Raw genomic sequence first — 57,671 nt, forward strand, 5'->3', positions numbered from 1 at the left:
CACTGCACCACATTCAGGAGATCCCTCATTTAATTCGGGATGACGTTTCACTGTTTCGTCATCCAGAGCGCATTGAGACTAACAAACTTTATTCACAATTATCTGAATTATATCAATAAACTCATAAATGAACCAATTAAATCTGATGAACATAAAGTGTAAACTAAGGTGTAAAAAGAGAAAATTATGTCTTATTTTATATTTTATGATTGTTTTTGTTACTCACTTATAGCAGGATGGAATTTCGACAAAAATTCAGGATGATAATATGAAAAAACGGATTGCTTCATTTTTAGTCATTTCAGCTGTAGCTTCATCAGTTCAAGCTGCTTCACAAAATTTGGTATGGGGGGATGCAAATAAATCGTTGCCTCAATTTGAACAAAAAAATTCCCTTAAACAGGGCTTAATTAAATCAAGTACAGTCCAGCAAAGTGACTATAAATTGCAATTGCAAAATGAATCAAAAACCAGCTCCAATCATGCTCGTTATCAGTTGACTTATAAGGGAATTCCCGTCTGGGGCTATCAAGTAATTTTTCATTCAAAAAAAGGCAGCAAGGATACAGTAACCGGAATGAATGTGACCGGAATTGAAAAAGATATCAGCAGTATCAATGGAGTATATTCTGCGGATGAAATCGAACAAAAAATTCTGGGATCAGTGAGTAAACCAGTAAAATTTAAAAATATAAATAAAATTATCTTTATTGATACGGATAATAAAGCGCATCTTGCCTATCATTTATCGTATTACAGCAACAGTGAAAAAGCACACATCAAAGCACCTAACTACCTGATCGATGCGAACACTGCCAAGGTACTAAAACAGTGGGATGAAGTTCGTCATGAACGTATTGGTCAAGGTTTAGGCGGAAATGCATTTCCTCTTCCCTATCGTGGCGGTATGTTTCAACATGGAAATGCCTTGCCAGGATTACCTTCTTTAGGAAAGTTTGATGTATCGGTCAAAGACGGTATTTGCAGTGTTGAAAATGAAACCTTAAAAGTGATGAATTTGGAAAATCATGATTTGGGATACGATGTATTTCCAATTACAACCTTTGCTGAGTCCATGCTTAATATTCCTGCTTTTTCTTATGCCTGTGATGAGAGCAATTTCTATTTAAATTATGCTGATGGAGCAACGGGCCCTGTCAATTACGCCTTTTCACCAGTAAATGACACCATGTACTTTGCCCAACAGACATTAGACATGTATGAAAAAATCTATGGCGTTAAAAAACCAATCGGTGATGATTTGCCTTTGCGCGCTTACACTCACCTTGGAGATATGGATAATGCCTTCGCGATTCCAACAATCAGTATTGATGGATTAATCGTCGCCCATCAACAGATCGTTATTGGTAATGGAGATGAGTATTTAACTGCCCCCGCTCAATCGGTAATAGGTCACGAATTATCGCATAATTTTACGGCCATAAACTCCGGATTATTATATGAAGGTCAATCGGGGGGGATTAACGAATCCTTTTCAGATATGGCTGCTATAGCACTTCAAGACTACCTCCGCCGTGATTATCCATGGTACTGGGATGGAGAAGATTGGACTATTGGTCGTGAGGCGGTAAAAGGCGGACAACCATTACGATATATGGATGATCCAACTAAGGACGGTTTGTCTATAGGAAATGCGGCGCATTTCACGGATTCGTTGGATGTCCATATGACCAGCGGAGTATTTAATAAAGCATTTTATGTTTTGGCACATAAGCCGGGTTGGTCTATTCAAAAAGCTTTTCAGATCATGGTTGATGCGAATATGAATTATTGGTCGCCAATTGCTTATTATGATTTTGCTGCATGTGGTGTAATTCAGGCTGCTATAGATAGAAAATTCGACAAAACTCCGGTAATTGAGGCATTTGCTGAAGTGGGTGTAGTTTGCCCAATGCATAAGGCCTAAATAAAGAATAACCCTGAATCTCACTCGATTCAGGGATATTATTGAATTAAATAACGAAAAACAGTTACTCCTCCCATATCTTCCATCGATCGAACCAATTAAATTGGTAAAAAAACAGTAATAATCGATATATTTAAAAAAAAAGGCACTATTATGGCGTAAAATTGGTTATAATATTCACAATTTGTAGTATTGAGAGTATTGATCATGGTTTATTCGGTTCAAGGAAATGCACGACAGATCTTTAAGGCATTTGATCAGGAATGGGTGCTTAACACACGAGTTGAATCCATTGCGCCTGAAACCAAATTTCTTGGTACTGAACAACAAGCCAGTGACTTTATAAACAAGTGGCAATCCTTGGGGCAAATGCCTGGCGCGCCGGGAACGATTACTGCTGCGAATTTATTCCTCTTGTTGGGTGCTCCATATCGGCCATTTATATTAGATGGTGAAAGTCTTGCTAAATATGGAGAGCAATGTGTACGTCAAGATTTTGCTTTTCTCAATGATCGCCAAGAACCCTGTGGGTTGATGTTAATTTACAGGAAAGACAATCCATCCCAATGGTTGTTAGGATTTATGAACAATACTCACCTGGTTCCTGAGGAGAGAGCAGTTACTCTGTTATCTGGTGTCGATTTAAAACCCTACATAAAGTCAGAAGAATCAGATATTAGAGTGTCTCAAGTAGACATTGAAGAAAATCCACTATTTGAACAAGTTAAATATCCCTTTATTCAACATCAATTAAAAAATGTAATTAAGCCCGATACGGGAGAAATTGATATCACTTTTCCTGGAATCGATGCCTTGTCCTGTTTCATAAAAATTGATAAACCTAAAGGAACTCATCTTAGACCCAATGGTGTTCGTGAACTGATCCTGAAATATAATTTACTTATATCACCTGAGATGTTAGGCGATCTATTGGATAAAAATGACGGTTTACGAATGGAGCTTGAAACAGCGACGCTGGATGGAGATGACCGGTTCAATAAAAATTTATTACAGATGATTGTGGTGTTTTACGAAGAAAACATACTGAACGAGAACAGGAAGTTGCTTCGTGATCATGAATTTATAAAAAAGATGGGCGCTTTGATGTGGGATCCACTGCAAATCAAATTATTGCCTGTATTGCGAACGAAAAAATATGACCTGGAGTTAATGCAGTTGATTTTATCAGAAGAAGCCTATTATCGCTCTTTTGATTTATTGGAACAGTTAGGTATCGCTCAAGATGTTCCCGAGTTATTTAATATACCGGAAAAGTTAGTTCAATTAGACTATATAAATAGTTTGGCAGATGGAAATTGCAGAAAATTATGTTTGATTTTCTGGGCAAAAGGAAATTTATCTCTTCCACAGCTTGAAGAGATAGTTCAGGCAACGAAGCAATATCCTATGCTGGCTACAACTTTGGTTGCACTGGATCAATCAAAAAGTATCATCAGTATTAAAGATTTAAGAAAACATGCGCTCAAACCATTAATCCATATGCAAAAATCCATCTTGCATCATTTTACACATGAGTTTGAACAATACGGTCTTACAAAATCCGTACTAACGAAAATGAGTTTTGAAGAACTGAAGGAATTAAGCCGTTCTTTTAGTATGTTAAAGCAAACTGGAATTACTACAGCCGATGAATACAGTTGGGTATTAAAGAAGAATAATCAAGGACAAATTCTTCGTATGTTTTTGCCGGAATTGTCTCAAATTGAAGATATTGAACAAAGGAAAACGCTTATAAAATTATTGTACACTGGCGTACGCACAGGTGTTGTGAGCCAAGGCAAAGCACTGCTTGAAATAACTGATAAGAACTTATTTTCTGTTGCGCTGCAATTGCATAAACGGTTTATTTGCGTTAAACAAATGCAGGATCTTCGATTTACTGATGAAGTGATTGCTTTGGCTGGTGAACAAGGTACTTTGAATGGTACTCGGTTTCGGCATGTTATTTTTAAAGTTGAAGAGCAATGTAAAGGAGTCAATGAGCGACTGAGAAAATCGTCCACAGAACCAGATAAAGGAAGTAAGTGGGATCGCGCTGAAGAGGAATACAGAAGAACTTTATACAGTATTGCCTATGAAGGCATCACCCAGCCAGGCATTGATATCGCATCAAAAATAAAACAGGCAGAAGCGAAAGTTCTCGAAATAGTCGATCCAGAAATGAAGTCCTGGTTACAGAAAATTCTGGTCGTTATCGCCAATATTGTGATCACTACGCTTACTTTAGGTGTGGCTAATGATTTTAAAGAACGAGAAACGGGCAATTTCTGGTTTTTTAATCAAACTACATCAGGCGAAAAACTTCGAGCACTTGATAAGGAAGTAAAATCACTTATTGAGTGCCCTGATTCTGAAGTTCCTCAATTAAAATAAGTCATTATTAATGAATACCGCGCAAAAAACGCGGTGTGTAGGAATAATAGACAAAATAATTCATATCTACTTGGTTCTTCACAAAAATCTGTGGGATATATCCATTTTGGATGACTTCATTCCCGGGTTTGGTGAGACATTACAATTTGTATCCTTAATTCATAGTTTTTTTTTATATAAAATGAACAACTTACCTTAAATCTGACTCTTAAAAACCTTAAATTAATATTTTGTATTAAAAATACTCTTGAACTTATTGATTAATTCTGCTTAATATGATGCATAGGATGATGGACTTGCATTAAAGGATTTGATATATGGGGTTACCTAAGAAAGCGCTTAGGGAGAGCAACTTAAAAGAATTAACAGCTGGATCAGCTGTTAAAGACGGCTCACATATAATTACTCGTGTTACCTTCATTGAAGACGGTATAGAAAAGCTTGCTTATTTTAAAAGATTGGAGCCAAAAAATCATTATCCCGAATTCTTAGCTAAAATCAGTACCGCCGCCTCATTTTTTAAACGATTATTTCAAGGAAAAAATTCAGCTGAAGAACGTTTGGTTTTTGATGAAAACGATAAACTGGTTGGCACGTTATCAATAGGCATCAAAGGATTTAAAAGTTTTAATTTTGCTGAAGATCCAGTTCCTGTAGATCCCATTTTAAAAGAAAAAGTTATTCCCAGCACGAAAACATTGCTTGATAAGAATATCATGTCGGTTCTTTTTGGTCGATGGTACCTTGATGATGACGATGGTCACGGGCATCAAATGGGTATCCTAGATGATGAAGAGGAATCAGCAGATCTTGATTTTGACATGTTTTTTTACTGGTTCACTGTTTATATGAAAGAACCCCGGCCAATAATTGGTGTCCCTAAAAAGAGAATAGATCTGTCTGTTCGGGATTGGGAAACGTTCCCGAAAGTAAAGGACTCTAAACCCTATCATTGGCCAACATTTAAGCATCCAGGTCAGGAAACCCTACCCAGCGCAGTTCCTTCACAAATTCTTCAAAGTGTTCTCCCTAAAAAAATTGCGGATCATACTCAATTTGAACAATTGGCTCATGAACCGCGGGCTCATGAACAAAAATTTGTCGCGGCAATGAAAGCTTTGATGACCTATCAACCTGAAATGGTGCGTAAACGGTTATTGGATCTATTTGGTGATATGACGGTTAATTATACTTCTTTAGATGCGACCGACGTGAATCTTCGTATTCTCTATGAAACTGAGTTTCCTGAGTTATGTAACAATCAAACGAACGTCATGTCTTTTGTTGATTTCATGATGAACATCTATCAAAAGCATTATGATAATTTATATCGAGTTGTTGTCTTCTATATGGGGTGTGAAAATAACGGGAATGGCGTTGCCCTCGATTCAACTTATTTAACTTTATATACTAAACCATCTATTTATAAAGGTATTGCAGAATGGATGAAAACTCAAAATGATACCTTGTATAAAAAAGATGATGCAAGTCTTAAGTACGATTTAGATGAGTTGCAACATCGTTATCATCAGATATGGCGCGATACATATGCCCTTACCGTAAAAGATTTATTGCATAATACCTTTAATTTGACCAAGAGACTTCTTGATAAAGTATGCGTTGATCAGCCTGATTTAGTTGTTATCGAAGGTAAAACGATTACTGATGCCAGTTTGACTAATGCATGGGAGTTGTTTGGAGCCATGCCAGAGTTATCCATTGAACAAATTGAACCTTTGATTCGTGTCGATAAAGAAAGTAATTTTCGTGATGGCATATTGATGTTGGTTAATTTTTACCAAAGTTTACATAATATAGTCAAAACGTATTATTGTAAGGAACGACGCGATCTGACAGAGGAAGACAATCTTGCTTTTTGTAATAGTCTAAATGATTTGCATAAGCAATATAACCTTGCTTTAAGACAAAAACTGTTCCACACCAGCTCATATGCGGCAGAATTTAATCCTATAGCGATTCAATTAAAGCAATTAACGGAACATGCGAATTTCCAACTTCATTTAATAACTACTGATGAAATGATGAAAGATGCTATTAGAACAACAGTTGAGAAGGATCTGTTACCTCATACTCATGAGGAAGTGATTAAAAAATACAACAAGGCCTTGTTTGAATGGGCCAATAGTATCAAACCCGAAGAACTTACTTTGTACATCACAGAAATTATTGATAAATATTATACTCCGACTTTAGAAAGCTTATCCTATCGTCATAGATCACAGCCTGTTAAAGATTTTTTAGCAGCAAGTATGAATCAAAGCGGAAATAATCGGCTGGCTTATATCTTAAGCTCTGGTAAAGAAGAAACCGGAGCGTTAAATAAATTTCTTATCCAATATCTTACACCAATCATGCTACAGACTCAGCTATTGCCTAGTATCAGCAATGCAGTTAGAAAAGGCACTTTTGACAATGACATTGCTCTATTTACTAAATCTGCGGTTAATTATGCTAAATTTGATAATCAATTTACCCATCTATATCATCCTGAGGGAATTCGTTTATTTTATAGTACAATTTTTGATTGGGTAGATAAATTACCCGATGATCGGTTCAATGAGATAAAAGAAGAAGCCATAAAAGAATATGAGGCAGGATTAAGTAAAGTAAAATTTTGGGGTCCAGAATCCAGAAGAAAAGAAGTTGAAGGATATTGCAAATCCTTTGGACATGCAAAGGCAGTTGCTTTGACTTTTATTAATGGTTCAGATAGTTCAACAATGAAAACCTGTTTATTTGATCGATTAATTGCTGAAATGAAGAGTGATATCAGTAAAAGCGCTGACATGCGGAATTCGCCTGGATGTAAGTTAATCGCTCAGTATGATCCAGCAGAACATAAGACTCATATTTTTGCTTGTGTAAAAGAACATTCAGTCCCGCCTTCTCATAAACAGGATATAAAAGAGAGTTCCTCCAGTGCATTAACAATATGAATTCCATAGCTTGGACGTTAATAAATTGCAAAGGTTCTTAAGGGGGGAGTTGGGTTCTTTTTGTGACAACCGGCTCTTCTTTAGGTTATGATTCAATCCTTTAAGATCTGTGGGTAAGGTGTATGTCTTTCGATTTATTAAAAACGGCTCCTCAATATATTATTCCTAAACAGGGACTTACGTGCTTTGCTGGTTTTGTGGCGAATATACGAAATATCACAATAAAAAATTATATAATTCAACGTTTTATAAATAAATATCAAGTCAATATGAGCGAAGCTCTAATTGAGGATCCGACCGCATATTCCTGTTTCAATGAATTTTTTATCCGTCATTTAAAGCCAGAATGCCGGCCTTTAGCTGCGGCAGATATAGTCTCACCTGTTGATGGTTGTGTCAGTGAAATTGGTGCAATTAATCAGGGAACATTAATTCAGGCCAAAGGACGCGATTATTCGGTTCAGGAACTCTTGGCGTGCAGTAGCGATAAAGCCAATGAATTTGCTCAGGGACGATTCGCAACACTCTATTTATCACCTAAAGATTATCATCGGGTTCATATGCCGATAGATGCTGAACTCACTTCTATGACCTATATACCTGGTGCATTATTTTCAGTTCAACCAACAACGGCCAGAGTGGTCCCCAAATTATTTGCCAGAAACGAAAGACTGGCCATTTTTTTTAATACCAAGGCAGGGCCTATGGCTATGGTGATGGTGGGCGCCACTATTGTGGGCGCTATTGGAACCACATGGCATGGGGAAGTTCAGCGCGGCAAGAAAACAATACATTTTGACTACTCCCAAACTGATTTGAAAAAATCTTACTCACAAGGTGAGGAAATGGGTTATTTTAAATTAGGCTCAACAGTCGTACTGTTATTCGCCAATGGCGAACAGGTCACATGGGATAAATCATTAAAGGCTGAGAGCGTCATTCGTTTTGGCGAGTCTATGGCAGATGTTCAATAAGTATGGTTTTCTAGCGCAAAAAAGGTTTTATATGTGTGGTTTGATTCGCTATGTTATCAATCTGTTTCTATGCTGATGCTCATGCTGTGATCTAACAGCTATTTTATAATTTGTTTAAACCGGTTTGTTTTAGATAGATGGCTCCAGTTTAAAGGATTGAAATTCACATAATCACACAATTATTCTCAATGTCCTCTTCAGACTTGTCCTCATGAGTATAGTGTGCTGCTGTAAATACAATTGTTCCCGATCGCGCCAACGTCACTAATGCAGTTATTGACTGTCTCAGTGCCAGTTGATTGCCGACTTTCGATTTTCTTGAAGAAACAGGCATTATTGCTAATGATTGTTCTTCTTCGGGCACATCTTCCAAAAATTGAGAGATCTTGAAAAAATGTGGTCTGAATTTCCTGTATTTTATATTGGGTTCATCTGAAGGATAAAGATCTTCACAAGAATCATTGAAGAATTCTGCAGATAAATGGCCATCATCAAGCAATTTTTGTCCTGTCTCTAAATCTGAAAGTACAAAACTAAAACAATTTACTCCATCTTTTTGTCTGGGGTAAGGATAACCTGTCATCGTGTATAGTTTTTGATCGAAATGAAGGAGTATAAATTTTATAAAAGTTAATAAATTAGAGTGCAAGGATCCGCTTCCTGCAGATTTACTTGGAATTATACCTAAGGAGTCAAGGATTTTTACTTCCAGTATACCCGTTTCAGAGAATTCCAGTCGCAGCAGGGTTAAGTGTAGACTGGTATCATATCCAAGCACAAACCAAATACCTTTGTTTGTCTTGAGTGCATTGATAATAGCGTCAAAAACTACATTGTCCATTCCTTTATGCGTATAGGTAGCATAGTGTACTGGAATATCTGGATGACGGGTTGATATAACCATTTCTGCACCCTGTAGAGTCCAGCTGTGATTATTGTTGCCTTTAACTCGTTGCGTAAGACAGTAGGTTTCTCTAAAATCAGAAATACGTTTGGAGAGCAGTATGACTTCCAATGTAGCCAATATCACTTTTTTCTTTTCTATTGCTATGTCTCTTCTGCTTTCTATTTCTTCAAGAGATGAAATTATATGTTCTCTTTTTTGATCTTCAGTTTGAGGTATTTCTTGTTGAATCAACACGCTTGCAATTTCTCTGATTCTTTTAAATGAATCGCGTTCACTAAGATGCTCAATTAAAAAAGTTAATAGTTCATTCATGGTTTTTGTTAATCCTAACCCTACGATTTACAGCATAAATGAACTAATTTTGAAATGATGAACTAGCATTTATGGCGCTTATAACTTAAATAAAAGGACTAATATTTTTAGTCGGGATACTTTTATTTGGATTTAATTTTATCACATTGTGTTTTTTTTACAAATCACCCTATTAAGTCTGCATAAAATTACAAAAAAGGAGGAGCAGCCACCTTGACTGAAAGAGGAAGTGCACCAAGAAAACGTCTTTAAATTAGTTCTTCATGACGTATGACGTGAGGCATTGTTCTATATCGTCTTGCGTAAAGTGCAGATCCTGTTTACTGGCCCAGAATCCAAATTCTGATTTGGATGCGGTGGTGGTTTTTGCATCTTTGTCGGATAACCATAATGAATGGGCTACTGTTTCAGCAGTAAGTTTTCGGGGTTTTACTTTAAGATGTTCTAAGAAGAATGGATAAGGGGGATCTCTTAATAAATTAACCATCTCTCTATGTTCAAAGTACTTTGCGAAGTCCAGAGCTGTTTTACCCCCAGTGGTAGTTCTATTTTTATCAGCCCCGATGCTAAGAAGCCATGTAACGACTTCATCTTGTTTGTTTTCAAAACGATCTTTAAACGCAGCAAGATGATGCAAAACAGTCCAACCAGATCGGTCCTGTACATTGATATCGGCACCATATGCTACAAGAATTTTAAGGGCTTCTAAAGACCCAGCCAATGCCAGGTTTTCTAAGTAATATCTTGATCTATGAGCGGTGTTGTTTAAATCAAGTCCAGCATGTATAAACAGGTTTAAAATTCGTTCAAAAAGTTCTAAAGGGTACTGATCACGATAGGGTGGAACATGCCGTAAAATGTCACAGAATGGTTTTTGTCCAGAATAATTTTCGACATCAATTCGTGCTCCGTTTTTCAATAAATGTTCAATAACTTCAACCTGCCCCATCCTTACTGCCAGATGTAAGGGAGTATCTCCTCCTTCACAACGTGTATGAACTAAAGCGGGGAATGTTGTGATTAAACGGACAGCTTCGTTGAGTTTACCACTCATGATGGCTGTAAAAAGATTATCCGTAAAACATTTATTTCTAAAATTTCTATCTTTTTTATTTTTTATGGTTTGATGCATAATGCATTCATCAAATGATGCTTCCCAAAGATGGGTTTTCGACAAATCAACGCCCTCAAAATTGCATTTGATAAATCGAGTGTGACAGAGGTTTGCTCCAGTCAGATTACAGTGTGTAAAATTACAATCATTGAAGCTGTTTAAAAGCATTTTCGTTTTGGTGAAATCAGCGCCTGTGAAATCAACAGCAAGAAACATTAGCGAGTTTCCATAAAAATCTCCAAAAGCAATATTTTTTAAATTAAAACCAGCGAGCATTGGATTGCTATTATTGTAAGAGATTTTATCTTTACCAAATTTGACACCTTTGTACTGCTCGGCGAAGTCAGTTAATTCAATATCCAGGCAACCGTTTACATCTTCCCATAATTGAATGTACTCCTTCAAAACAACCAATTTATCTGTAGGTGATAAATCATCTTGATGCGCTTCAAAAAAATATTTGGTCTCCAGATAAATATTTTTACAAAATCGAGTTCGTTCATCCTTATAACGAAGCCAGTTTTCGTACGAATTAAGTTGGCATTCAGGATCAGGAGATAGTTTTCTGAATTCCTGGTATCGGGATTTAATCCGCTCTACTAAATCAGTGCTGTATTTTTGTGCTGAAAGCTCATTTTGTAATTTTGGTTCAGAATACATCACTATGCCTTTAAATTCTGTTTTTGGAAAAAATTGCAGCATACAACAAAATCAATACATACAGGAAGGGCTGGTTTTTACTTGTTGAACCTTGGTGACATGATCATATGAGGTGAAATCGCCGCGTTCCAGGCAAAAGAAATGGGTTATCGAACAGACTGTAGTGAGTAAACTATATGAAGTTGATGAAGACGTTGTTTTTCGTGTTTATTCTGATTGAGGTACCTTTAATCCATTAAATGGATTAATAGCAATCAGGATAGGGGTCCTTTAATTGCCGTATCACTAAGCTACTGAAAAATTTGTTTTTTTATTGAATCATATGCTAAATTGGATTCGATTGTTAATGGAATGCCTTAAAGTAAGACAATATATGAAGGATTCTAACCTACATGGAGTGATGTAAATGGATGTATTTCTCGATGGCTGGTATATTGCCGCAACTTCAAAGCAAGTCAAAAAAGCCCCTGTCCGTCGTGTTGTTGAAGGGAAAACCTTAGTCTTATTCCGAGATGAAGCCGGACAAGTGCAGGCCTTGGTTGATCACTGCTTGCACCGGGGAATGAGGTTGTCACTTGGTTGTGTAAAACAAGGAACACTTGAGTGTCCTTATCATGGGTGGCGATATAATGGTAACGGGGAAGTCGTTTCCCAGCCGGCTTTATGTGACCATGATCCCCTTAAATCCAAAACCTTATCTATTGAACGTTTTCCTACTATCGAGCAAGAAGAACATATTTGGGTGTATATCGGTAATTCACCTCCTAAAACAAAACCTTTTTCTTTTCCATTCTACGGTGAAAAAGGATGGGGGCATTTCTTTATGCATACCCAATTTGAAGCTTCTGTTGTTGCCTGTTTAGAAAATTTTTTAGATGTACCGCATACCGTATATGTTCATCCAGGGTTATTCAGGAAGGGAGCCCTTACCACGGTGAAGGCGCGTATTACAAAAGACTCGCATTCCGTGAAAGCCGAGTTTTTAAATGAACCGGTACTAACTGGAATTGGTCCTAGATTGTTTTTTCCTAAGGGCACTCAAATGCGCCATACTGATGCATTTTACTTGCCGTCCATTTCACGGGTGGACTATACCTTTTCCAATAATCGAGCTTTTCTAATTACATCTCAATGTACCCGACAAGAAGATGGCATCGTGAACGTGACAACTCATATTGCCTGGAATTTACCCTTACCAAAAATGTTATGTAAACCCATTCTTCGCGCGTATTGTCGTCACGTTATCCTTCAGGATGTACGTCTCTTGAAAAAAATTGGACAACAAACGGAACGCTTCGGTCCACAATTTTTACACACCAATGCTGATTTGCTAGGTCGACATATTATATCACTAAGAAAGAATGCCGCTGATGGTGCTCTAGATGACAGCGAAGCAATTAGTGTATACGAAAGAGAGTTAAATTTATGATATCTGATATAAAAATAGAAGATGAAAAACTACGAGGTTCAGTTGAGCTGGTCGAGCAGTGCGATCACAGTACGCGACAACGATTATATGAGATTTTCATAAAATACTATTCTAAAACAGATAGAGAAACTTTTGATAAAGATCTCAATGAAAAACAATGGCTCTTGTTAATGAAAGATCACGACAGCACAATTCAAGGATTTACAACCATGATGCTGTATGATTTGGTGTTTCAAGGGAAACCTGTTCGTGCTGTATTTAGTGGCAATACCATCATTGAAAATGAGTTTTGGGGGTCAGGGGTTCTCGCTAAAACCTGGGGTCATTTTATGGCTTATTTAAAATTATCAGATCCCGATGTTCCTTTGTATTGGTATCTCATTTCCAGTGGTTATCGCACCTATTTGTTTTTACCATTATTTTATAAAGAATTTTATCCTCGATACGATAAAGCAACGCCACCTTTTGAGGCTCAACTTATCGATACGCTGGGGCATATTAAATTTCCTGATGAATATTCGAACGGATTAGTTCGCCCTCTTGTACCTCGCGAGTGTTTGCACGAATCCATTGCTCAGCCCCCGGAACGAAAACTAAAAAATCCTCATGTTGCTTTTTTCCTCGAAAAAAATCCCGGATATCTATTGGGTGACGAGTTGGTTTGTCTCACTGAATTTTCATTCGAAAATAATTTGGGAACAGGCCTGGAGGCTTTACACAAGATCAAACAAACCTATTGTTTCAACAAAGAGAGTGATGTTTTTTATGTATAAGAAATTTTTACGTCATTACTTGTGGACACGAATCAATGCGCCTGCCGCGAAACAATTTAAACGGGCAATGCTAGAACCTCGTGAAACCCAGGAACGAATTTTAATGGATTTTTTGAAGCGTAACCAGAATACCCAGTTGGGTAAAAAATACGGGTATGCATCTATAAAAAATGCAGCAGCGTTTCGTGAGCGAGTACCTAAACATAACTATGAAGACTTTGAAAGACCCATTGAGGCGGTTAAAAAAGGACTGAGTAATGTGCTTAGCTCGGATAAAACACTGTTTTTTGAAACAAGCTCAGGTTCTTCGGGACCTGTAAAATATATTCCTTACAATAAAAGCTTTCTAAGTGAATTCAGGAGGTCGATTTCTACCTGGATGTATAATTTGTTCATGAATAGACCCGAATTAATGACAGGATCTCAATATTGGTCGATTAGCCCGATGCTTAGAACAGAGCAATACACCGAGGGTAATATACCTATAGGTATTACTGATGATAGTGAGTACTTAGGACGATTTTCACAACGCCTCATCGGACCTAATCTGGCCATAGGATCTGAACTTGTTACAAACTCTTCCCTGGATGATTGGCAAAACAAGAGTATTCAACAACTCGCTGCGTGCAGGGATTTACGATTTATTTCGGTGTGGAGTCCTTCTTTTCTGATTTCATTAATACAGCATGTACCAAAAGGGATGAGTCCTCTGGATTTATGGCCCGATTTAAAAATTATCAGTTGTTGGGGTGATGCGGCTGCAAAACGATTTATTCCGGAATTAAAACTACTGTTTCCAGGGATAGAAATACAGTTTAAGGGCTTAATGGCCACTGAGGGGGTGATTAGTATCCCGCTGTTTGAGCAACCCGATCCTGTAATTGCCTTAACGTCACATTTCCTGGAGTTTGAAGATGATCAGGAGCGATGCTATCTAGCGGATGAATTAACTGTTGGAAGCCAATATAAAGTTCTATTAACAAGTGGCAACGGCCTTGTACGTTATTCCTTAGGTGATGTAGTTGAAGTGACCGCTCCTCTTTGTATTCAATTTAAAGGCCGGGGTGACACAGTGAGTGATCTGTGTGGGGAGAAATTGTCTGAACGTTTTGTGCAAAGTGTTTTTGATAAGTATCTTCCGGACGATTCGTTTTTTCTATTGATACCCCAATGGGGGGAAACACCCTGTTATTATTTGTATCATCAATCTATTCATGAATCGGAATTAGCCAGTACCGTTGAAGAGGGGTTGCGAGAATCCGTTCATTACAACTATTGCCGTCAATTGGGGCAACTTGCCCCGGTTCAATCTCGTTACTGTCCAGATTTGGCAGCTCGCTATTATTCTGCCTGTGTGAAGGCGGGACAACGACCAGGAGATGTCAAGCCTCGGGCCTTATTACATTCAACTGATTTGGTAGAGAGAATAGTTCATGAAATTTGATTTAGCATTACCTGATGAAGAAGCTTTGCTTAGAACACATCTTTGGCAAACCCCAATGGAAGGTGCTGTAGATCTGGTTTTTGCACGCGAACCTAATTACTTTCATATCGGTAAAACTCAAGGGGACAAAGTACAGACTTTTGTTGGTAAGTCAGATGGGAAAATCAAAGTATCAGGTATCCGCGCCACTCGTTTAAGTCAGGTAAATGGTCAGGTACAAGAAACAGGATATCTGGCTGATTTTCGAATTGCCAAGTCATCACGAAATGGTTTTGCTTTGTTGCAAGCCAATCGTTTTTTAAAAAAACTTCATCAAGAAAATCCAATACCGTATTATTCTGCCGTCATTGGTGACGATAATGAGCGCGCACTAACCTCCCTCGCCTCAAATTACAAAGGATTTCCTAGATTTCGCGATTATGGCAGAGTCTTGACCCCATTATTGTTTACCATGAGGAACCTGAAAAATTGCCCCAAATTGGAGGGTGGTTCATTGCATATGCTCCCTGAGATTTGTGCGAAACTGAATGAAAATAAACAGCAATTAGCCCCCTATTATACCGTGTCTGATTTTACATCCGGAAAATTTCCAAATTTTAAAGTGGAAGATTTTTTAATTTTAAAACAAGGATCAAAAATAAAGGCGGTAGCTGCACTGTGGGATCAAAGCACCTTTCGACAGACTGTTCCGATTCATTATGGAGGGTATTATCGATGGTTACGACCAATGCTTAATTATTTTTTGTCCTATGGCCTTCCAAAAGCGGGACAGCATATTAAGACCGCTTACATGGCATTTGTGGCTTCTGATAACATCGATGATCACCGAATTTTGCTACGCGCTTGTTTGCAAAGTGCAAAAATCCAAGGGTACACACATTTAGTAACCGGGATCCATGAGCGCGATGAGCGCGCTCCGCTTCTCGCTGAATTTCCAGGTATTCCCTATGCAGGTCGCCTCTTTTTGGTCGATTATGATAATCATGAGGACCTTGATGATCGTGTTCCTTATGTGGAGGTAGCCACGCTATGAAATACGTCATTCATTTTCTTATTTATACGCTGATAACAGGTGTTCTTTATTCTTTGGCATCGACTCACCCAATATATGAACCTTTTGTGATTAATGAACTGATTTTTGACACATACATCCCCATGATTCCTCAGTCGGTTTATATTTACATGAGTTATTTTTTCTTACTTCCGGTTTTAATTTTAGCTGCCAGAAGTAAACCGGGTTTTTCTGCAGTATTTTATATTGCTCTGGCTTGTGGGGTGATCAATGTTCTTATCTACACCATTGTGCCAACCCGATTGTTTGAACGAATTTGGGCTCCGGAGCACTCTTTTTTAGCTTATTTACAATCTAAAGACACCATTTTATGTGCTTTTCCCTCTGGTCATGTGGCACTCCCATTATCCATCGCCCTCGGCGCGTTTATGATCGCGTGTCAAAAAAGGCCACCAGAAGTCATTACGTTTTGGCGTAAAGTTTCTGTTATTTACTTCTTTTGGTTCTGTTTACTGGCTTTGTCAACTTTGCTAACCAAGCAGCATTTTGTTTTGGATGTTGTTTCTGGAGTTCTATTGGCAACCCTTGTTGTACTGACTGGAATGTATTATTTGTATGCAAAATCCCAAAAGAAATCACTACATGTCCGTACACTCTGGGCATTAGTGACTGAATGTTCACTGATTGCATTGGCGATGACTCTAATAATAGAGTATTGGCATCCTGTGACCATTATGTTGGGAATCGTCTTTATAGCGTCTCGGCAACATGCGCTACTGGCACTTTATCATGATGCAGTGCATTACTTGATTTCGTCTAATAAGCGGTTAAATGACTTTATTATTAACTGCTTTGCTGGCGTACCTTTTTTTATGCCGGTTCACGGATATCGTTCGTTACATTTCAGCCATCATCAGCATTTGGGAACTGAACACGATCCAGAAAAACGGTATTTATATCGAAATCAGCCCTGGAACTATCAAGCGTTGAACACCGGCTTATTACTGAAACAAATGTTAGGTGATTTATTGCTTTGGAATTCACTCAGGATGTTGTGGCTTTTTGTTACAGATCGAATGTCCAATAATAATGGTATAAAACTTCCTGTGACCACCTATTATAACGAGCTTTATTTTCAATTCACGTTCCTTTTCGTAATGATTGGCATAAGTTACCTATATTGGCCGAAAGAGGTAATCCAAGTCTTATTCTTATGGTTTCTTCCCTATTTAACGGTCACTCAATTGTTACAGAAGATTCGCAGTTTTGCAGAACATACACAAAAAGAACGTGATACAGATTCTGGTAGCTGTTCATGGGCAACAGGTTGGTTGGGCTCATTTTTTATTTGGCCTTACAATATTAATTATCATAAAGAACATCATCGCATGAGCAATATCAGTTGGGACGAACTGCCAAAGAGGTTTTCCAATATTGAACAACGACCTGGAAAATCATTAATACAACATATATGGAGTGTCAATAAATAAAATGAGAGGAACTTACAAGGTAGAAGGCGTAGATGAAATTAGTCCTGTTGAGCCACAATACGATTTTTTAGGGCGCTACAGCACCATGAACTTGGTCGTGGTTGCTCTGCAAATAGTCGCTTGGTTTTTTTTATTGAATACCATCGATCAGCATTCCTTACCTCTTGTTGTGCGAGGAATAGCTGTATTTTTATTTTGTATGCTCATGCAAGGGGTTTTTACAATGGTGCATGAATTTTGTCACCGAAATGCTCACCATAATAAAAAATTGAATTATTTAATAGGATGCCTTTCTTCTACTCTTTTTGGAACTTCAGCCACTTTTTTAAGGGTACAGCATTGGGGGCATCATCGACGTAATCGCACAGAAGCTGAGCGTGCAGAATTCATTCATGATGATGAAAGTAAATGGGGGAAAATCGGGCGATATTATTTTGCTATTTTGGGCGGAATTTGGTTTTTGTGCTTCCTGTTCCCGATGATAACGCCATTTATTCCCTATTCTTTTGCAGAAAAAATAGCTCGTGATAAACGCTATAACACTTATTCCGCCGCTTTTGAAGAATTTACTCGTGCTGATTGGTTGCGCATGCGCGTAGAAGGTGGATGTTTGTTTGTTTTTTGGGCTTCAGTTGTTTCTTTTGGTCCTTGGCATTGGTCAACTTTAGTGTTGGCTTATGGTGCATTTGCCTTTTCATGGTCTACCTTGCAATGGGTCTATCATTTGCATACTCCCATTCATGTTGTTGAGGGAGCATATAATCTCAGAGCGCCTTGGTTAATAAGAGTGTTGTTTCTTAATTTCAATTATAACCTTACTCATCACCGTCACCCAGCAATGCCTTGGCAAGAGCTCTATCGAAAGAGCAGTCAAACAGAAACACAGCCTCTTTGGTACCGTTATATTCTCGTGTTTCGTCCGCCTGTTTATTTTCCTAAAGATGTCTCTAAATTAGAGAAGAGATACTTCTAATGACCCTTAAAATAACATGGAAACCAGAGGGGTTTGACACTTATTTAAACCACTTTCCTAATACGCCCGACCTTAAGCTATCTGCTTCACAAAACATCACCCATCAGTTTTGTGATGTTTGGAACTCGGGATTGGCGAGTTTGGAAAGGAGCTTTGATGGCTTAAACAAAAACATCACGATTGTATTTGTCAGAGGTTACCTGGGTCGTTACATGCTCAATAGTCTCAAAGAGCCTGCCAATTTATTAAGGCGATTAGGCTATGATTCAATTATAACGAAACAAACAGCCGGGGGATCCTACAGAGAAAATGTCCAGATGATAATCCAGCAATTAAAGCATCGTCAGAACCGGGAACATTTTATTTTCTGTGCCCACAGTCGAGGCGGATTGGAATGCTTGAGTTTATTAAATGAAAATGAAGACATTCGTATTAAAACAAACGCGTTAATTATGTCTCAGACTGCTCATGGAGCATCTTATGTTTTGGAAAGCATTTTACAAGGGGAACACCAAAAAACAAATTATTCATGGTACCGTTCTTTATCTGAAAAAATGCAACGAGTGATGCTGTCAGCTATTAGAGCTAAAGTGGGTGGAGAAGAACTTACTTCCAGAATATGGCCTAGCCTTATCAGTACAGTAGAAAAACAGCAGTTCAATTTTCCTGTTATTCAAACAGCCTCCTGGTCTGCACAACCCACCATGTGGCTTGATTCATTCCATGAGCGATTAAAAGAGATTCGCCCGGCATGTGCCCATGACGGCCAATTTTTCTTGCAAGATTTGATTTGGCCAAACATCAATCATGTATTGCTCCCTAATCTGGATCATGCTCAACCAGTTGTAGGCGGATTTAATTTCAATCACAAACACTATTGGCTGACATTAATTAGCATGATTATGCGAAATTCGATATAAATCAGGGGGTTGTACTTATTTGGACTATTTCAAAATGAATTAAACTGAATCAATGGTACCGAGAAGAGGACTCGAACCTCCACGGGGTTGCCCCCACTAGCACCTGAAGCTAGCGTGTCTACCAATTCCACCACCTCGGCATAGTGCGCTACGTTACGCAAAATATAGAGTTATGTCAATTATTTTTTTATTTTGAGTAAGGAAATCCCGCTTTTAGTATTCGCTCTCTCACCCCTTGCCATTCACTTTTTTCTGGTGGCAGCTCTATTGCGATGCAGATGGCATTAGACGCATCGGCATACCTTAGCTGGTAATATAAATCGTAGGCTGCTTTTTCAGGGTTGTCAGCTAGAAGATGAAAATGGTTGATTTCCACTCCTGGTGGTTGTTGACTTGCGATAACATAAACATCTCCCTCTCTTCTTTGGCAAAAACGTGAAAGGGTTTCAAACTGGTCAAAATAGTATAAATTTTTCTGGGGTTGATAGTGACTTTCTAACTTACCCGGAACTCGAATAGTGTTTTCTTTGGGAGCGTAACGAGTGGGAATGACCGCTGCTATTGCTTTTTCATCAATTAGACCATGACGCAAAATTTGATAAGTCTCAGGATCGGTTGCATCAATTATAGTGGATTCAATGCCAATACTGCATCGACCACCATCCAGAATTAACAATTCCTGGTCTTTAAATGATTGCTTGACGTGTAACGCAGTAGTGGGGCTGACTTTGCCAAAAGGATTGGCTGACGGAGCAACTATAGGAGTGTCGAGTTTCTGTAATAATTTTTGGGCGATCGGGTGGGCAGGGCATCTTATGGCTACGGTGGATTGGCCGCCAGTAATTAATGGGTTAATTTGGTTTTCTTTACAACGTAATACCAGGGTAAGAGGGCCTGGCCAAAATTTTTTAATTAATAATTGAGCGTATTCAGGGATCTCTTCTACAAGCTCAGTTAAATCCCACTGATCTGCTACATGAACAATTAATGGATGATTTAATGGTCTGTTTTTCATGGTGAAAACAGCTTTTATAGCCTTTTCTTTATTGATCAGCGCAGCTAATCCATAAACGGTCTCTGTTGGAATGGCAACAGGTTTTCCATCTTTTAAATCAAGAATTGCTCGATTCAGATTAGTGGTTATTAAGGACATAAATGGGTCTCATTAGTGGTTTTATATAATAAAGGAAACAGGCCGAAGAGAATGGGTAACAACAGAGCATTATTTTTACACAGATCGCCCTGCTAATGGAATAGTAAAGAATAAAAATAACTGTAAAAGAATCTAATTTGCGGCAGTTCTAATCCAGATTATTAGATCAGCTGCGAAGTACATCTTAACTGATACAAAAGAACAGTTGGATAATTTTTTGATTAGGCATTGGATGATCTTATGACTTTAAGACTGTTGGACTCTCAATCCAACAGTCTTAATCAGGGTATTAAAAGCGAATGATTCATCTAAACACGATGTCCTACCTGAATCACTTATAATTAGATATAGCTCTCGTAATGAGGTGTCCACATTGTTGCATCAATGGCTTTATCAATTTCAGTGTCGTTCATCGCATTGATATGCCCTTCTTTGATGCCCTGTTTGATTACGGCTTTGGCTATATGTCGGCTCACTTCTCGAATCGACGAAAGTTCCGGCAAAAGACGTCCTACTCCAGTTTCAACTGCTGGTGCCAACTCACTTAAGGCAATAGCCGCAGCCATCATCATGTTATCCGTGACTCTTTTTGCTTTACCTGCAACAACACCTAAACCGACCCCCGGGAATATATAAGAATTATTGCATTGAGCGATATCGTATTTTTGACCGTTAAACTCAATTGGATCAAATGGACTCCCGGTTGCAATTAATGCCTTTCCAGAAGTCCAGTTTAACAGGTCCTCAGGAACAGCCTCTACACGGGATGTTGGATTTGATAATGGAAATATTATGGGTCTTTGACAATAACCAGACATCGATTTGATCATGGATTCGGTAAACTGCTTGGGTTGTCCTGATACACCAAGGAGTATAGTCGGTTTTGCATTGATGATTACATCGTTTAAGCTGATTTGCCCTGAATTGTGTATGTTCCAGTTTTTTAATGATTGCTGGGGTTGAGTGAATCCTTTTTGAAACGGTAACAGATCGGTCATGCCGTCATGAAGTAAGCCATTTCTGTCGACTAAATAAAAACGAGATCGAGCTTCAGCCTCAGCCAAGCCCTGGCTCATCATGGCATGAACCAGTTGTTCACTGATGCCACAACCAGCAGAACCTGCGCCTAGCAATGCGATGCGCTGATCTTTTAAGGGAGTACCGGCAACTCGCGTTGCAGCAATAATCGCTGCGACAGCTACTGCAGCCGTACCTTGTATGTCATCATTAAAGGTACATAATTGATCTTTATAACGTTCGAGTAATGGATAAGCATGTTGTTGGGCAAAATCTTCAAACTGCAGTAAAACGTGAGGCATATGCTTTTTGATGCTTTGTACAAATTGATCGACAAAGTCGTCATAGTCTTTACCTGAAATACGTTCATGTCTCCAGCCAATATATTCTGGATCATTCAAGCGCTCTTGATTGTTGGTTCCGACATCGAGAATGATTGGGAGCGTTTTAGAAGGCTCTATACCACCACAACTGGTATATAGGGACAATTTGCCAATAGGAATCCCTAAACCTCCGGCTCCTTGATCACCTAAGCCAAGGATTCGCTCACCGTCGGTGACGACAATAACGCTTATGTTTCGTGATGAGGCAATTGATTTGATTATCTCATCCATCTTATCCCGTACGGGGTAACTTAGAAATAAACCTCTCGGTTGGCGGTAAATATGAGAAAATTGTTCGCAAGCCAAGCCGACTACTGGAGTATAAATAATAGGCATTATTTCTTCCAGATTTTCAATAATAAAACGATAAAAGAGTACCTCATTATAATCTTGCAGAACTCGTAAATAGATGTGCTTTTCTAGTGGGGTTTCTTTTAAGTTATAAGCATCACGGCAGCGGGCAACCTGTTCTTCAATGGTCTCAATAGTTGAAGGAAGCAGGCCATGTAATCCATATCGATCCCGTTCTTCTGTGCTAAAAGCAGTGTTTTTGTTGAGTAGTGAATCTTTTATTAATTCCATCCCATGTTTTGTTATTTTTACAGTCATTGCAACACTCCTTGTTAGTATTCACAGGAATTACGAAAATCATCCAATCTCTTGATACATCTAGTGTAGTTGATTTTTATATATTTTGTAGTGATATTCTGTTTTGCCTTTTAACCTTCATCAGCATAAAATGATTTTATTTGTCATCAGAAGATAGGGATGTATAGGGTGTTACTTACGTTAACGGAAAAAATGATGGATGGCTGCTTTTCTGTGGTTCCAAGGCAAAAGCCACAGCCTATGCATATTGAACATGCAAAGATCATTGCGCATAGAGGCGCCCATAATAATTCCAGAGGAATTATTGAAAACACCCATGAAGCATTCCATTTGGCAAGAGATGCAGGGTGCTGGGGAATCGAATTAGATGTACACGCTACTGCAGATGGTGTCTTTGTTGTAAATCATGATATAACACTTAATCGATTGTGGGGGCATGATGCGACCATTACCGATTTGACATTTAACGATTTACGCTCTTTAGTACCGGATATTCCTTCGCTTGCAGAAGTGATTGCTGAGTACAGTAGTGATTTGCATTTATTCATAGAACTCAAATCACCATTTAAGGATGAGCTCGCTTTGATGAACACTTTGCGAGGATTGTCACCCGCCAAAGATTTTCATTTGTTAGCTTTAGACGCCTCTATTTTTGGTTCATTGACTTTGTTTCCCAAAAAATCATTACTATTGGTTGCAGTTCATAATAATGTGAAGCAATTTTGTGAATTGAGTATCAGGGAAAATTATGGCGGCGTTATGGGGAGTTATTTGCTTTTAACTAATAAGAAAAGAAATAAACTCAATGAAGCCAATCAAGTGTCCGGGGTGGGCTTTGTGAACTCCAAAAACAGTTTGTACAGGGAGTTAAACCGAGGAGTAAACTGGATATTTACTAATCAAGCGATAGAAGTGAGTCAGTATTTGCACCAGCTACGTTCAGAAAAAAATAAATAATTACTGTTCTGGTGATGTTATTGAAGTGGGCCCTCTTCAGGAAAATAATTTAAAGAAAGGAGTGTTCGAATAAATGGTGCAAGGGATTATTCATTTTTATAAAGCGTTTAAAAACTCTTGGAATGGCCTTAAATATGCCTGTCGTTTTGAGTGGGCATTTAAATTTGAGCTCGTGCTTTTAATCTGCGCCATACCTTGCGCCTTTCTACTGGGGAACAACGCTGTAGAATATATACTGTTGATTGGATCAGTATTAATGCTTCTTGTTGTTGAGTTGCTTAATTCAGCAATTGAAACCACTGTAGATAGAATTAGTTTGGAACAGCATCCTTTGTCAGGTCTGGCTAAAGATCTGGCATCTGCAGCAATTTTTGTTGTTGGGATTAATGCCGCGCTTACCTGGGGGATTATTCTTGTCTATACGTTATTCTGAATCTATAAGGGGCATTGCAAAATGCCCCTTATTGTTAAGCTGTAAATTGATTAATGGATCGTGTTAAACGATTAACCAATTCATCAATTTCATCTTCACTGATAATTAAAGGCGGTAATAGTCTGACGACGGTATCTGCTGTTATATTAAACAAGACTCCATTGGCAAGACCGATAGCTCGCATGTCTGTTGCAGGTCTGTCCAGCTCTATACCTATCATATAGCCTTTGCCTCTTATGGCTTTAACATGAGGATGTTCCCCCAGGTTGCTAATTAATTTATCCATAAGCAGTCCGCTGTTTTTGGTTACTTTTTCGCAGAGTTTATCGCGTTCGATTACATTTAAAACAGTCAATGCGGTCGCGCATGCCAGGGAGTTACCTCCAAATGTTGAACCATGATTGCCAGGTTTAAACAGATCTTTAGCCCTTTTACTCATGAGACAGGCACCAATGGGTATCCCATTTCCCAGCCCTTTGGCAGTGGTTAGAATATCTGGTTGAATAGCGTAATGCATGCAGGAAAACAGTTTACCGGTTCGGCCATTACCCGTCTGGATTTCATCTAAAATAAGCATCCAGTCATGTTGTTCGCAGAGCTGGGCTAATGATCTAAGGTATCCTTCTTCAGCAGGATAAATTCCGCCCTCGCCCTGAATAGGCTCTAACATGACAGCAACCACGTCTTCTCTGTTGGCGGCTATAGTATGTATGGCATCAAGGTCATTAAAAGGTGCTCGAATAAATCCGGGAACCAATGGCTCAAAACCTGCTTGAACTTTGCGGCTGCCCGATGCAGTTAAAGTAGCCATTGTCCGTCCGTGGAACGCTCGTTCCATTACAATAATAGAAGGCGTTTCAATACCTTTTTTATGACCAAAAAGACGGGTTAATTTTATGGCTGCTTCATTAGCTTCAGCACCTGAGTTGGCAAAGAACACTTGATCCATTCCAGCCATGGCAGTAAGTTTTGCGGCAAGTAATTCTTGTTCTTTAATGTGAAAAGTATTAGAAGTATGCAGTAATTTTGCTGCCTGTTCCTGAATGGTCTGTGTCACCTCGGGGTGTGCATGGCCAAGCCCACAAACCGCTATTCCGCTCAAACCGTCGAGATATTCTTTTCCCTGTTCATCGTACAGCCAAACTCCTTTACCATGCGTAAAGGTTACGGGCATTGGATTGTAGGTCGTGATTAAAGCCATGATGTCTCCCTTTCGTCCTTAAAAATTATTTCATATTTTTGCTAACAAAATCCCAGTTTACTAACGACCAGAATGCATTAATGTAATCGGGGCGTAAATTTCGGTAGTCGATGTAATACGCATGTTCCCATACATCACAAGTTAATAAGGCGGTTAACCCATCGGTCATCGGAGTGCCTGCATTACTGGTGCTAATAATTTTCATCGCTCCAGTAGCATCCTGGACAAGCCAAGCCCAACCGGAACCGAAGGTCGTTGCTGCAGTCTGGGTGAATTGTTCTTTGAAGGCTGCGAAGGTGCCGAAATTTTTATTAATCGCTTCAGCCAGTGTTCCTTTAGGTTCACCGCCGCCATTTGGACTAAGGCTATGCCAATAAAATGTATGATTCCACACCTGGGCAGCATTATTAAAAATCCCACCTTTTGCCTTCATGATAATGTCTTCAAGGCTCATTGTTTCAAATTCAGTACCGACAATGAGTTTGTTTAAATTATTAACGTAGGCATTATGATGCTTGCCGTAGTGGTATTCCAAAGTTTCTTTCGATATATGAGGCGCAAGCGCGTCCAGGGCATACGGTAATTGAGGCAGGGTAAAAGTCATTATAATCTCCGATTTATAAAGCGCTTAGTGTAGCAGGATGGATACGATATTCAATGTGCTTGAAATAGCATTTTATTATCAGTACTTACGAAAATCGCCCAATCTCTTTGTTAAAAGGAATGGTTAATTCGGTCATTTAGCGGATCTAAACTCCCCCATTAACAATTCCATTTGCCTCGGACCTGGGGGAGGCGTAAGTTCTGATTATTTTTTTTGTAAAATTAGTGTATACTATTAGTCCAAATTGACTTGTTTTATCAAATAACACCTCTTATTGGTGAAATAGCATCAGGTTGCCAGCTTGGTTGATTTACTGCATCATAATGCAAACGCGAATCATTAGTTGCGACCTTGTCAGGTTTTCGCCATAATTGGTAGGATTTATTTATTTAAAAGGTGCATAAGTGGATACTTTAGATAAAATTAAAAAGCAAATTGAAGAAAATGCAATTATGCTTTATATGAAAGGAACACCCAAGATGCCACAATGTGGGTTTTCTGCCCGCGCAGTCCAGTGCATTGAAGCTTGTGGTGTAAACTTTGCCTATGTTGATATTCTTGCTAATCCAGATATTCGTCAGGTTCTACCTCAGGTTTCTGATTGGCCTACTTTCCCGCAACTCTATGTGAAAGGTGAATTGATTGGTGGTTCAGACATTATTGCTGATATGTTTCAGCAAGGTGAATTGGAGCCCATGTTACGTGATGCGATTGCTGCATAATTATAATAATAGCGTGAAGATAACTTCGCGTATTGCAATGGAGATCATAGAATGAGTGTATTAGTTGGGCGTAAGGCACCAGATTTTACTGTAGCTGCAGTAATGGGTACTGGTGAAATCGTTGATAAATTTAATTTACATGACCATTTAAAAGGTAAATACGGCGTTGTCTTTTTCTACCCACTGGATTTTACTTTTGTGTGCCCATCTGAGCTGATTGCCCTTGATCACCGGATTGAAGAGTTTAAAAGCAGAAATGTTGAGGTGGTCGCGGTTTCTATTGACTCTCACTTTACTCATAATGCGTACAGAAATACCCCAGTAAAAAATGGGGGTATAGGACCTGTTCGTTATACTATGGCTGCAGATATGACTCATAGCATCTGTCAATCATATGGTGTTGAGCATCCTGTTGCTGGTATTGCTTTCCGTGGCGCATTTATCATTGATACTAATGGAATGGTTCGATCCCAAATTGTTAATGATTTGCCAATTGGTCGAAATATTGATGAAATCATCCGTACAATAGATGCCGTTCAATATTTTGAAGAACACGGTGAAGTCTGTCCTGCCGGTTGGAAAAAAGGTGATGCAGGTATGAAAGCTTCTCCGCAAGGTGTCGCCGCATATCTGGCTGAGCATTCTGATTCTTTATAAAAAGCTATAATCCGGGAGCGTTTGCCATCATTTTATGATGAGCCACGTTTCCGGATAATGTTTCCCGCCAAATTATCACATCGACAGTTTACGCCATTGATTCGTCATGACACAAAATAAATCTGCAGTTTTCTCGGCATCGTAAATAGCTGAATGAGCCTCGTGAGGATCAAAATGGATTCCTGCCGCATGAGCCGCTTTCGCCAATACGGTTTGTCCATAAATCAAGCCACCCAGGGTTGCGGTATCAAAGCAGGTAAATGCATGAAATGGTGATTTCACTCCTGTTCTTTTAATTGCTTCTTTTATGAATAATAAATCAAACCAGGCATTATGTCCGACCAGCACCGCTCTTTGACAGCGTGTTTTCTTTAACGCGGTGAAGATTGGTTGAAATAATCGTTCCAGTGCTACTTTCTCATCCACTGCAAAACGTAAAGGCTGGAATGGGTCGATTTGGTTAAATTCCAGAGATTTCTGGTCTAATTCCGCGCCAGAAAAAGGTAGGATGTGTTCAAAATGACTTTCACCCCGTTTTAGTTGTCCCTCAGAATCCATTTCAACTAAAACAATACACATTTCTAAAAGCGCATTTTTATGAGGCACTAAACCGGCAGTTTCAACATCAACAACTACAGGTAAAAAACCACGGAATCGTTCTTTAATATTGATACTTAAAACAGTATTACTCTTGGTCATATATACTCCAGGGCAGCGTTTGTCCTGCAGCCATTGGAACGACCTGATTCTGTCCAAAAGGCATTTCCTTAGGAATGTTTTGCGGGATTTTCATCAGTTCAATCTGTTCTTTATTTATTGGTAATTGATAAAATTCAGCACCAAACTGACTCAAAAAATGATTGAGCTTATTTAACTGATTGAGCTCATCAAACATCTGGGTATAGAGGGCAACGGCAAACGGAGCCGAGTAAATCCCGGCGCAACCGCAGGCATTTTCTTTTGTTGATATTGCATGAGGGGCGCTGTCTGTACCTGCGAAAAATTTGGGGGAACCACTGCTGATCGCACTTTGCAGGGCTCGTTGATCCCTCTCATGTTTTAAAATAGGCAAACAATAATAATGAGGTCTTAACCCTCCGGCTAATAGATGATTACGATTATATAAAAGATGATGAGGGGTAATTGTGGCTGCAACAGTCTGGGGAGCTTCACCAACAAAATCAACCGCAGATTGGGTCGATATGTGCTCCAGTACAATTCGCAATTTTGGAAAGTTAGTGATTATGGGTTTTAAATATTCATCTATGAATAATGCCTCTCGCTCAAAGATATCACTATGAGTTACTTCTCCATGGATTTGTAAGACCAGATTATTGCTCTGCATTACTTCAAATAATGGATAAAGTGCATGTAATGATTTGGCACCTGCCTCAGAATTGGTTGTGGCACCTGCCGGATACAATTTTGCGCCTAAAATATAAGGATCTGATGCCGCTGAGTGCAGTTCATCGGCTGACACAGATTCATTCAGATAAAATGTCATGTAGGGAATAAAAGAATTACCTTCAGGTATAGCAGAGACTATCCTCTTCCTGTAGCTTTGTAGTAATGGCAAGGTAGTAAGTGCGGGGTTTAGATTTGGCATAACTAATGCGCGTGCAAAATGTTGAGCTGTTGCTGGAACCGTATGTAACAATTGGTCCCCGTCCCTGAGATGAACATGCCAGTCATCTGGGCGGTTAATAATTAGGGTGTGCATAATAAAGATTCCTGCATCATTGCCGATACATAAGGATATCATGAATTAGGTCATTGGGATGAGCAAAAAATGGCACTTGGACATATTTCAGGCAAAAATATATTGGCAAGTTTTGTGAGTAGTATGCTCTACATGACGAGTGCCATAGCAGTGCCACATATAGATTACGCCAGTCCTATGGGCGATGAACAATGGAAAATGAGCGGAAATCCTCTCCGTTGTGGATTATCACTTGTCATTCCAAATTACGGTATTGGTTATTTTGAACAATACGCAACAAAAACGCCGCATTTTATCTTACGTAAATGGGATCAAGTACAGAAATCATTGCCTGCTCAGGTTGTAGCCAAACCTCCTGTTTGGAAACCACTTTTATTAAATTCGTATGTAGTTGCACGCTCCTATATTAAACCTGGTGAATATGGCATCTATCTCAATCGCGAGCCGGCATTAAAATTATTAGTTTTTTTATCACAAGGATATCAGGCTAATTTTAATTATTTATCAGAGGAAGGCTTCAGTGTCACAGTATCTCTCTCTCCTGTTCGCTTTCAGAAAGTATATTCAAAATATCAACAGTGTCTGGGTGGGTTATTGCCCTTTGACTATGAGGATGTAAAAGAAACAGTATTTCATTTTGGCATTGACAGTAAAATGTTAACCGATGAAGACAAATCTCAGTTGCGCCGAATTGCTCAATATGTTGCAGCTGATATGCAGATTGATGTGATTCGAATTGTAGGCTATGCCGATGAGAGCGGTCGCAAGGGATATAATAATGCGGTTTCTCAATTTAGGGCTGAAGCCGTAAAAAATTATTTACTATGGCTTGGTGTACCTAAAAGAAAGTTGTCTGTAACCTGGTTTGGGGCTCTAAAACCCATTGCACGAAATGATACTGATGAAGGGCGTGCAGCAAATCGGCGTGTTGTCATTGAGCTGATAAAAAAATAACCTCGTCGTTCATAGTTTGCTATGCTGCTGATAGTATTCAATTATTTGTAATTTATTCTTGACTTCTATGCGGTCACTTTAGATACTCTTAAAGTTACTGACATAAACGCTTCAAATGAAGCGTTGCTGCTCAGGACTTACAAAAAACGCCCAATCTACTCGTTAAAAGGAATTTTTAAGTCGGTCATTTAGTTTATCTAAAATTCCTCATTAAAAATTTCTTTTGTCTCGACCTTGGGGGAGGGCATAAGTCCTGTGGTTTTGATTGATGCGTTATACAATAATGGAATTAATAAATACCCGATGGAGAGAGGCATGATGAGTTTAAAAAAGACAACAATAGCGTTACTGGTTTTAGGTAGCGGAGCAGCATTTGCGGGTACAATGGGCCCCGTCTGTACTCCCGGTAATGTCACTGTTCCCTGCGAAGCGACTGCTTGGGATGTAGGTATAACTGCATTGTATTTACAACCAGTTTACGATGCTAACTGGGGTTATAACGGTTTTGTTGACGTTAATAATTACAGACATTGGCATGATTTTGATGGTGATTGGACTTGGGGTTTTAAACTTGAAGGTTCTTATCACTTTAATACAGGTAATGATATTAATATCAATTGGTATCACCTGGACGCTGATACAGATCACTGGGCCTTTATCGATCAGCTGTATCAATATAACACCAAATGGGATGCCGTTAATGCTGAACTAGGTCAATTCGTTGATTTTAGCGCCAACAAAAAAATACGGTTCCATGGTGGCGTTCAATATGCGCACATTAATACACAGGTGAATCGTCATTTAAACGGGGTATATTTAGATGGTTATCATTCCGAGTTTAATGGTGTTGGACCACGAACCGGAATTGATATGAATTATGTATTTGGTAATGGATTCGGTATTTATGCAAAAGCAGCTACAGCAATTCTCGTTGGTACCAGTAAATTCTACGATAACTGTGGAGTTTGCGGTAATGCTTATGGTTCTAAAAATGCTATGGTACCTGAGGTTGAGGCTAAATTAGGCGCTGATTATAGTTATGCTATGGCTCAAGGTGATTTAACTTTGGATGTAGGTTATATGTGGTTTAATTATTTTAACGCCTTACATAATAATGCAGCGCGAAATGTAGGACTTCCTAGCAGTTTTGAGACTGACTTTTCAGCTTCCGGTCCTTACATTGGTTTAAAATATGTTGGCAATGTTTAATCGGACAGTGTTTACCAACAGATAAATAATTGAGGCATCCACTTTGGAGTCAATTCAAGTGGATGTTTTTTTGTGGGAAAAAAAGCTGATTTGGCGGAACTAATAAATCTCACTCATCACTCAATCGGAGACAAGGTATGTTTCATGTTAAAAAAATAGCAGTAACAGTTGTTCTTTTAAGCAGCAGCACCGTTTTTTCAGGTACCATGGGGCCAGTCTGTACTCCAGGAAATGTAACCGTTCCTTGCGAGAGTACAGCCTGGGATGTTGGTTTAACCGCATTGTATTTACAACCCATAGAGGATGCTAACTGGGGTTACCGCAGTATTGTACCTGTGGCCGGATATGATCATTATAATGATTGGAATCATGGTTTTGACTGGGGGTTCAAACTGGAGGGCTCCTATCATTTTAATACTGGCAATGATCTCACTGTTAACTGGATGTATTTAAATCCTGTAACTAATGGTTATTATGGTATCGCTGATCGTACGTTTCATCATGAATTGAAATGGAATGTAGTTAATGGCGAGTTAGGTCAGTTCGTTGATTTTAGTGTGAACAAGAAGATACGATTCCATGGTGGTGTTCAGTACGCGCAAATTAAAGGCAGTCTTGATAATTATCGAGGCGGTGTGTTTTTTACTCATGCTGATTCAGAGTTTAGTGGATTCGGGCCTCGCACTGGTATTGACATGAATTATGTGTTCGCCAATGGAATTGGAGTCTATGGTAAAGCAGCAACTGCTGTATTGGTCGGGACCAGTCGGTTTTATGATGGATTGTTCTTAAATTACGGTTCGAAGAATGCGATGGTTCCTGAAGTTGAGGCCAAGTTGGGCGCAGCTTATACTTATTCAATGGCTCAAGGTGATTTGATTCTGGATGCAGGCTATATGTGGTTTAATTATTTCAATGCATTACACAATACAATTGCTATTCCTATTGGCGGCGGGGTTGAAGGCGATATTGCTGAATCGGGGCCCTATATCGGTTTGAAATATGTGGGTCATGTATAAAGAAATGCATATAAAAAAAGTTTTTATCACCCATTTGAGCACAGTTTTAAATGGGTGAATCTCTACTCTAAATGCCTTAATCAGGAACACGGGGGTTGAAAAAACGATAAATCGCCCCCTTAATAATGTAAAACTAAAGTCAGATCTTGAGTGATGTTAGAAATTTAACATTTGCTCAAAATTTACAACACGTGCTTAAAAAAACGCTATCCCCATGAAAATATTCAATTTTTTCACCAAAATTCTTGACATCTTTAAAATCAGTGCTGATACTCATATCGTTGCATGCTTCGAAGCTGAACTACGGATGCATGCTATTGACAACTCTAAAAGGTGAGTTATCAATAAAATGGGAACTCAATAATAATTTAGTGGAGACAAGGCATGTTTAGTTTGAAAAAAACAGCAGTAGCTGTTCTTGCTTTAGGTAGCAGTGCAGTGTTCGCCGGTACTATGGGACCAGTTTGCACCCCAGGTAACGTTACTGTTCCTTGCGAAAGAACTGCTTGGGATATCGGAATTACTGCCCTGTATTTGCAACCAGTTTACGATGCTGATTGGGGATATCGTGAAATCGTTCGTATTAACGGTTTTGATCACTTCCAAGATTTGAATCAAGATTGGGATTGGGGTTTCAAATTAGAAGGCTCCTACCATTTCAACACTGGAAATGACATCAATGTTAACTGGTATCATTTGGATACAGATAACGACGGGTATTATTCTAATATGATTGATCATTACCGTCACAATGACAAATGGGATGCTGTTAACGCTGAGCTAGGTCAATTCGTTGATTTCAGTGCCAACAAGAAAATGCGTTTCCATGGTGGTGTTCAGTACGCAAGAATCCAAATGGATCACAATTTTTACACCAGTGGTATCTTCGCTGCCAACGCAAACTCTGAGTTTAGCGGTTTTGGACCACGCACCGGTCTTGATATGAATTATGTATTTGGTAATGGTTTTGGTATCTATGCTAAAGCAGCTACAGCAATTTTAGTTGGTACCAGTAGTTTCAATGATGGACTGAACTTTGCTTACGGCTCTAAGAACGCGATTGTTCCAGAAGTTGAAGCTAAGTTAGGCGCTGATTATACTTATGCAATGGCTCAAGGTGATTTGACTCTGGATGTTGGTTACATGTGGTTTAATTACTTCAATACCTTGCATAACTCAGCATCTCCGGCAGGCTTTGAAAGTGATTTCTCAGCTTCTGGCCCATACATTGGTTTGAAGTATGTTGGTAATGTGTAATTTGTTAACTTTTTAAGAAATTTCAGCAATACTGTTGACTTTATTTAAGTCCGGCTGGATAATTTATCAAGGTACGCTCTCGATTAGAGCGAAGAATGCGTACTGTTGCTGATTACTATTAAATTGGTAACGAACGGAAATTAATAATAAAAAAGTGGAGATAAGCATGTTAAATTTGAAAAAAACAGCGGTAGCTGTTCTTGCTTTAGGTAGCAGTGCAGTGTTCGCTGGTACTATGGGACCAGTTTGCACCCCAGGTAACGTTACTGTTCCTTGCGAAAGAACTGCTTGGGATATCGGAATTACTGCCCTGTATTTGCAACCAGTTTATGATGCTGATTGGGGATATCGTGAAATCGTTCGTGTTAACGGTTTTGATCACTACCAAGATTGGAATCATGATTGGGATTGGGGCTTTAAATTAGAAGGCTCTTACCACTTCAACACTGGAAATGACATCAATGTTAACTGGTATCATTTAGATACTGATAACGACGGTTACTTCTTCGGTAATGTCAATCACCACTATCGTCACAACATCAAATGGGATGCTGTTAACGGTGAGTTAGGTCAATTCGTTGATTTCAGTGCTAACAAGAAAATACGTTTCCATGGTGGTGTTCAGTACGCTCGAATCCAAATGGATCACAACGTTTACGATTTTGGCGTTTTCGCAGCTAACGCAAATTCTGAGTTCAGCGGTTTTGGACCACGTACCGGTATTGACATGAACTACGTGTTCGGTAATGGTTTCGGAATTTATGCTAAAGCAGCTACTGCAATTTTAGTTGGTACCAGCAGTTTCAATGATGGACTGAACTTCGCTTACGGTTCTAAGAATGCGATTGTTCCAGAAGTTGAAGCTAAATTAGGTGCTGATTACACTTACGCAATGGCTCAAGGCGATTTGACCCTGGATGTTGGTTACATGTGGTTCAATTACTTCAATACTCTGCATAACACAGCAAGTGCAGTTGGTTTTGAAACTGATTTCTCAGCTTCTGGCCCATACATTGGTTTGAAGTATGTTGGTAATGTGTAATTTCTTATTAACTTAAGAATTATTTTAGAGCCCGTCATTAAGGTGATGGGCTTTTTTTTTACGTAAGGGAGTATTTATGATAAAAAAGACGACTTTAGCTGTATTGGGATTAGCAGCAAGTAACTTTGCAGCTGCTGGTACTATGGGACCAGTGTGTACACCCGGAAATGTTACTGTTCCTTGCGAGGCAAGACTTTGGGATATTGGAGTTCAGGCTCTATATTTAAGGCAAGTATATGATGCTGATAAAGCTTATCAACATGATACCTTACCTTTTAGAGGTTTTCGTGAAGTAAATAATGAATGGGATTGGGGATATAGACTAGAAGGTTCCTATCATTTTAATACAGGCAATGATGCAACAGTAACCTGGGTTCATTATCAAAATGACTCAAACCGAGATGGCTTTGTTGGTTTAATTCCATTTTCACAACAATTTGCTCCATTATCTTCACCTTACCGAATTGAAGATGATACCTATTTTGATCAGGTTAATCTGGTGTTGGGTCAGCATGCAGATTTTGGTTTGGTTAAAAATATGCGATTCTATGGTGGATTGCAGTATGCTAATATAAATGATAAAGCAAACTCTTATTTTTACCGATCACCTGCACAATTAGTTCGCTTAGGAATTGATGCTGTTTATCAATATGAAAAAACAGACTTTAAAGGGGTTGGTCCTGTAGTAGGCATTGATTATTCATATGATATAACCAGCGCATTCAGCGTTACAGCAAATGGCGCAGGTTCAATTCTTTATGGAACAAGTCGCTTTAATTACGGGTATGTTGGTACACCTCTAGGGGCAGTATTGTTGGATCGCTATGGCACTAAAAAAGCAATTGTTCCCAGTTTAGAAGCTAAACTCGGATTAAATTATGCTTATGCTATGGCTCAAGGTGTATTGAATATTGAAGGCGGTTATCAAGTAATGAATTATTTCAATGCCTTACAAACAGTTGGAATTGGTGGTTTTACCACAGTTCGGGCTAACAGCAGTGATTATGGTCTTTATGGCCCATATTTCGGTGTGAAATATGTAGGTAATGCCTAATAAATCAATTATTGATAAAAAGCCCATTGTACATGGGCTTTTTTTTATCATTATCAAGCTGAATGTTAAATAGAACAGTACTGAAAAAATTACATAGAGAGCATAGATTAAATTTGTTAATTCATTATTAAAATTGACTTTTTCATTTCAACAACTAAAAAGAACAATGCCCATTGATTTATATAAACTAATTAATCCTGCCTATAAAGGTCTTTTCTAATCTGCAAATAGATCCTGATTTAACTCTAGCCATCAAGAAATTGCCACGATATAATCCCTCGTCTGTTCGATGTTGATGTAAAAATAATACACAGGAGTACCCCGCATGAAGTTTAAGAAAATCATATTGGCCCTGGCCTGTTTATCAACACCTTTATATGCGGAAAATGATCAACAACTTCAGCGTGAAATTCAACGTTTGCAACATCAGGCTCAAGATTTACAGACTCAACTTGATAGATTGCAAAAGCAATTAGTGTCGCATAGTAAATCACATGAACCTGCTACAGTAAAACATGCAGCGAAAAAAAGTACCCCCCAAGCAGCTCCTGCAGTCACTAAAGGCAAGAAAAAAAGAGATAAATATTATTCGACTCATGTAACGGTACATGCTCCAGAAGCACATCCCGAATCAATAGGGTTCTATCCGACCGCTCTTGTTGCGGATAATCGGGTCGTAACTTATATTGCGGGTACACCTGTTGTGAGTTCACCCTATTTGGGAGATAGACCGGCTTTTGATGGTTCAGATTACATCGTCAATATTTCGAGTATCAACCGGGATATTCGCTTGATGCAACAACGTCGACGTCTCTATAGAGCATATCAAAGTATTGGCTACCCCGTACCACAGATGCCGATTATCGCGCTGAGTGGAAAGTCTGAGCCCGTAGGTGTAATTAACAATCCTTTTAGAAGTAATACAAATGGCGATCTAACCTTAGGATCAAGTGAGTTGGATATCGCTGCTGCTCTTAATCAGAATGTTGAAGCCTATATCGCTATTGCCTACGATGAGAGCCCTCCAGCAGTAGGTCCTCGCATTAATAATTCGGCATTTAATCTCAATATGGGCTTTGTGAATATCGGTAATCTGGATAAAACTCCGCTGTATTTTACAGCAGGACAGTTATATGTACCTTTTGGCCGTTACTCAAGTTCCATGATCAGTGCCCCTTTAACTATGAATGTCGCACGCACCAAAACAAGGCCGTTTATTTTAGGTTATAAATCTCAGGAAGATACCGGCCCATTTGCCGCAGTCTATGCCTATAGAAGTGACACGATATTAGGGAGGTCAGGAGTAGGCGGTGTAAATCTGGGATATATATTTGAATATCAAGAAGTTACAGGTGAAATTGGCGCGAGTTACATCAGTTCGATAGATGATGCGGCAGGAATGCAAAGCACAGGCTCCACTGTAGGCACTACGTTTGGTGGATTTGGTTCAATTACCAACGGTAATGAAGCAGTACGTAAAACTCAGGCCATGGATGTACACGGCAATATAGGGTACGACCGATACAATTTCACTGCTGAATGGGTAGGGGCTACCCAGGCTTTTAGACCACAGGATTTGAGTTTTAATGGTAGAGGCGCAAGACCACAAGCTGCTCAGGCTGAAGTGGGTATGACATTTAGAGCATTTAACAGACCCTCATCAATTGGTCTTGGTTATCAATGGTCTAAAGATGCATTAGCTTTGAATTTACCGCAACAAAGGTACGTTGGTGTATTCAACATATCGATATGGAAAGATACTGTTGAAAGTCTGGAGTATCGACATGATATAGATTATGGCGCAACTCAATTTGCAAATGGTGCAGCCCCTGCTGGATTTGTAAATCTTCCTACCCTGGGGACAGGACGTTCAGCAGATACCGTGTCAGCCCAAATCGGTGTTTATTTCTAGGCATCATCTTATCCAATAATGCAGTCTGCTAAAATGAATCTATTTTCAGACTGCAATCCAATTCGCGTTTATAGGTCAAAGCATCCCGACGTTCCAGATAATCTGTGCTATCTTTTATCTTATATCACCCTTTCAAAAGGATTGGAGCATGCGAAAAACCTGCACCATGCATAGGGATATTGTTTCAAGTGATCCAATTGAAGTCGCTTCTGTTCGCATGATTTGTTCAATAATGATGTTCCTTCTTTTGATAGTCATAGGGACGACAAAAGCAAATGCAGCAAAAATTATAGAATTAAATATACAAGGTCCCATAGGTCCTGCAACTGTGGATTATATCGATCGCGGTATAAATAGTGGGCAGAATGCCGATTTAATATTGGTAATAATCGATACACCTGGTGGTCTTGACGATGCAACACGATTAATTATCCAAAAATTCTTAAATTCGAAAATCCCTATAGTGACCTATGTAAGCCCGATTGGGGCGCGTGCTGCCAGTGCAGGAACCTATTTATTATATGCCAGCACTGTAGCGGCTATGGCACCTGGCACTCAATTAGGTGCTGCAAGCCCTATCAGTTTAAATTCTGGAATCTCTCCGGACAGTAACGTAAATCAATCAACAACTATGAATAAAAAAATGACTAATGATGCAGTTGCTACAATTCGCGCTCTGGCCCAATTAAGAGGGAGGGATCCTGATTTTGCTCAAAATGCAGTAATTAACGCCACTACATTAACAGCGATTGAGGCACATAAATCAGGGGCTATTAACTATATTGCTACCGATAAATACAATTTACTTGCTCAATTAAATGGCATAACCGTAGTGCAAAATAATCATAAAATGACGCTCAATACGGATAATCCACAAATCGAACGAATCAATCCTGATTGGCGAACTCGGTTTTTATCAGTGATAACAAATCCGACTGTTGCTTATCTGTTAATTCTGCTGGGGATTTATGGCATTTTCTTTGAGTTGTTAAACCCCGGATTTGTTCTTCCTGGAGTGGTTGGTGCGGTTTCAATGCTTCTGGCATTATATGCTCTTCAGCTACTCCCGGTAAATTATGCGGGATTATTATTAATTGTATTGGGTATGGCATTTCTTATTGCTGAAGCATTTACTCCAAGTTTTGGGGTACTCGGTGTGGGCGGAACAATTGCTTTCGTGCTCGGATCCATCATGTTAATGAATACTGACTATGCGGCGTTTCAAATAGCTTGGTCCACTATTTGGGCTATGGCGTTTTTGAATGTTCTAATATTCATTGTTCTCTTGGGGATGATAATAAAATCACGCCGTCAAAAGGTACGAAATGGATTGATTATGTTGGTGGGGGCAAAAGGAAGAGCATTAGGAGACATTAATCCAGATGGACAAGCTGTTATTCGTGGTGAGATTTGGAGCGTTCGGGCAAAAGCGCCCATTGCGGCCAATAAAAATATAAAAGTGATATTAATCAATGGGTTATTATTGGAGGTTGTAGAGGATTTAACTGCTGAATGACACAAGGTCATAGGGATTAAATAATTCTAGGGAGACGATGATGGGCGCTTTTTTGGGCGTAATATTGATAATACTTGGATTGCTACTTGTTTCAGCAGTTAAGGTCTTCAGAGAATACGAACGGGGCGTAGTGTTTATGTTGGGACGCTTCTGGAAAGTGAAAGGTCCGGGTTTAGTATTGATTATCCCTGTTGTTCAGCAGGTTGTTCGGGTTGATTTGCGTACTATAGTAATGGATGTGCCCAGTCAGGATGTTATTTCCAAAGACAATGTGTCAGTTCGTGTTAATGCAGTACTGTATTTTCGGGTAGTGGTACCTGAAAATGCAATTATCCAAGTGGAAAATTATTTCGAAGCTACAAGTCAATTAGCTCAGACTACACTGCGATCAGTACTCGGGCAACATGAGTTGGATGAGATGCTGTCAGAACGAGAACGATTAAATAGTGATGTGCAGAAAATATTGGACTCTCAAACGGATAATTGGGGTATAAAGGTATCCAATGTTGAGATAAAAAGAGTAGATTTGGATGAGAGTATGATACGGGCTATTGCCAAGCAAGCAGAGGCTGAGCGTGACCGAAGAGCTAAAGTAATTCATGCTGAAGGTGAACTTCAGGCTTCTGAGAAATTATTACAGGCTTCACAAGTACTTGCGCAACAGCCTCAGGCAATGCAATTGAGGTATTTGCAAACCTTAGCCGCGATTGCTGGAACAAATAATTCAACGATTATATTCCCCATGCCCATGGAGCTGGGTGAGATATTATCTCAAATGGTTTCTAAAAAAAATAAATGATTTTTAAGAGTTCAAACTTTCGTTTGAGCAGTTTTTATGATAGAACTCTATTTTTTAGAAGCAATGAGGTTTAACAGTGTCAATTAAGTCAGATAGATGGATTGAGAAAATGGCGCGTGAGCAGGGTATGATCTCCCCATTTCAATCCGGACAAGTAAGGGAAAATGAAGGCGGCCGGATTATTTCTTATGGTGTGTCGAGCTATGGGTATGATGTTCGTTGTTCTAATGAATTCAAGATTTTTACAAATATCAATTCTGCCATTGTCGATCCCAAAGCATTTGATGAAAACAGCTTTGTTGATGTGACATCTGATGTCTGTATCATACCGCCAAATTCATTTGCTTTGGCGAGAACAGTTGAATATTTTCGAATTCCCCGAAATGTACTGACTATTTGTTTGGGTAAGTCTACTTATGCTCGTTGTGGAATCATCGTGAATGTAACTCCATTAGAACCTGAGTGGGAAGGACATGTGACTCTGGAGTTCTCAAATACCACAACGTTACCTGCTAAAATTTATGCAAATGAAGGTGTGGCGCAAATGTTGTTTCTAGAAGCAAGCGAAGTTTGTGCTGTTTCGTATCGTGATCGTGGTGGAAAATATCAGGGACAAACTGGTGTAACCTTACCTCGTACTTAGTCACCAATGAGAATTTTTATCCCGTATTCGCAGATAATACGGGATTCACGAAAAATGTCCGTCCTTATTAGGGTACGGCCATGCTAGGTTGAACCTGAACTCAACCCTGACCGTTCTACCAAGATTCACCATCCCCACCTGACCTCTTATAGCTTCATGATGCTTCCATCGAATGGGTTCCTGGATCTTATCAAACGTTAATCATCTTTTGGCAAGGGGCACGTTGCTCGGGAGGCATCGACACGTTCGCGCAGCTCTTTGCCTGGTTTGAAATGAGGACTGTGTTTTGCTTCAGTCACCACTTTTTCTCCAGTCTTGGGATTATGAGCATTTCGCGGTGGCCGATAATGCAATGAAAACGATCCAAATCCCCTGATTTCGATTCTTTGGCCATTAATAAGCGCTTCACTCATTAATTCCAAAATTCTATTTATCCCATCAGCTACTTGTTTTTCTGAAAGATGCGTCATTCGAGCAGCGATGTGTTCAATGAGTTCCGATTTAATCATACCCACCTCGTTTTGTCGCGTGTTCTAAAGTCTGCTACCAAGACACATCAGGTGCTGACAATTTTCCTTTGTTTTATAAGTATAGACGGGGTAAAAAATTATTCAATGTTTTCAAGCCAGTTAGTTAAAATTTGTTTTCGAACATGAATAAATACAGGGACAACCCCCCAACTCATCTGCAATTTTGTGCTGTTTATCCGTGTAAAATCACTGTTCTGTAAAGGCTTGCTCGTTGTAATTACCGTTTTAATTAGTGGTAAATGACTGAGCAGCGAATTGACTTTTTCCCAGGTCGTACCAAAGAAAGTGGTGGAATTAATAAAAATAAGCGTTGCTTCTCTTAAATCTAAATCGGCATCCAGAATATTGCTCTTGATAATCTGGATGTGTTCGGTTCGCTCCCTATAGTCAGGATTAGCTGCCAGTTTTTGGACTTGGGAGCAAGCACTTGCATAGAGTTCAGGCAGGATTTCTACTCCAACGCTTTTGCGTACAGGATAAACCATACCACAAGCGATTACCGCCTTTCCTACTCCACATCCTAAATCATAAAATACAGTATCACAATCGGGATTGACCAAGGATAAAAGTGCTACAAAGGGAAAAAATTCGATTTCGCCGTAGGTATATTCAATTGCATCTTCAACCTGGTTTTGCCTTGCCTGACGAGATAGTGAGAATCCATCCACTTCAGCGTATAATTGGTTAAACACTTGAGCGTGCTCTGTCAGGTTTAAAGAGTCCTGCCAAAGTTGAATTCTGGAACGCCTTGCCTTTTGCCGAAAATAATGGACTAGCAATACGAATACAATGATTAGAATGACCAGACTTGCTGTAACATGCAAGAAGCTAAACCTCTCATCAACCATGCCGTAAACCGTCATCATTTAAAATTTTTTCTTTTTCTTCCTGACTTAAATTGGGCCATGCCTGGAGTAACACTTTTCCAGCTTCTCGTTCATTCATGGCTTGGTGATGCATTTCCCAAGGAAGTTCATCGCTAAGATAAAGTACAATAACAAAGGCGGTTAAGAGTGTAGTAAAGACAGCAAAGAGTCCAAATCGTAACTGAAACATGCTGAGTAGTTTATTACTCTTGTTTACTGCATCATTTGCTACTCGTTCGACATGATCACAACTTTCACTGGCAATGCGATGAAATTGATGAACGTCATATCGAGACAGTTGGGCGGCAATAGTTTGCGTTGCTTTGGTTGTGTGTTTTTCAATTTTATCGATACAAAGCTCTGTTAACGTTTTGAGTTTTTCCTGATGCTGCTGGAAATTAAGAGTGAATTGATTGCAGCTACGCTCCAATGTATGCAGATTGGCTTCCCCTTGCGCCAGAGCTTTTTCTGCCGTTACTCGAAACTTTGCTGCCCCAGCCTGTGATAACAATTCGTTAATTGATGCCAGTTCATTATGTAGCGTTTGAGTACAGTGCAGTAACTTGGCATTTTGTTGTTCAATTTCTTCCCGCCATTCCAACATCTTGGTTTCAGCAAGTTCAAAGTAAGCGATAAATTCGCCTGTATGTCGCAGTAACTCTTTGACGCGGACTATATCATCATCTTGATAATGCTCCATGCGCTCTCCTTTTAGATCCATCTTTTCCAGTAGAATGCTGTATACAAATTTCCTTTACTATTCTAAGTCAGGTATCACTATGAGTTCCCTGATCTGGGCTTATGGTGTTATATACCTAAGTATCTCCGGTATGGATCATTCTATAACTATAAAAATATTTTTGGAACGGCAAAATTGGAACTTGATTTGTATCTTTAATCCATCAGACATTGTTCCCTACGGTATTGGTAAGCAATACAACACGGGTTTATTCGCTGTATTTGCAGTAATTCACTCGCATTAGTGGTTATTGGTGTCCTTTCTAGAGCTCTTTTTTTAGAGCAAATGTCTAATTGATATTGGCATGTATTATGCTTCGAGTAGGAACATACCCATGCTTTTTATTATCCAAGACCTGTTAAATAACTTTAATTAAGCGAAAGAAAAAAAGTATTAGAGTTGATTTAATAAGCATTTTGCCTTTAATAGATTCGTTCTAGTGTCAAAAAATACTGTAAATTGTAAAAAGGTTGTTAATATTTCCTTAATATTGATTCATTAGAATGGAGATATATATTAGGGGTGGGAGAGAACCATGGTCGGAAACAGCTTTTTTGATAGGGCTCCTGCGAAACACGATAAAAAGCAGGCCGCATCAGAAGATACATTTATTAATGTTGGTGGAAAGCAGTTTCAAGCTTTGGCTGTGGCTTTTATTGATTATTTTAAACATTCCTCTCGTGTTAATGATTATACATTAAAGAAAATATTAGAACGTTTTTATGCTCATTATCCCAAATTCATTTCGAATCAGGCATACCTGAATCCAATGGATCGCATGGGAATGTTAATCAACAGCGCACGTAAATCTGAGGTGGTCGAATGTCTGGCCTATGCTTTACACCAAATCACCATAGATGAAGTGTACGCTCATCCATTAAATTACCGTGAAGCTTTTGATGGTCTTGATGCTAATACACCTAAAGCTTTTCTGCGTCAACCCGGTACAACCGTTCCTTCTAGTGTTCTTCGAGCTTTATCTCAAGCTTTAGGGATAACTATTGTGCTCTTTTTTACAGAACATGGAAAAGAACTGCGGCTTAGAGAAATTTATTCTAATGGCGCTCCTAATATGCTTAAAGTGGAATTAGTGTTACAAGTTAATGAAGGGAACTATTTTCCCAGAGTCAAAAATGAAGCGGATTTTGCTTATGTAGGTCAATTGGCAATTAAACCTCCTGAACCTGTTGTAAACGACGAACGCAATAAAGGTACAGTTGCTGAAATGATCGATCAGATTAAAACGGATAATAAACAAATTTTAAGAACGTACACTCAATGGCGACAGAATTTATTAATGGAAGGCTTGACGAAAGACCATCTGATAACGCTTTATATTAAATTTTTGCCATTACAAAGTTCTATTATACCGGATCCTAAATTATTTTTCTCAAGATTAACCGCCCCAGAAGGTAGAGTAGTTAAAGTTGAGGATGTTAATAACGAACACTACGTTAATGAAGAATTAGCTGGAACTTTGGCGGAGTGGATTAGCATCAATCAGGTAGATCCTGATCTTTTGCTGGATTATATGGATAAACCGGGTATGCGAACAGCCAGCCCAGCCGCCTGATCTGCTGAGTGATGTTTTGAGTTAAACCTGGCTGCGAGAACCCAGAGTACTAAATCCTTTAGGTATTGAATTGACTCCAGAGAGGAGCCAATTTCAACATGCACGGTGTTCATTTTATAGAAAACCCTGGTGTTTCATCCATTCATCATTAGCAAATTTTGACATGTAGTTACGAATGGAGTCCGGTAAAAGGACCAGGCATTTTTGTCCTTTTGTTAAGGATTTTGCAGCCTGTAAAGCAGCCCACATAGCCGAACCGCAAGATCCTCCTACGAGTAATCCTTCTTCACGAATTAATTGTCTTGCCATGTGGAATGAATCCGCATCATTTGTCTTAACATAGGCATCAATTAAATGATTATCCAAAACGTCAGGAAAGAAATCATACCCTATCCCTTCAACAAGATAAGATTTGATTTCAGTGCCCCCACCCAGTATTGAGCCTTCCGGGTCTACACCAATAATCTGAATTTTTGGATTATATTCTTTTAATCGTTTTGCTATGCCTGTTATTGTACCCCCTGTTCCGACTCCTGCGACTACCATATGTAAGTCCATACCAAAATCATCAATTATTTCCTGGGCTGTTCCATGATAATGGGCATTAGGATTATTGGGGTTTGAGTATTGATCAAGAATATGAGAATTCGGTATTTTTGCTTTTAAGTCTTTTGCCAGGGAAATGTGGCTGTCTGGGTCGTGTGATGCGGCCTCAGTCCGCGTTCTGTATATTTTTGCCCCCAGGAGTTCAAGAACGGATTGTTTTTCCTGACTCATTTTTTCCGGCATGGTGATAATAACCTTATAACCTAATACGGCTCCAGCCAGTGCGATGCCTATTCCTGTATTTCCCGAAGTTGGCTCAATCAAGGTGTCTCCAGGTTTAATCCTTCCTTCTCGTTCAGCCTGAATAACCATCTCATATCCAATGCGGTCTTTAACCGAGCCACCGGGATTGAAAAATTCACATTTGGCGTAGAGTTCGCAGTTTAAGTTGCGGCCCAAGCGATTTATTTTTACCACTGGGGTATGTCCTATAGTGGCCAGAATATTAGGGTAAATCATGTTAGTCCCTTTTTAATGAGAAGAGATTCGATTATAAGCATATAGGAAGAAAATGCAAAACTGTTGCATTTAGCTTTTAATGATCAAATGAACGAGGCCTTAAGTAATTATTGATACCTACAGGCCTCATTTAAATGAGTAGTTAAGGGGTAACGACCATATCAAAAAGCACCGTTGTTGTATTGCTCCCTTTTACTGGAATGGTTCTTAAGTTATGTGGGCTAGAAGCAGTACTGCTGAGTTCAAAAACCAATGAACAGGATTCCCCTGCTTTTAATAACTCACATGTGGAGACTTGCACTACATCACCATTCCAGTCTTCAGGCAGGGTTGCCATGACATTTAATGCATTAATGTTAGAAGAATTTAGAATAGTTACATAACCTCTGTTTGGATTTGTAAACGTCATTGTCACAAGACAGTTGGCCAATGTATTGCGACAGGATATTAATCCGGATTCAGGATTTGATGGAACAATGACGGCTTGTATTGATAGCTTAGCCTGTTCATTCACAATATTGGGTTCCGATGCGTGCAAGGCTCCAAAAGTGAGCGAAGCCAGCATGAGAATGATGACCTGTTTAAATCGAAATAAATTCATAAATCCATCCTTAGTTTTTAATCATAATAATAGAGTTCGGGGTTGGCTTACTGCTGAAATTAAATCAATCTTCTCAAAATTTCTGAGTAAAGAATAGAGTGGGCTGCTTTTAAATTTTGCTACTTCGGTTTCGTACAGGGTTGAAAACACGATTTGAAAGTAAAATCTGGAATGTTGTATGTAATTCTGACATGATAATGTAACGAAAATCTATATAATTTCATGCAGTTTATTAGTGTAACAGTAGTTTCTCAATAAATTCGAGATGACGTTTACTGGGAATTATTGAAAGGTTACTTGAAAATCTCTATTTCCTTTGATTTATATAGTTGTTTCCATCTCATCCAAATTGAATCAATCCAAGTGAGTTTCGAAGAAAGAGATGTTTATGAAGGTGTAATCACCCCGATTAATTGATACAGACATGATTCATCAATGGTATTGAACATTACAGGAGTTTTAACATGCAAAGATATTTAACCTATAAATACGGTCGCTGGTCACTATTGTTCGTGGTATTTGGACTTTTGGGTTGTCAATCACCCAATGTTGCGCCTCAATTAACACCAGAACAGTTGGCCGCTTATCATGTGACTCAGAATCAGGTGAATGAATGGAACGCAAATAATGCAGCTAATACTAATCCGAATGTTATTGCAAGTCTTGCTATTGTTGGTTGTGGACAAGTACCTCTGGCTTAAGGATCTTCTATTTTGGGATTGGGCCGAGCAAAGCATATTTAGAATTAATTTTTATAAGGGAATGTAATGAGAACCAAGATATTTTTGACTGTTCTGATGTTATTCGTATCAACAGCGTATTCCAAAAATCAGGAGGTTGAATCAACGACTGGTGTTAAGACTAAGCAGGAAATAGAACAGTTAATTCAACTCTACTTAAAGCCCAAAGGGGTTTTAAATACCTCTTATGATGAATTTAAATTCTCTTCTTATCAAGGGGCTGCATTCAATCATTATTCAGGTCATAGCAATTTTATATCTGCTGGTGCAGACAATCTGAACTTCTATAATTTCTATTGGGGAATCAATGCATACAACATCACTACCAATACGAATACAACCTCAAGATTGACTAATGATTTAAGTCAAAGTCACGGTTCTATTGAGGATAATGGAGTGTTTTTACATGTGATGAAGCAGGTTGTTTTTCCCGTATTTGTTGATGTATTTGCCAGTTTTGGCAGGGATCGATTCAAGCAAACTAATACAGTGAATGGAGATACGGATAATCCTGTCATTGGCCGAGCTCATTATTACGGTCATGACAGCACAGTTGGGGTGCGAACATTTTTTGGACAGTCTTATAATTCACTGTATTTACAAGGTTATTTAACTTATTTTTACAGCAGTTTTTATCAACCAAATTTTATTTTTGAGTACCCAGTCGATAATGTTTCTGTTCCATCCTTGACTTCAAAAGTAGGTACTTTAATAGAGCATGCACGTTTGTACTATCAAGTGAATGAGCATTTTTCTCCCTTTGTCAGCGGAAGCTTGATTCAGATAACAAGCCGTTCATTCAGCAGACCCATCGTTGATCAAAACCTTGCCGCTGTCTCGGCACTTCCGCAATTGCTTCTGGCTAAAAATGGGTACAATTATGGCGTTGGAGTGGACTATCACTATAAGTCCGTCCGTATAACACCATCGTATGTGCATACAGTACGCGGCAATACCTACTCTGATAATTATGTGGGTGTTAATTTTGAATTAACTGGTTTGGGTTGATTCAGTGATAATGCGAGTTTGATACGATAAATCATATATTAGTTCTACAAGGGTTTGGCTTAAAAATTACGTAGACGCCTATTGGGTATATTGATATTATGCGGTGAAAATTCGAGTTCAGGAATATTAATAATAACAAGGAGTTTTGGTGATTATGTTGCATAAAGTTAAGAAGGCCGGTCTTGTAAGTTTAATAATGGTTAATAGTTCATTATCATTTGCTGGGGTCATGGGTGAAGTCCAGGATGACAGTAAACGCTTTTTTGGCTATGTGGCGCCAATTTACGGATCATTAAGTGATGAAGGTATAAATAGAATGCCATATGCGGAAACGAATACCGGTGGTGCAATAACAGAACATATGATGAATCCTGATTCACGTTGGGGCTATAGTTTAGGTTTGGGTTATCAATTTGGTCCAGAAAAAGGCCATGATGTGGTATTAAGTTATACCAATTTAAAAAATCGAGGTACAGACGCTGCTGTTGTCACCAGTGAAAGCGATGTGTTGGTTAATCGATTGAGCCAGATTGTACAATCTGAATTTGATGTTCGCGATTCTATTGCTTCATCAGGTGGTAAGGATATGGTAGGACCCTCGAGCGCAGTGGTGAACTCATATTATGACTATCAAACTGCTGATTTAATAACGCATCGAAATTTTTTAAGTGGATTTTTGAACTATGTCCATTTTTCTCGTTACTACGGTATTAAAGCATCAGAGTTTAAAAAGGGGTTTTCTGCCCAATATGTTGGAAATTTGGTGTCAATTGCTCCTCCGCTTTTTAATCCAACAATTCAACCAATGACAAACCAAATCGATTATGAAGCGAAATATTTCGGAATTGGTCCTCGTATTGGAATGGGCGCAGCATGGGATTTAAATCGATTTTTTAGCCTTGTTGGCGATGTTTCTGCCTCTTTATTGGGCGGATCCTATAAGACCACCTGGAACGAAGCATTGATTACTACAACAGATGCGTCTATTCCTAAAGTGCCAAGAACTGGTAGATTCAGTTTTACCCAGAATAGCAATAACAGATTATGGTCATCATTAGTTATTGGTTCCAATTTGGCGATTGCAACACATTTTGATTTAAAAAATGGCAGTTCTGTAGGTGTTCAGGGTGGTATTAATACAGAGCAATATTGGACGACTACTGCACCTGATTCAATTCGTAGCAGCAATACCTCTAATAATATTTATTTTAATCAGCGAATAGCAGTTCGTGATGTATTCATTAAACTTAGTTACTTAGCTTAATCATTTTGGGGGCATGATTTGAAATCATTTTTAAATCATGCCAATAGTTTTATGGTATTTTGCTAGTGTTTATCCATAGGATAAACGATATTTTTGAAAGTGTATCAGGGAAGTTCTTTCCCGATGATGCAGTTTTTTTTTAGTATTAAGTTAATGGTGTTGTGGAGGTCGTATCATGCTTGTGAGTCCGTTAGATCATGCCCATGTGCCCAGTTCTATTAACCCATCTTCTAAGGGAATTCACCCTACAGCCTTAATCGCTCCAGGAGCAAAAATTGGTTCTGATGTCACTATTGGTCCTTATTCAATAATTGGTGAACATGTCCGAATTGGCCAAGGAACAACGATTGCTTCTCATGTTACGATTGAAGGTTGGACTCAAATTGGTGAACGGAATTATATTGGTATTGGTTCCATTATAGGCGGCATTCCTCAAGACCTTAAATTTAAAGGTGAAATCAGTAAGGTATTTATTGGCAATGATAATGTTATTAGAGAATATGTTACGATAAACCGTGGAACGGCCGGGGGTGGTGGTGAAACATTTATTGGTAATAGTAATGTTTTTATGACCTATGTTCATGTTGCTCATGATGTTTCCGTTGGAAATAATAATATTTTTTCTAATTCCTCAGGGATTGCAGGTCATGTAGTCATTGAAGATAACGTAACTGTAGGTGCCTTTTCCGTTCTTCATCAATTCATCAAATTAGGGCGAATGTCGATGATAGGAGCACTTAGTTTGATAACTAAAGACGTTACACCATTTGCTTTGGTTTCAGGTAATCCTGCGAAACGATATGGGCTTAATATAGAGCGACTTCGCCGCAGTGGATATAATCCCGAAGCACGAATTGCGATACAACGTGCTTATAAGATACTGTTTCATAAGGGATTTTCTATGAAAAAAGCGATTGAGCAGCTTGAGTGCGAATTTCCTGAAAACCTGGATATTCAATACCTTATCCAATTTCTTCATAATTCAACACGAGGTATCTATCGTTAATTTTACTGATAAGGATTTTTATGATTTCTCATCGATTCTCCATTCCTCGTGGACCCTTCAGTCTATCCGAACTGGCTGAGATTTCAGGATCTGTTTTGTTAAATGAATCCGAAGGTTCATTTATGGTTTCTGATATTACAACGCTTGCCGATGCTCAATCGACTAGCTTGGCGATGTTGCATCAAAAAAAATATGTGAAGGCTTTAAAACACTCGCAAGCTGGGGCGTGTATACTCGCTCCCGAACACAAAGAGCATGCTCCGGAACACATGCATTTATTGCTGCATAAAAATCCCTACAAAGCTTATGCCTTGATTGCTCAGATATTTTATCCCTTTGAACAAATTCAGCGTTTTATTGCACCAACAGCCTATGTTTCATCAAGTGCCGTAATTGGCAATGATTGCCAAATTGAACATGGTGCCTATATTGGCGATAGAGTTCGTATTGGCGCGCGTTGTAAAATTGGGGTTAATTCATACATCGGAGAAGGTGTTATCCTGGGAGATGATTGCCGAATCGAAAGTAATGTCTCCATAAGCAATACCATTATGGGGAATCAAGTCATCGTTTACCCTGGTGCACGCATTGGGCAAGATGGTTTTGGCTTTGCAAGTGATGCAGATGGACATTATAAAATTCCTCATAGAGGTGGGGTGATTATAGGTAATGATGTTGAAATTGGAGCTAATACCTGCATTGACAGGGGATCACTCGATAATACCGTTATTGGTGATTGTTGTCGTTTGGATAATCTGATCCAGATAGGACATAACGTTAAAGTGGGACGAGGTTCGATTATTGTTGCTCAGGTAGGTATTGCGGGTAGTACGGAGTTAGGTGAGTGGGTCACCTTATCGGGTCAGGTTGGTGTAATTGGTCATTTAAATATAGGCAAAAAAGCAACAATTCTGGCAGGAAGCATGGTATTTAAAGATGTCGCACCTGGGGCTAGAATGGGTGGTTTTCCTGCAATGCCCTCACGGGATTGGTTAAGGCAGGTTTATTCATTTAAAAAAGATTCAGGCAGAGGCAACGGCAAGAATCTTTAGAACCGCTAAAGCTGCCTTTTCACTGGCATTTTGGCGCAATTTTTTGTGAATTTCTCTGAATTGCTGGATTAATTGATCCTGTTCTGGTGTTTGGAGTAAATGCAGAACCTGTTGGGCGATGGGGTGTGCAAGTGCTTTTGTTTGAAGATATTCAGGAACCAGCTCGCGATTAGCTAATAAATTGGGCAGAGAAATAAAGGGTATTTTAAGCTGAGGCGCAATAAGAGCATGGGTAAGAGCCCCCCATTTAAATGCTACAACCATTGGTTTCTTCAACAGCATTGCCTCCAGAGTTGTTGTGCCGGATTTTGCTAATACCACATCTGCTGCAGCCATTACTTCTCGAGAACTTTGAGTGGTTATCTGGACATTAACCTTTATACCCGTGTTGTCCAGTTGCTTTTGAAATATATCGCGTAAATTTGAATTGGCTAATGGCACCATAAATTGAACCTGTTGGTTTTGTAAACTGATTTCTTGCATGACATCAAGAAACAATGGCCCCATATATTTTATTTCACCCGCCCTGCTGCCGGGTAATACGGCAATGTGTTTGTCCTGGGAATTTAAGCCTAGTTGAATTTTTTTATGCCTCGTATCCATTTCCATCTCAATCTCATCAGCCAGTGGATGGCCAACAAATTGAGCGGGTACATCAAAACGTTGATAAAACTCTTCTTCAAAAGGAAAAAGGGTGAGAATCATGTCAATCGTTTTTTTAATGTGATAGACCCTCTTTTGCCGCCACGCCCAAACTTTAGGACTGACGTATTGTACGGTCTTTACGCCTCTTGGCTTTAGGTTTTTTGCAAGCCATAAATTGAAATTGGAATAATCGATACCTATAAAAATATCAGGTGGATTGAGTATCCATTGATTGAGTAGTTGTTGCCTTATTCTATAAAGCTCTGGATAACGCTTGAGCACATCTCCTATCCCCATAACGGACAAGCGTTCCATATTGACGAAGGATTGCATTCCTTCCTTAATCATTTGCGTGCCCCCTATACCCTCAAATACTAATGGCACGTCATGTTTTTTTAATTCCCGGATTAAACCGGCTCCGAGCAGATCTCCTGATGGCTCTCCAGCTATTATTGCAATTCGTAAAGGACGCTTTAAACTCACTTTTATCCTGGATTTATTGAATGGTTCAATGCGAGGGATGTTAGCTCAAATGCAAGTCAATGACCAAGTACTATTTTACTTTGGAATTCACTGCTTGTAGACTGCCTTCCTAGCCAGATTTTTTTCACTTAATCAATGAACTGGCCAGTCTGGATGCATAATAGGATAAAATATTCTATGGTCAAATTAACTCGTGATTTGAAGACACTTCCCGTGACATTGATGGGCTGGATAGTCTATTTACTTATTCCATTCAAAAAGAGCATTGCCCAAAAAAATATAGAGCGAGTTTTTGAACACTCAATTAGTTCTCAAGAAAAAAAACGCCTGGTCATCGCTTATTATTCGCATCTGATGACCAGTATAAAGGAATTGATTTTATATGCTTTCGTCAGTAAAAAACGTTTGGAGCAGCGAATAACAATAATAGGTATGGAGCATTTATATAACGCAATGAACCAAGGTAAAGGGGTGCTTGTACTCACCGGGCACTTTGGAAGTTGGGAATTTTCTCCTTTGTTTTTTCTGGATAAAGTTGAGGGTAATAAAGACCTATTTTATTGCATCAGAAAGTCATTGCGGTTTGCATTTTTGGATAGTATTTTTTTACGTCGTTATGAAGCGGTTGGTTTTAAGCTTATTAATAAAAAAAATGCCATTAGGGAAGTGTGTAAAGTATTACAGAAGGGAGGGGTCGTATTTGTTCCATTCGATCTACGACCATCTTATAAAGACAATAATAAACTACTGACGAACTTTTTAGGTCAAAATACAAGTACTTATACTAGTCTGGCATACCTGGCAGAGCGTTATAATTCTCCCGTATTATCAGCAAGCTACTACCGTATTAATAAAAAACAGCATGTGAATCAATTTCATCCTGAAATTCAAAGACATACGAGTGTAGATAAGCAGGATGCGCTCCTGAAAAATACTCAAAATTACAATAAACGGCTTGAAGAAATGGTACTAGAACATCCTGAGCAATGGCTTTGGTCTTATAAGCGTTGGTAATTTTTAAGGCATGGTAATGACTGACAACACTTTTTCCAATCTTCGTATTACTATCTGGGGGCGATTAATGCATCGAGTGTTCCCTTTGAGAAAAAACATCATTATCAACAACATAGATCGGGTTTTTAAAGATAAAGCTACTTCATTTGAAAAGACCAGATTGCTTAAAGCGTTCTATTCTCATCTGGCTATAGTCCTTAAGGATATCCTGCTTGTGGGATGGCTGAGTACGGACAGTATGAAACGTAGAGTGGAAGTTCGTGGCATGGAGCATTTCTTAAAGGCAGTGAACCAGAATAAAGGGGTGTTAATATTATCCGGTCATCTGGGCAGCTGGGAGTTGGCTGTGCCCTCAGGTATTCATCATTTAGATACATTGATTGATAAAATACATATTATTAGACGCCCTATTCGTAAGAAATGGTTAGAGCATTTGATATTTCAACGCTTCCAAAGATGGAACATTAAATTGATCAGTAGCATTAACGCCCCAAAAATGGTCAGTCGCGCACTTAAAAATAAGGAGATCGTACTCTATTTATTCGATCAGCATACCAGTATAGAAAAAAATTCTGGTTTAGCGGTTGATTTTTTTAATGTCAAAGCAGGGACTTATCGCAGCCTGGCTGTTTTTGCATCTAAATACGACAGTCCTGTAGTGCCTTTATCCTGCTATCGAGTAGGAAAAGGGAAACATGTCATTGAGTTTTTCCCTGCGCTTGAATGGCAGGAACATCCAGACAACGCTCAGGCCATATATAATAATACAGTGATTTACAATCAAATCCTGGAACAAATGATATTGGCTCATCCTGAACAATGGTGGTGGGTGCACCGCAGATGGAAATTATAAATAATTAGTTTAATAGATCTCGCTAACAATAATGAGTTCAAAGAAATTATCAATTCAGTACTATAATCATTTCATAATCAATCTATAGATTGGTTGTGTTAACAAATCCTATTTCGAGGTTCCCCGACTAGTTCGCGGGGCGTTGTAAATAAATTGATGAATTGTTAACACACCTGAGTATATCTGTAATTTCAAGTTAATATAATTTAAGGCCATTCAATGTCTAAGACGATACAGGGATTGATTGTTTGGTTTATTTCTACATTATTTGTTATCTATGCCTTTTGCCTTAATACGGCGGGTGCCGTATTTTCGGAGTCGATCAAGTCAGCACTGCATCTCTCAGATATGGGCGTTTCGTTTGCTGCCGGATCGTTTATTCTTGGATTTGCCTGCATGCAAATTCCAGCGGGTTATCTTCTTGATCGCTATAATGCTCGATTTATAGTGAGCAGTGCTTTATTTTTGGTTGCTTCAGGAAACGTAGCCATTTCATTTTCTACTAATATCTATACTTATTGTCTGGCTAATCTTATTCAAGGCATGGGGGCATCTTTTGATTTCATCGCCGCGAGTATTCTTGTGGCTCAGTGGTTTCCCCGCAATATGTTTCCTATTTTAACCGGTCTGATTGAAACCTTGGCCTTTATTGCCAGTGGCCTGATTCATTATTTTTTAATGATTAAATTACAGACGTACTCCTGGAATCAAATTTATCAATATTTTTCAATTTATGGATATTGTTTGTTTGCTTTGGCACTGTTTTGGGTAAAAACTCCGGAGGATTTTCAATTCGCGAGCAAGATTTCTTTAAAAGGTTCATTAACTATCGTCTGTAAAAATGGACAAATCTGGTTATGTGCTTTTTCTGCTGCAACCTCTTTTGGCATTTTGTTGGCATATGGTGGTCTTTGGTATTTGCCTATTCAGGAATATTATTCAGTAAACAGCAGTACAGCAGTTTTAATTGGTGGAATGGTCTTTTTTGGAGTTGGGGTGGGTACTCCTTTGCTGGGTTGGATCTCCAATCGTATTAAATCAAGAAAACTGGTTCTGCATCTTACTTTGGTAATGGGTACTATGGGTTTGCTGATGGCGGTATATCTACCTCATTATAGGATTAATAATTATTATATAATTGAAGCGGTATCCTTTTTTACCGGTTTTATGCTTTCAGGATCCATGTTGATTTATACCATGGTGAGCGAAATGTCTTCGAACAGTACTCGTGGTATTGCCATCAGTATTACTAATTCCTCAGTATTTTTATTTAATACACTATTATTATTTGTTCCGTATTTCTTTATAACCAAAGAATCGCCTCATTTTTATACCTTTTTATGGGTATTACCGTTTTGTGCCATTGTTTCTATTATGTTGTCTTACTTTATTAAAGAGACTTATCGTGCGGATTAAATGATTAAAGTGCTGCGGTAAGAAAGTTGTTGCTTAGTGTGGTTAATTATTGATTTTTAAACTATATTAATTGCGGAAGTACAAATTATTTCAGTTTCAATTTATTAACTTATGCAGGAAGCTAATTATGAACAATATAAAATTTTTGAAGTGGGGATGTGCTGTTGCTTTAATTTTAGGTTTGTCAGGTTGCTATATGGATGGACAAAGCGCTCAAGAGTCAACTTATTCAACTGCAAACTCAACCCCCAGCAATCAATCTGCTACAGGTGCGCCACAAGCCAAACAAAAAACTTATGCATCTAAAGAGCCTACCCAAAAAGCCACTCCAGGCCCTAAACAAACTGCCGCACCACAATTGCCTGTCATTCAGTAATTAAGTCATTTTCATCAGATTCCCTCTTATTTTCAATAAGATAAGAGGGAATATCTTAATCCAATCGCTCACTGGAAATATTTGAATTATGAACTAGTATTTATCATGAGAACTGTTCTTTATTTAGTTAATCAATTCAAATTCTAGTCGCAAGTGTTGGCTTTATTGGGCTTGTATTGATTACTCATACACAGGGAGTAGTTAAGATGATTAATTATAAATCATTTAAGTGGAGTTATGGCCTGGTCACGGTGTTGGTCTTTGGTTTATCAAGTTGTGCTAATAAACCAGTAGCAACCCAAACCGAATCTGCTAACTTAAAAGTACAAAAACTAAATACTGCCAATCAAGTGAATATTGAATCCGGTATTGCTAAAAATCCTGTACTGATCAGCTCTCCGGAAACATCGAGCAGTCCAACGCCTACACCTGCTCCAGTTGAATCAATGTCTCCAGATTCAGGTCTTTCTGACGTAAATCCAGATGTTGAATAGAGTTAAATAGATTCTTTGATTTTTTTTACGAAATCTCTTGTGCTTATAAGGAATATGGCGGGTTTAATTGGAGATAAGTATTTAATCCCGGCTGATAACAGCCAGGATTAATTATGCGATGAAAGAGGGAAGAACCTATTGCGGTGCGATCATTTCTTCTGGTTTTACATATTCGGCGAACTGTTCGGCAGTCAAATAACCCAGTTTCACAGCAGCTTCTTGTAAGGATGAGTTATCATGATGAGCTGTTTTAGCTATTTTGGCTGCTTTATCATAACCTATATGTTGATTCAGAGCTGTTACCAGCATCAAGGAATGATGTAAATAATAGTCGATTACGGGTTGATTGGCTTCTATTCCTTCTGCGCAAAATTCCTGAAATGAATGACAGGTATCGGCCAACAGGTTTAATGAATGCAACACATTAAATATGATGACGGGCTTGAATACGTTCAGCTCGAAATTGCCCTGACTGTCTGCAATTCCTACGGCAGTATCATTTCCTAAAACCTGAGCACATATCATGGTCATTGCTTCACATTGCGTTGGATTTACTTTTCCAGGCATGATGGATGAACCGGGTTCATTTTCCGGAATGGTTATTTCTCCAATGCCACAGCGAGGTCCTGAAGCCAGCCAACGAATGTCATTGGCAATTTTCATTAAAGCGCAGGCCAGAGTTTTCATGGCACTGTGTGCAAACACCAACGGCTCGTGTGAGGCTAAGGCAGCAAATTTATTAGGTGCTGTCACGAACGGTAACTGGGTGATGCTGGCGATGTGTGCCGCAACTTTGACCGCGAATTGAGGATGAGTGTTTAAACCTGTTCCAACTGCTGTGCCCCCTGCCGCCAATTCATAGAGTTCGGGTAAAACTTCTTCTATTCTGTGGATGCAGGCATCCAGCTGGGCAACATAGCCAGAAAACTCCTGACCTAGAGTAATCGGAACTGCATCTTGTAAATGAGTTCTGCCGATTTTTACTATATCCTTAAAGGCCGCCATTTTAACAGCGAATGCATCCCTTAAGTTTCGAACTGCAGGCAGTAATTTTTTATTTATCGCAATAGCTGCGGCAATATGCATGGCGGTCGGGAAGGTATCATTTGAGGATTGAGACATATTCACATGATCATTGGGATGTATGGGGGTTTTACTGCCCATTATTCCACCTGCCAGTTCAATGGCCCGGTTGGATATGACTTCATTGGCATTCATATTGGATTGAGTGCCGCTTCCTGTTTGCCAGACATGCAAAGGAAAATGATCGTCCAGCATCCCTTGACTTACTTCATCAGCTGCTTTAACAATTAAATCCGCTTTGTCCTTCGGTAATTTACCTAAGTCCTGATTAGTCAGCGCCGCTGCTTTTTTTAAGATACCAAAAGCATGGGTTACTTCACGAGGCATAATGTCTTTGCCAATGTTGAAATGATGTAAGGAACGTTCAGTCTGGGCGCCCCAGTATTTATCGGCGGGTACTTCAATTTCACCCATACTGTCTGATTCAATACGCGTTTTGTTCATCATAGTTTATTCCTTGGATAAGATAATTGCGTGCGAAATAAAATAATAATTCTAGCATAGCAGACGTTATTAAGTAATTTTTGTTATAGTGTCCGCTCATGATTTTTGGTGAATAAACCGTGAGAGAAATTCGTATATACCAACCTGGTGATTATCAAATTGGACAACTGGTGGAGTTATCACCCGAAGCGGGCCAACATGTGGCTGTGGTCTTGCGCATGCAAGCAGGTGACCCGTTGACGCTGTTTTGTGGGGACAATCGTGAATTTTCA

General features: G+C 39.0%; 53 protein-coding genes and 1 tRNA gene (1 of these 54 running past the window's edge). 38 read left to right on the forward strand and 16 right to left on the reverse strand.

The window, feature by feature from the left end; all coding sequences use genetic code 11:
- The first annotated feature begins 268 nt into the window (after window positions 1–268).
- The 4 genes from IZU94_RS16780 (at window position 269) to asd (ending at window position 8,252) form a co-directional block, all read left to right on the forward strand.
- Window positions 269–1,927, forward strand: a complete 1,659-nt coding sequence (locus IZU94_RS16780) for a M4 family metallopeptidase (RefSeq protein ID WP_203113454.1) — start codon at window positions 269–271, stop codon at window positions 1,925–1,927.
- 207 nt (window positions 1,928–2,134) lie between these two features.
- Window positions 2,135–4,321 carry a hypothetical protein gene (locus tag IZU94_RS16785; protein ID WP_238400561.1) on the forward strand — a complete coding sequence of 729 codons (2,187 nt, stop codon included), beginning with the start codon at window positions 2,135–2,137 and terminating at the stop codon, window positions 4,319–4,321.
- Window positions 4,322–4,638: 317 nt separating this feature from the next.
- Entirely contained in the window at window positions 4,639–7,278 is a 2,640-nt protein-coding gene (locus tag IZU94_RS16790) for a hypothetical protein (protein ID WP_203113457.1), read from the forward strand.
- 122 nt (window positions 7,279–7,400) lie between these two features.
- Window positions 7,401–8,252, forward strand: a complete 852-nt coding sequence (gene asd / locus IZU94_RS16795; RefSeq protein WP_203113459.1) for an archaetidylserine decarboxylase — start codon at window positions 7,401–7,403, stop codon at window positions 8,250–8,252.
- 163 nt (window positions 8,253–8,415) lie between these two features.
- On the opposite strand, the gene IZU94_RS16800 is transcribed toward asd, so the two are convergent.
- On the reverse strand, window positions 8,416–9,471 hold the full coding sequence (locus IZU94_RS16800) for a hypothetical protein (protein WP_203113462.1): 1,056 nt from the start codon (window positions 9,469–9,471) through the stop codon (window positions 8,416–8,418).
- 253 nt (window positions 9,472–9,724) lie between these two features.
- A complete protein-coding gene (locus tag IZU94_RS16805) occupies window positions 9,725–11,287 on the reverse strand; it encodes an ankyrin repeat domain-containing protein (RefSeq protein WP_203113465.1) in 1,563 nt (520 codons plus the stop codon).
- A gap of 364 nt (window positions 11,288–11,651) precedes the next feature.
- On the opposite strand from IZU94_RS16805, the gene IZU94_RS16810 reads away from it, so the two are divergent.
- Genes IZU94_RS16810 through IZU94_RS16840 form a run of 7 tightly spaced genes read left to right on the forward strand, consistent with a single transcriptional unit; the run spans window position 11,652 to window position 19,286 of the window.
- Complete coding sequence (locus IZU94_RS16810) at window positions 11,652–12,674, forward strand: Rieske 2Fe-2S domain-containing protein (protein WP_203113468.1); 1,023 nt, start codon at window positions 11,652–11,654, stop codon at window positions 12,672–12,674.
- A complete protein-coding gene (locus IZU94_RS16815; RefSeq protein ID WP_203113471.1) occupies window positions 12,671–13,447 on the forward strand; it encodes a hypothetical protein in 777 nt (258 codons plus the stop codon). Before IZU94_RS16810 ends, IZU94_RS16815 begins: the two co-directional genes overlap by 4 nt.
- Window positions 13,440–14,891, forward strand: coding sequence for a GH3 family acyl-acid amido synthetase (locus tag IZU94_RS16820; RefSeq protein WP_203113473.1), 1,452 nt, complete (start codon window positions 13,440–13,442; stop codon window positions 14,889–14,891). The genes IZU94_RS16815 and IZU94_RS16820 overlap by 8 nt, the downstream gene beginning before the upstream one ends.
- Window positions 14,881–15,924 (forward strand): hypothetical protein, encoded by a 1,044-nt coding sequence (locus tag IZU94_RS16825; protein ID WP_203113476.1) that lies wholly within the window; start codon window positions 14,881–14,883, stop codon window positions 15,922–15,924. The genes IZU94_RS16820 and IZU94_RS16825 overlap by 11 nt, the downstream gene beginning before the upstream one ends.
- Window positions 15,921–17,393, forward strand: a complete 1,473-nt coding sequence (locus IZU94_RS16830; RefSeq protein ID WP_203113479.1) for a fatty acid desaturase — start codon at window positions 15,921–15,923, stop codon at window positions 17,391–17,393. Before IZU94_RS16825 ends, IZU94_RS16830 begins: the two co-directional genes overlap by 4 nt.
- Window position 17,394: 1 nt before the next feature.
- Window positions 17,395–18,366, forward strand: a complete 972-nt coding sequence (locus IZU94_RS16835) for a fatty acid desaturase family protein (RefSeq protein WP_203113482.1) — start codon at window positions 17,395–17,397, stop codon at window positions 18,364–18,366.
- Window positions 18,366–19,286 carry a hypothetical protein gene (locus IZU94_RS16840; protein WP_203113485.1) on the forward strand — a complete coding sequence of 307 codons (921 nt, stop codon included), beginning with the start codon at window positions 18,366–18,368 and terminating at the stop codon, window positions 19,284–19,286. The genes IZU94_RS16835 and IZU94_RS16840 overlap by 1 nt, the downstream gene beginning before the upstream one ends.
- A 53-nt stretch (window positions 19,287–19,339) precedes the next feature.
- Here IZU94_RS16840 and IZU94_RS16845 read toward each other — a convergent pair.
- From IZU94_RS16845 to IZU94_RS16855, 3 genes are all read right to left on the reverse strand, one after another.
- Window positions 19,340–19,426, reverse strand: a tRNA-Leu gene (locus IZU94_RS16845).
- A 47-nt stretch (window positions 19,427–19,473) separates the two neighbouring features.
- A complete protein-coding gene (locus IZU94_RS16850; RefSeq protein ID WP_203113488.1) occupies window positions 19,474–20,439 on the reverse strand; it encodes an L-threonylcarbamoyladenylate synthase in 966 nt (321 codons plus the stop codon).
- Between the two features lie 341 nt (window positions 20,440–20,780).
- Complete coding sequence (locus tag IZU94_RS16855) at window positions 20,781–22,448, reverse strand: NAD-dependent malic enzyme (RefSeq protein ID WP_203113491.1); 1,668 nt, start codon at window positions 22,446–22,448, stop codon at window positions 20,781–20,783.
- A 168-nt stretch (window positions 22,449–22,616) separates the two neighbouring features.
- Here IZU94_RS16855 and IZU94_RS16860 point away from each other — a divergent pair, with 168 nt between their 5' ends.
- On the forward strand, window positions 22,617–23,405 hold the full coding sequence (locus tag IZU94_RS16860; RefSeq protein WP_203113493.1) for a glycerophosphodiester phosphodiesterase: 789 nt from the start codon (window positions 22,617–22,619) through the stop codon (window positions 23,403–23,405).
- Between the two features lie 73 nt (window positions 23,406–23,478).
- Window positions 23,479–23,838: a diacylglycerol kinase gene (locus IZU94_RS16865; RefSeq protein ID WP_203113496.1), complete on the forward strand. Its 360-nt coding sequence runs from the start codon at window positions 23,479–23,481 to the stop codon at window positions 23,836–23,838.
- 34 nt (window positions 23,839–23,872) lie between these two features.
- On the opposite strand, the gene IZU94_RS16870 is transcribed toward IZU94_RS16865, so the two are convergent.
- Window positions 23,873–25,039 carry an aspartate aminotransferase family protein gene (locus IZU94_RS16870; RefSeq protein WP_203113499.1) on the reverse strand — a complete coding sequence of 389 codons (1,167 nt, stop codon included), beginning with the start codon at window positions 25,037–25,039 and terminating at the stop codon, window positions 23,873–23,875.
- 25 nt (window positions 25,040–25,064) lie between these two features.
- On the reverse strand, window positions 25,065–25,643 hold the full coding sequence (gene sodB, locus IZU94_RS16875; protein WP_203113501.1) for a superoxide dismutase: 579 nt from the start codon (window positions 25,641–25,643) through the stop codon (window positions 25,065–25,067).
- A gap of 452 nt (window positions 25,644–26,095) precedes the next feature.
- On the opposite strand from sodB, the gene grxD reads away from it, so the two are divergent.
- Both grxD and IZU94_RS16885 read left to right on the forward strand, forming a co-directional pair.
- Window positions 26,096–26,365 carry a Grx4 family monothiol glutaredoxin gene (gene grxD / locus IZU94_RS16880; protein ID WP_238400571.1) on the forward strand — a complete coding sequence of 90 codons (270 nt, stop codon included), beginning with the start codon at window positions 26,096–26,098 and terminating at the stop codon, window positions 26,363–26,365.
- Between the two features lie 51 nt (window positions 26,366–26,416).
- A complete protein-coding gene (locus IZU94_RS16885) occupies window positions 26,417–27,022 on the forward strand; it encodes a peroxiredoxin (protein WP_203113504.1) in 606 nt (201 codons plus the stop codon).
- 75 nt (window positions 27,023–27,097) lie between these two features.
- Here IZU94_RS16885 and rnt read toward each other — a convergent pair whose 3' ends face one another.
- Window positions 27,098–27,721 (reverse strand): ribonuclease T, encoded by a 624-nt coding sequence (gene rnt / locus IZU94_RS16890; RefSeq protein WP_203113507.1) that lies wholly within the window; start codon window positions 27,719–27,721, stop codon window positions 27,098–27,100.
- Window positions 27,708–28,742, reverse strand: a complete 1,035-nt coding sequence (gene pyrC / locus IZU94_RS16895; RefSeq protein WP_203113510.1) for a dihydroorotase — start codon at window positions 28,740–28,742, stop codon at window positions 27,708–27,710. The genes rnt and pyrC overlap by 14 nt, the downstream gene beginning before the upstream one ends.
- A 123-nt stretch (window positions 28,743–28,865) precedes the next feature.
- Between pyrC and IZU94_RS16900 the strand changes: the two genes are divergently transcribed.
- The 10 genes from IZU94_RS16900 (at window position 28,866) to dcd (ending at window position 40,147) form a co-directional block, all read left to right on the forward strand.
- Window positions 28,866–29,696, forward strand: a complete 831-nt coding sequence (locus IZU94_RS16900; RefSeq protein ID WP_369410906.1) for an OmpA family protein — start codon at window positions 28,866–28,868, stop codon at window positions 29,694–29,696.
- A gap of 315 nt (window positions 29,697–30,011) precedes the next feature.
- Entirely contained in the window at window positions 30,012–30,905 is an 894-nt protein-coding gene (locus IZU94_RS16905) for an Lpg1974 family pore-forming outer membrane protein (RefSeq protein WP_203113516.1), read from the forward strand.
- Between the two features lie 137 nt (window positions 30,906–31,042).
- Window positions 31,043–31,924: an Lpg1974 family pore-forming outer membrane protein gene (locus IZU94_RS16910; protein ID WP_203113518.1), complete on the forward strand. Its 882-nt coding sequence runs from the start codon at window positions 31,043–31,045 to the stop codon at window positions 31,922–31,924.
- A 384-nt stretch (window positions 31,925–32,308) separates the two neighbouring features.
- Window positions 32,309–33,181 (forward strand): Lpg1974 family pore-forming outer membrane protein, encoded by an 873-nt coding sequence (locus tag IZU94_RS16915; protein WP_203113521.1) that lies wholly within the window; start codon window positions 32,309–32,311, stop codon window positions 33,179–33,181.
- Between the two features lie 166 nt (window positions 33,182–33,347).
- Entirely contained in the window at window positions 33,348–34,223 is an 876-nt protein-coding gene (locus IZU94_RS16920; RefSeq protein ID WP_203113523.1) for an Lpg1974 family pore-forming outer membrane protein, read from the forward strand.
- Window positions 34,224–34,299: 76 nt separating this feature from the next.
- Window positions 34,300–35,277: an Lpg1974 family pore-forming outer membrane protein gene (locus IZU94_RS16925; protein ID WP_203113526.1), complete on the forward strand. Its 978-nt coding sequence runs from the start codon at window positions 34,300–34,302 to the stop codon at window positions 35,275–35,277.
- Between the two features lie 325 nt (window positions 35,278–35,602).
- On the forward strand, window positions 35,603–37,189 hold the full coding sequence (locus tag IZU94_RS16930) for an LbtU family siderophore porin (protein WP_203113529.1): 1,587 nt from the start codon (window positions 35,603–35,605) through the stop codon (window positions 37,187–37,189).
- A gap of 217 nt (window positions 37,190–37,406) precedes the next feature.
- Window positions 37,407–38,705, forward strand: coding sequence for an NfeD family protein (locus tag IZU94_RS16935; protein ID WP_238400572.1), 1,299 nt, complete (start codon window positions 37,407–37,409; stop codon window positions 38,703–38,705).
- 40 nt (window positions 38,706–38,745) lie between these two features.
- Entirely contained in the window at window positions 38,746–39,504 is a 759-nt protein-coding gene (locus IZU94_RS16940; RefSeq protein WP_203113830.1) for a slipin family protein, read from the forward strand.
- 76 nt (window positions 39,505–39,580) lie between these two features.
- Window positions 39,581–40,147 carry a dCTP deaminase gene (gene dcd / locus IZU94_RS16945; RefSeq protein ID WP_203113535.1) on the forward strand — a complete coding sequence of 189 codons (567 nt, stop codon included), beginning with the start codon at window positions 39,581–39,583 and terminating at the stop codon, window positions 40,145–40,147.
- Between the two features lie 197 nt (window positions 40,148–40,344).
- Here dcd and IZU94_RS16950 read toward each other — a convergent pair whose 3' ends face one another.
- The 3 genes from IZU94_RS16950 to IZU94_RS16960 form a co-directional block, all read right to left on the reverse strand.
- A complete protein-coding gene (locus IZU94_RS16950) occupies window positions 40,345–40,656 on the reverse strand; it encodes an integration host factor subunit beta (RefSeq protein ID WP_203113538.1) in 312 nt (103 codons plus the stop codon).
- Window positions 40,657–40,754: 98 nt separating this feature from the next.
- Window positions 40,755–41,525, reverse strand: a complete 771-nt coding sequence (locus IZU94_RS16955; protein ID WP_203113539.1) for a class I SAM-dependent methyltransferase — start codon at window positions 41,523–41,525, stop codon at window positions 40,755–40,757.
- The gene (locus IZU94_RS16960) at window positions 41,518–42,243 is read right to left on the reverse strand and encodes a hypothetical protein (protein WP_203113540.1); all 726 of its coding nucleotides are present in this window, start codon (window positions 42,241–42,243) and stop codon (window positions 41,518–41,520) included. Before IZU94_RS16960 ends, IZU94_RS16955 begins: the two co-directional genes overlap by 8 nt.
- A 79-nt stretch (window positions 42,244–42,322) precedes the next feature.
- On the opposite strand from IZU94_RS16960, the gene IZU94_RS16965 reads away from it, so the two are divergent.
- Together IZU94_RS16965 and IZU94_RS16970 are read left to right on the forward strand one after the other, a co-directional pair.
- Complete coding sequence (locus IZU94_RS16965) at window positions 42,323–42,526, forward strand: hypothetical protein (protein WP_203113541.1); 204 nt, start codon at window positions 42,323–42,325, stop codon at window positions 42,524–42,526.
- 291 nt (window positions 42,527–42,817) lie between these two features.
- Window positions 42,818–43,855 carry a hypothetical protein gene (locus tag IZU94_RS16970; RefSeq protein WP_238400563.1) on the forward strand — a complete coding sequence of 346 codons (1,038 nt, stop codon included), beginning with the start codon at window positions 42,818–42,820 and terminating at the stop codon, window positions 43,853–43,855.
- 114 nt (window positions 43,856–43,969) lie between these two features.
- On the opposite strand, the gene IZU94_RS16975 is transcribed toward IZU94_RS16970, so the two are convergent.
- On the reverse strand, window positions 43,970–44,920 hold the full coding sequence (locus IZU94_RS16975) for a pyridoxal-phosphate dependent enzyme (protein WP_203113542.1): 951 nt from the start codon (window positions 44,918–44,920) through the stop codon (window positions 43,970–43,972).
- A 142-nt stretch (window positions 44,921–45,062) separates the two neighbouring features.
- Window positions 45,063–45,521 (reverse strand): hypothetical protein, encoded by a 459-nt coding sequence (locus IZU94_RS16980; protein ID WP_203113543.1) that lies wholly within the window; start codon window positions 45,519–45,521, stop codon window positions 45,063–45,065.
- A 464-nt stretch (window positions 45,522–45,985) separates the two neighbouring features.
- On the opposite strand from IZU94_RS16980, the gene IZU94_RS16985 reads away from it, so the two are divergent.
- From IZU94_RS16985 to lpxD, 5 genes are all read left to right on the forward strand, one after another.
- Window positions 45,986–46,222: a hypothetical protein gene (locus IZU94_RS16985; RefSeq protein ID WP_203113544.1), complete on the forward strand. Its 237-nt coding sequence runs from the start codon at window positions 45,986–45,988 to the stop codon at window positions 46,220–46,222.
- A 66-nt stretch (window positions 46,223–46,288) separates the two neighbouring features.
- A complete protein-coding gene (locus tag IZU94_RS16990; RefSeq protein ID WP_203113546.1) occupies window positions 46,289–47,269 on the forward strand; it encodes a hypothetical protein in 981 nt (326 codons plus the stop codon).
- Window positions 47,270–47,423: 154 nt separating this feature from the next.
- Window positions 47,424–48,533: an Lpg1974 family pore-forming outer membrane protein gene (locus IZU94_RS16995; RefSeq protein ID WP_238400564.1), complete on the forward strand. Its 1,110-nt coding sequence runs from the start codon at window positions 47,424–47,426 to the stop codon at window positions 48,531–48,533.
- A 175-nt stretch (window positions 48,534–48,708) separates the two neighbouring features.
- On the forward strand, window positions 48,709–49,539 hold the full coding sequence (lpxA, locus tag IZU94_RS17000) for an acyl-ACP--UDP-N-acetylglucosamine O-acyltransferase (RefSeq protein ID WP_203113548.1): 831 nt from the start codon (window positions 48,709–48,711) through the stop codon (window positions 49,537–49,539).
- 20 nt (window positions 49,540–49,559) lie between these two features.
- Window positions 49,560–50,591, forward strand: a complete 1,032-nt coding sequence (gene lpxD / locus IZU94_RS17005; protein ID WP_203113550.1) for a UDP-3-O-(3-hydroxymyristoyl)glucosamine N-acyltransferase — start codon at window positions 49,560–49,562, stop codon at window positions 50,589–50,591.
- On the opposite strand, the gene lpxB is transcribed toward lpxD, so the two are convergent.
- Window positions 50,562–51,719 carry a lipid-A-disaccharide synthase gene (lpxB, locus tag IZU94_RS17010; protein WP_203113554.1) on the reverse strand — a complete coding sequence of 386 codons (1,158 nt, stop codon included), beginning with the start codon at window positions 51,717–51,719 and terminating at the stop codon, window positions 50,562–50,564. The two genes, lpxD and lpxB, sit on opposite strands and share 30 nt — an antisense overlap.
- Before the next feature lie 153 nt (window positions 51,720–51,872).
- Here lpxB and IZU94_RS17015 point away from each other — a divergent pair, with 153 nt between their 5' ends.
- From IZU94_RS17015 to IZU94_RS17035, 5 genes are all read left to right on the forward strand, one after another.
- Window positions 51,873–52,733 carry a lysophospholipid acyltransferase family protein gene (locus IZU94_RS17015; protein ID WP_203113558.1) on the forward strand — a complete coding sequence of 287 codons (861 nt, stop codon included), beginning with the start codon at window positions 51,873–51,875 and terminating at the stop codon, window positions 52,731–52,733.
- Window positions 52,734–52,749: 16 nt separating this feature from the next.
- Complete coding sequence (locus IZU94_RS17020) at window positions 52,750–53,586, forward strand: lysophospholipid acyltransferase family protein (protein WP_203113561.1); 837 nt, start codon at window positions 52,750–52,752, stop codon at window positions 53,584–53,586.
- A 219-nt stretch (window positions 53,587–53,805) separates the two neighbouring features.
- On the forward strand, window positions 53,806–55,002 hold the full coding sequence (locus IZU94_RS17025) for an MFS transporter (RefSeq protein ID WP_203113564.1): 1,197 nt from the start codon (window positions 53,806–53,808) through the stop codon (window positions 55,000–55,002).
- A 127-nt stretch (window positions 55,003–55,129) separates the two neighbouring features.
- Complete coding sequence (locus tag IZU94_RS17030; RefSeq protein ID WP_203113567.1) at window positions 55,130–55,378, forward strand: hypothetical protein; 249 nt, start codon at window positions 55,130–55,132, stop codon at window positions 55,376–55,378.
- A 206-nt stretch (window positions 55,379–55,584) separates the two neighbouring features.
- Entirely contained in the window at window positions 55,585–55,872 is a 288-nt protein-coding gene (locus IZU94_RS17035; RefSeq protein ID WP_203113570.1) for a hypothetical protein, read from the forward strand.
- A 135-nt stretch (window positions 55,873–56,007) separates the two neighbouring features.
- Here the strand turns inward: IZU94_RS17035 and fumC are convergent, their stop codons facing one another.
- Window positions 56,008–57,399 (reverse strand): class II fumarate hydratase, encoded by a 1,392-nt coding sequence (gene fumC, locus IZU94_RS17040; RefSeq protein ID WP_203113833.1) that lies wholly within the window; start codon window positions 57,397–57,399, stop codon window positions 56,008–56,010.
- Window positions 57,400–57,518: 119 nt separating this feature from the next.
- Here fumC and IZU94_RS17045 point away from each other — a divergent pair, with 119 nt between their 5' ends.
- Window positions 57,519–57,671: the beginning of a 16S rRNA (uracil(1498)-N(3))-methyltransferase gene (locus IZU94_RS17045; protein ID WP_203113573.1), read on the forward strand. The gene runs 576 nt beyond the window's last position; the window shows 153 of its 729 coding nt (coding positions 1–153); the start codon lies at window positions 57,519–57,521; its stop codon lies beyond the right edge, outside the window.

Origin of the sequence: Legionella bononiensis (genome assembly GCF_016786215.1) — a bacterium.
GTDB lineage: Bacteria > Pseudomonadota > Gammaproteobacteria > Legionellales > Legionellaceae > Legionella > Legionella bononiensis.

Bases quoted from the DNA above. Each gene is read 5' to 3' on its own strand.
- IZU94_RS16780 (WP_203113454.1), top strand. From the start codon at position 269: ATGAAAAAACGGATTGCTTCATTTTTAGTCATTTCAGCTGTAGCTTCA.
- IZU94_RS16785 (WP_238400561.1), top strand. From the start codon at position 2,135: ATGGTTTATTCGGTTCAAGGAAATGCACGACAGATCTTTAAGGCATTT.
- IZU94_RS16790 (WP_203113457.1), top strand. From the start codon at position 4,639: ATGGGGTTACCTAAGAAAGCGCTTAGGGAGAGCAACTTAAAAGAATTA.
- asd (WP_203113459.1), top strand. From the start codon at position 7,401: ATGTCTTTCGATTTATTAAAAACGGCTCCTCAATATATTATTCCTAAA.
- IZU94_RS16800 (WP_203113462.1), bottom strand. From the start codon at position 9,471: ATGAATGAACTATTAACTTTTTTAATTGAGCATCTTAGTGAACGCGAT.
- IZU94_RS16805 (WP_203113465.1), bottom strand. From the start codon at position 11,287: ATGCTGCAATTTTTTCCAAAAACAGAATTTAAAGGCATAGTGATGTAT.
- IZU94_RS16810 (WP_203113468.1), top strand. From the start codon at position 11,652: ATGGATGTATTTCTCGATGGCTGGTATATTGCCGCAACTTCAAAGCAA.
- IZU94_RS16815 (WP_203113471.1), top strand. From the start codon at position 12,671: ATGATATCTGATATAAAAATAGAAGATGAAAAACTACGAGGTTCAGTT.
- IZU94_RS16820 (WP_203113473.1), top strand. From the start codon at position 13,440: ATGTATAAGAAATTTTTACGTCATTACTTGTGGACACGAATCAATGCG.
- IZU94_RS16825 (WP_203113476.1), top strand. From the start codon at position 14,881: ATGAAATTTGATTTAGCATTACCTGATGAAGAAGCTTTGCTTAGAACA.
- IZU94_RS16830 (WP_203113479.1), top strand. From the start codon at position 15,921: ATGAAATACGTCATTCATTTTCTTATTTATACGCTGATAACAGGTGTT.
- IZU94_RS16835 (WP_203113482.1), top strand. From the start codon at position 17,395: ATGAGAGGAACTTACAAGGTAGAAGGCGTAGATGAAATTAGTCCTGTT.
- IZU94_RS16840 (WP_203113485.1), top strand. From the start codon at position 18,366: ATGACCCTTAAAATAACATGGAAACCAGAGGGGTTTGACACTTATTTA.
- IZU94_RS16850 (WP_203113488.1), bottom strand. From the start codon at position 20,439: ATGTCCTTAATAACCACTAATCTGAATCGAGCAATTCTTGATTTAAAA.
- IZU94_RS16855 (WP_203113491.1), bottom strand. From the start codon at position 22,448: ATGACTGTAAAAATAACAAAACATGGGATGGAATTAATAAAAGATTCA.
- IZU94_RS16865 (WP_203113496.1), top strand. From the start codon at position 23,479: ATGGTGCAAGGGATTATTCATTTTTATAAAGCGTTTAAAAACTCTTGG.
- IZU94_RS16870 (WP_203113499.1), bottom strand. From the start codon at position 25,039: ATGGCTTTAATCACGACCTACAATCCAATGCCCGTAACCTTTACGCAT.
- sodB (WP_203113501.1), bottom strand. From the start codon at position 25,643: ATGACTTTTACCCTGCCTCAATTACCGTATGCCCTGGACGCGCTTGCG.
- grxD (WP_238400571.1), top strand. From the start codon at position 26,096: ATGCTTTATATGAAAGGAACACCCAAGATGCCACAATGTGGGTTTTCT.
- IZU94_RS16885 (WP_203113504.1), top strand. From the start codon at position 26,417: ATGAGTGTATTAGTTGGGCGTAAGGCACCAGATTTTACTGTAGCTGCA.
- rnt (WP_203113507.1), bottom strand. From the start codon at position 27,721: ATGACCAAGAGTAATACTGTTTTAAGTATCAATATTAAAGAACGATTC.
- pyrC (WP_203113510.1), bottom strand. From the start codon at position 28,742: ATGCACACCCTAATTATTAACCGCCCAGATGACTGGCATGTTCATCTC.
- IZU94_RS16900 (WP_369410906.1), top strand. From the start codon at position 28,866: ATGCTCTACATGACGAGTGCCATAGCAGTGCCACATATAGATTACGCC.
- IZU94_RS16905 (WP_203113516.1), top strand. From the start codon at position 30,012: ATGATGAGTTTAAAAAAGACAACAATAGCGTTACTGGTTTTAGGTAGC.
- IZU94_RS16910 (WP_203113518.1), top strand. From the start codon at position 31,043: ATGTTTCATGTTAAAAAAATAGCAGTAACAGTTGTTCTTTTAAGCAGC.
- IZU94_RS16915 (WP_203113521.1), top strand. From the start codon at position 32,309: ATGTTTAGTTTGAAAAAAACAGCAGTAGCTGTTCTTGCTTTAGGTAGC.
- IZU94_RS16920 (WP_203113523.1), top strand. From the start codon at position 33,348: ATGTTAAATTTGAAAAAAACAGCGGTAGCTGTTCTTGCTTTAGGTAGC.
- IZU94_RS16925 (WP_203113526.1), top strand. From the start codon at position 34,300: ATGATAAAAAAGACGACTTTAGCTGTATTGGGATTAGCAGCAAGTAAC.
- IZU94_RS16930 (WP_203113529.1), top strand. From the start codon at position 35,603: ATGAAGTTTAAGAAAATCATATTGGCCCTGGCCTGTTTATCAACACCT.
- IZU94_RS16935 (WP_238400572.1), top strand. From the start codon at position 37,407: ATGATTTGTTCAATAATGATGTTCCTTCTTTTGATAGTCATAGGGACG.
- IZU94_RS16940 (WP_203113830.1), top strand. From the start codon at position 38,746: ATGGGCGCTTTTTTGGGCGTAATATTGATAATACTTGGATTGCTACTT.
- IZU94_RS16950 (WP_203113538.1), bottom strand. From the start codon at position 40,656: ATGATTAAATCGGAACTCATTGAACACATCGCTGCTCGAATGACGCAT.
- IZU94_RS16955 (WP_203113539.1), bottom strand. From the start codon at position 41,525: ATGGTTGATGAGAGGTTTAGCTTCTTGCATGTTACAGCAAGTCTGGTC.
- IZU94_RS16960 (WP_203113540.1), bottom strand. From the start codon at position 42,243: ATGGAGCATTATCAAGATGATGATATAGTCCGCGTCAAAGAGTTACTG.
- IZU94_RS16965 (WP_203113541.1), top strand. From the start codon at position 42,323: ATGAGTTCCCTGATCTGGGCTTATGGTGTTATATACCTAAGTATCTCC.
- IZU94_RS16970 (WP_238400563.1), top strand. From the start codon at position 42,818: ATGGTCGGAAACAGCTTTTTTGATAGGGCTCCTGCGAAACACGATAAA.
- IZU94_RS16975 (WP_203113542.1), bottom strand. From the start codon at position 44,920: ATGATTTACCCTAATATTCTGGCCACTATAGGACATACCCCAGTGGTA.
- IZU94_RS16980 (WP_203113543.1), bottom strand. From the start codon at position 45,521: ATGAATTTATTTCGATTTAAACAGGTCATCATTCTCATGCTGGCTTCG.
- IZU94_RS16985 (WP_203113544.1), top strand. From the start codon at position 45,986: ATGCAAAGATATTTAACCTATAAATACGGTCGCTGGTCACTATTGTTC.
- IZU94_RS16990 (WP_203113546.1), top strand. From the start codon at position 46,289: ATGAGAACCAAGATATTTTTGACTGTTCTGATGTTATTCGTATCAACA.
- IZU94_RS16995 (WP_238400564.1), top strand. From the start codon at position 47,424: ATGTTGCATAAAGTTAAGAAGGCCGGTCTTGTAAGTTTAATAATGGTT.
- lpxA (WP_203113548.1), top strand. From the start codon at position 48,709: ATGCTTGTGAGTCCGTTAGATCATGCCCATGTGCCCAGTTCTATTAAC.
- lpxD (WP_203113550.1), top strand. From the start codon at position 49,560: ATGATTTCTCATCGATTCTCCATTCCTCGTGGACCCTTCAGTCTATCC.
- IZU94_RS17015 (WP_203113558.1), top strand. From the start codon at position 51,873: ATGCATAATAGGATAAAATATTCTATGGTCAAATTAACTCGTGATTTG.
- IZU94_RS17020 (WP_203113561.1), top strand. From the start codon at position 52,750: ATGACTGACAACACTTTTTCCAATCTTCGTATTACTATCTGGGGGCGA.
- IZU94_RS17025 (WP_203113564.1), top strand. From the start codon at position 53,806: ATGTCTAAGACGATACAGGGATTGATTGTTTGGTTTATTTCTACATTA.
- IZU94_RS17030 (WP_203113567.1), top strand. From the start codon at position 55,130: ATGAACAATATAAAATTTTTGAAGTGGGGATGTGCTGTTGCTTTAATT.
- IZU94_RS17035 (WP_203113570.1), top strand. From the start codon at position 55,585: ATGATTAATTATAAATCATTTAAGTGGAGTTATGGCCTGGTCACGGTG.
- fumC (WP_203113833.1), bottom strand. From the start codon at position 57,399: ATGAACAAAACGCGTATTGAATCAGACAGTATGGGTGAAATTGAAGTA.